Origin of the sequence: Sulfitobacter pontiacus, assembly GCF_040790665.1 — a bacterium.
Classification (GTDB): Bacteria; Pseudomonadota; Alphaproteobacteria; order Rhodobacterales; family Rhodobacteraceae; genus Sulfitobacter; species Sulfitobacter pontiacus.
Genome location: NZ_CP160851.1, coordinates 113443 through 171113 on the forward strand (window position 1 = coordinate 113443; position 57671 = coordinate 171113).

Consider the following 57671-nt stretch of genomic DNA (forward strand, 5'->3'; position numbering starts at 1 on the left):
AATCGGCCCCACGACCGAGCTCGAGATGGTGAGCGCTCCGGCATAGGCACGGCCATAGCCGCCCTTCTCCATCATGCGGATCATCATCGTCCCCGGCCCCGCAGCATCGGCCAGCGCCGAGCCGGAGATCCCGGCGAACATGGCAGAGCTCACGACATTCGCATGCCCCAGCCCGCCTTTCAGATGCCCCACCAACGACTGCGCCAAGCGCAGCATCGCAAGGGTCACCGCCCCGCCGGTCATGATCTCTGCCGCGAGGATAAAAAACGGCACCGCCAGCAGCGGGAAACTATCAAGACCCGAGAACATCTCTTTCACCACAACGAGGTTGGGGTAGGACGACCCGAAGCTCAGCGCGACAAAGACGGATATTGCCATCGCAAACGCCACGGGCAGACCAAGGGCGAGCAGCACGAAAAGCGCCGGAAAAAGGATCTCAGCCATTTGCGCCTCCGGGCAGCGGATCGGCGGTGGCCCCGTCCATACGTTTATAATCCCCGGCCATGATGAAGGGGCGCGCTATCAGAAGCAGGTGGGCGATCAGCAGCGCAAACCCGACCGGCATCGCGGCGTAGACATACAGGAAGGGCATCCGCAGTGCGGGCGTCACCTGATACTGCATGCGCTGCGCATATTGGATGCCGACGTAGACCATGAAACCGAAAAAGACCAAAAGCCCCAAGGCAATTCCCGCCCGCAGCAGCTTTTGCCCCAAGCTGGGCAGCGCATCCTGTAGGTTGGTGATCGCAACATGCCCGCCGGTGCGCAACACAAGTCCCGCGCCGCCAAAGGTCATCCAGATCATCAGATAGCGCGCCGCCTCATCCGCCCAAGGCAGCGAATGGGCGGTCACATAGCGCAGGGTGATATTGGCACCGACGACTAGCGTCATTGCCGAAAGCATGAGGATCAGCGCCCAACCGTTCAACGCCACGAAAATGGTTTCCAGTCTCTTCACGGCTTCCCCTCGCCCGATGTCGCCGGCACCCGTTGGATGCCGGCGGTATTGCTCACTCGAAGTTTACGATCGAGTCGACCAGCTCTTGGCCGTAGGTGTCATAGTAGCCTTCATAGGCCGATTTGATTGACGCCTGAAACGCGGCTTTCTCTTCGGCGGACAGGGCGTTTACTTCCATGCCACGCTCTTTCAGCGTTTCCACACCCGAGGTTTCCACGTTGTCGACATAGTCCCGCATCGCGGCAGCCGCTTCAGTTGCGGCTTTTTCCATCGCGGCCTTCTGATCATCGTCCAACCCCTCCCAGAAAGGTTTGGACACCAGCAGCATCGCGGGTGAATAAACGTGGCCCGACAGGGTCAGATATTTCTGAACTTCGTTCAGCTTGACCGAAACGATCACCGACAGCGGGTTTTCCTGACCGTCGATCACACCTTGCTGCAACGACGAAATCACCTCGGGCCAGGCCATCGGCGTGGGGGCCGCCCCCATGGCGTCGAACGCCGCGAGGTGCACGGGGTTTTCCATCGTGCGGATCTTCAGCCCTTCGACATCGGCAGGCGTATGGATCGCATTGCGGTTGTTGGTGATGTGGCGAAAGCCCTGTTCGCCCCAGGCCAGACCGTGCAGGCCGACAGTGTCGAACTCGCCCAGAATTTCCTGACCGATGGGCCCGTCCAGCACGGCACGGGCGTGGTCCAACCCGCTGAACAGGAACGGAATGTCAAAAACACCAGTGGCGGGGACGAAGTTCGCCAGCGTGCCCGAGGACACGATTGTTGCCTCGATGGTGCCCAGTTGCAGCCCCTCGATCACTTCGCGTTCGCCGCCCAGACCCGAGGACGGGAAATGCTTGAAGCTGAACTGATCGCCGGTCTCCGCCAGCACCACCTCTTCGAATTTCTGCGCCGCGACGCCGTAGTGGCTGTCGGGGGCCAGAGCATAGCCGATCTTGATCTCGGTCTGCGCGGCGGCAGCACCGGCCAGCGCGACAAAGGCGCTTGCGGCCGCAAAATGTGTCAGATTGAATTTCATGGTAACCTCCCAGTAACCTTGTGGATGTGCTATCTAAACCCACCAAAGCTGACAAGATGCAGCCCTCGTGGCACCGCGCAACGCTGGCTTAGCCTCGCGCGGGTTTCCTGAACAACTTTACCAGCTCGGGCACATAGGCCTGACCATGCCCCGCCTCGACCGTTCGGGCGAGCGCGGCAGAGACGTTATCGGCGACGGTCTGTTGCGCCCCCGATGCGGTCGACATGGCACGGTAATAGTCGATGTCTTTTTGTGCATTGCTGACGAAAAAGGGCAGCCCTTCGCGGTCGCCTTGCGTGATGTAGGGGGCCAAACGCTCAAGCGCGACACTGGCCCCGCCACCACCGGCCAGAACATCCACAAAGACCTGCGGATCGATCTGTGCATCGGCGGCCTGCGCTGCGGCCTCGGCCAGCAGGGTCATGAACCCCACCGACACATAGTTATGCAGCAGCTTTAACCGGTGCCCGTGGCCAAGCGCACCGACGTGGTCGACCGTATCGGTAAAACTTGCCAGCACGGGCCGGACCTTTTCCAGCACCGCGGCGTCGCCCCCCACCAACAGGTTCAACGCCCCGTCATGGGCATGTTTCGCCGTGCGCGTCATCGGCGCATCCAGATAGGCCCCGCCCGCGTCCTGTACGGCGGCCCCCATACGCAGGGTGCTGTCGGGCAGCGCGGTCGAACAATCGACAACCACCGCGCCGGATTTCAACGCCGACACCAGCCCGTGATCGCCCGTGACAATCGCCTCCACCTGAGGCGATCCGGTGACGCAAACGATAATCACATCACTCACCGCCGCCAGCGCGGCAGGCGTGTCATAGGCCACCGCGCCAAGGCCCGTAATCTCGTCTACAGGCTGGTTGCCGGGGTGATCCAGAAAGCCCAGTTCGAACTTGCCCTTGCGCAAGACGTTCCGCGCAATGCCGTGGCCCATCAGACCGACACCGATAATGCCAACTTTCATCGCGTTCCTCCCTTTGTCCCGTAGCGCGGTTTAATCCGCGTTGATCCAGATCGCTTTGGTGTCCAGATATTCTTCCAGATGCTCGGTCCCGCCTTCGCGGCCATACCCCGACATCTTGACCCCGCCAAAGGGCACCGCTGGATCAATGGCGTGATACATATTCACCCAGACCGACCCTGCTTTCAGCCGATGCGCCAGCTTGTGCGCCGTCCCCAGATTGGTCGAGAATACACCAGCAGCCAGCCCATAGGGCGTGTCATTGGCGCGGGTCACGACCTCGTCCAGATCATCGAACGGCAGCGCGGAAATCACGGGGCCGAAGATCTCTTCGCGGGCGATGCGCATGTCGTCGGTGACGCCGCCAAAAACGGTGGGCTGGATGAAATGCCCACCCTCCAGCGCCGCCCCTTCGGCACGTTGCCCGCCGGTCAGAACCGTTGCGCCCTCGGCCGGACCGTCCGACAGGAAACCGGCGATCCGTTCGGCCTGACGGGCCGAGATGATGGGCCCGATATCCGTACCCTCGTCAATCCCCTGCCCGATCTTCAGCCCTGCGGCAAACTCCGCCACGCGGCGGGTGAATTCATCATGGATCTCGCGCGCCACAAACAGCCGCGATCCGGCGATGCAGATCTGACCCGAATTGGCAAAGACCGACATGGCCGCGACCGGCACCGCCTTGTCGATATCCGCATCCTTACAAACGATGACCGGCGATTTACCCCCCAGCTCAAGCGAGACACGTTTCAACGTGCCCGTTGCCGCGCGGGCAATCGCCTGACCCGTGGCGGTTGATCCGGTGAACACGATCTTGTCCACATCCGGATGCGCCGCCAGCGCGGCACCGGCATCAGACCCCATTCCGGTCACTACATTCAGCACCCCGTCGGGCAGCCCCGCCTCTTGCATCAACCGCGCGATCATCAGCACGGTCAGCGACGCCTCCTCGGACGGTTTCAACACCACGGTGCAGCCGGTCGCCAGCGCGGGCGCGATCTTCCAGACGGAACCGGCGATTGGCGCGTTCCACGGGATGATCGCCCCGACCACGCCCACGGGTTCACGCACGGTGGATGAATAGATCTCGCCGGGGAAGGAGTTCGGGATCGTCTGGCCGTGGATCATCACCGCCTGCCCCGCATAGAACCGCAACATCCCCAACACGCGACGGCTGTTGGCCAGCGTGCGCTGGATCGGCATCCCCATATCCAACGTGTCCGACAGGCACAGGCGTTCCCATTCGGCCTCGAACTTGTCAGCGATGCGCAGCAGCAGCGCCTGACGCTCGAACGGGGTGAATTTGGCCCAAGGCCCCTCGAACGCCGCGCGGGCGGCTTTTACGGCGGCATCAATATCCGCCGCGCCCCCCTGTGGTACGGTCGCCAGCAAAGATCCGTTCGCCGGATTGCGCGCATCCATCTCTGCGCCCGATTGGGCCGAACACCATTTACCGTTGATGAACATGGGCCGAAAGCTGCCGTCATACAGCGCGCTCGCCAAAGCGTTCCAGTCTTTCATACGTGTCTCCCTTGCTTTGCAGACCACCGCGTAGATGGCGTCTTTCTGCACCTCGGATCGAGGCGCCGCAAGGTAAGGGAGGCGAATTAATCCAACTTTTTGAAAGTTTTACGGCAATGGCATGCCCGAATGGCCCGCAAACCTGTGTTTTGTCAGGAGATTCGGGCCGTCTCTTTGGTGTTTGCAGGAACGGGCACCCCATCAGGCTACCCGCCCCACGTCAGAACTTGAGCGAGAGACTCGCCCCGATGTCGTGGCTGTCATAGTCGAACAACGCCACATTCGATTTCGCCCGCGTGTAGGTATAGGTGATGCGCGGCACATATTTCCCGATCTGCACCTTGTTGTGCTGCACCGTGAAGGTGAGGCTGGTGGTGTCATCCTCGCGCGGGGTCGTGGTGCCGGGGAAGATGCCGTCGTATCTGTCCTGTTCGTATGCCAGTATCACGCCGGTCGACAGGCCCGATTTCCACTGTTTGTCGATCCCCATCGACACCCCGGTTTCATGGTGATCCAGATGCGCGCGCTGTGTCGTTTCGCGCAGCTGCGACAGGCCGAAGGATAGCCCCAGCGTCGGCGTCAACCGATGTTGGTACGAGACCGAAGCCCGCATCCGGTGCCCGTCCCGAAACGGGCTTTGGTCATAGGTCTGCCGATCAAACCGAAGCGCACCCGACACCAGATCACGCGGACGCAGCTGATAGGCTCCGCGCAGCTCCGCCCCCCACCGTCGCCGCACGATGTCTGAATCAGAAAAGCTCAGCTCGGCAATCGGCCCGAAAGAGAACCGCCCCCGCTGCCCGCCACGAATGACATCGAACCGTGCGACGGCCGTGGTTTCCGTGTTCAGCGCGGAATCGTAGAATTTCGCATCCAAACTGGCGGTGCCCACGCCGGACCATCTTTCGTTCCACTGCCAGCGCCGCCACGCGGTGCCGCCAATCGCCAGCCCCAACCCGGAAGACGCGCGCGACGCAGGGTTCAACGTGAACGGCACCCCGCCAATCAGTATTTCCTGCTCAGCGCTGCCGCGGGTCTGGTTCGACGATGGCAACAGCGCGAACCGCAGGGCAAAGCCGCCGGGCTTGCGCGAGCTATTGTTCAGGATAAAGGTCTGCAATCCGGCGCGCAGCTGTTCGTCGGCGGTTTCCGCGACCAACCGTTCCGCATGATAGCGCGCAGCGGTCACATCACCGCGATAGGCCAGCAGCAGGGTCAGCTCGCGTCTTGCGGGTTCATAATCGGGCGCGATGCGTACCAGATCGCGAAACAGATCAACCGCCGCGGCAGGCTGGTTCTGGCGCATCAGGATTTGACCTTCCAGATAGGCCTGATGCAAGGGCCCGTTCGGATCCCCCTTGACCAACTGCGCCAGACTGGCCCGCGCGGCGTCATAGTTTCCCTGTTCCAGATAGTCCTGTGGTGTCGCGGCCTGCGCCTGTCCGGGCGATTGGCACGCCAAAAGAACGCCCATCAGGGCGGCAAAAAGAAGATGTTTCATGGATTAACCCTCAAGCAGTTAAATCGGCGTGAAACCTGAACTCTGCACTGCGTCTCCCACATGAAATAATGGGGAGACGCAGGCATGGCTTGAGGTCATGCCCACGCCCAGAGAAGCGGGACCCGTAATTTGATCGACGCTTCTCTATCCCGTTGTCGTCGACCTTAGTCGACTTTGTCGGCCGAGAAGTAGCCGTTCCCGTTCAGCGACCCGTCGTCAGCGCCGATACCAAATGTCAGCGCACCGGCAACCTGTTCGGCATTTGGCCCATAGAACGCACCGGAGTACGTCCCTTCGGCACTATTGACGTCGATATCGCTGATGAAATCCGCATCTGCCGTCAACGTCCCGGCAAAACCATTGTTGTCGAACGTGGTTTTATCCATCGCGATGGTCCCTTCAACGGCATCACGTACACCGTCTTCGGGATCTTCGATGGTGGTGTTCCCGATGGTGCCCCAGATCTCGCCCGCGCCAAAGTCTGCCGTCATCGCGATCTCGCTACGCACCTTGTACCGGCTTTCGCTGTTCGATTCGAAGCCGCTGTTTGGCACAACATTGATCCGCGACCGGCCCGTATATTCGGCTTTTGGCAGATCTTTCAGATCTTCATCCGCCGTCTCGGTACCAAAGATCGCAAAGGTACTGTCGCCGGACACGTGACCTTCGGCGTTCTCGGACGACCGGAAAATCTGCACCACCTGGGCAAAGCCGTTGCCCGCCGTCAGCAGATCTTCAACCGGACCATTATAGTTGTAGACCCCGGCGAATTTGCCATCCACCTCGACCTCGTAGCCGTCACCGTCGCCGTTCACGTCGGCAGGGGTGAACGCCAGCTCTTCGCCGTCGATGGTCACGGTCAGCGCGCCATCATCATTGCGCTTGATCGACGCGGTGACATCAGTCGTCGTGCTGGTTTCCCCGGTGTGATAGTTTAGGTTCTGCAAGGCGACGCCCACGGCGCGCGCGGTCAGCGTCTTGCCTGACGCAATAGCAGCACCGGCATCGACCGGATCACCGTCCTCGTCTGTTGCAAAGGTCCGTTTGGCCTGCGCCTCTTCGGTGATGTCTGTCACATCAATCACCTTGTCGACCCCGTTCGATGACCCGCAGGCCGCGACGCTCAGCGCCAGCGCGGTCGTTGTCATCAATTGCATGTAAAGTTTCATTTCAATGCCCTTTCTAAATAGCCCCAAGCGGGCGGGTGCCTGCCGAAATCGCAGCAGGTTAAGAAAGGTTAAAAATCGACCGTAAACGTACCGTAATTTTTTGCGCGGCGCTCCGTGAAAAAATCGTGAAAAAAGAATGCATCAGGCGGTTTTTCATCGCTAAACGCTCAGAGGGCCTAACCTATAGTTGCGACAGATATGCCAGCGCCTGTTTGCTTGGCATAAAGAAGTACCCCCCCGCCACCGTTCGGGTGAAATCCACCGGCGCAGGCTGTGCGACCCCCACCCCTTCCGCGCGGGACATCGGGCACATATCCAGCGCCAGCGACTCCTCCGACCCCGGAATAATGAACGTATCACCCTTCTGTTTCGGCGTGATCAAAGGGTCCGGCCCATGCCGCCCGCCGTGGAACCCGTCGGCGTTGATCCAGGTCTGCTGCACGAACTCGAACTGCCGTTCGATATTGGCGTTAAAGCACATAAAGAAGGTGCCTTCCTCTTTCTCAACCGGCGGTACGGTCTCGGTATCGCGCCGCACCCAGCCCGCGTCGATCAAGCCAGCGTCCTGCGGCGTGTCAAACGCGCTGCTATAGGTCCGGCCCCGTCGCAACAGCCGATGGCGGTTGTTGATCTGCAAAGTGATCTCGTGACCGGGGCGGAAACTGTCGCGCGGGTTGGCGCGGCGGATATGCGACCCGATCGGGCAATACAGCCCCAAGGGGTCGTCCTCGCCATGGCGGAAATCATTGTCGGGAATCACCGGCCGCAGCAGATCGCGCGGTATGCCAAGGGGGCCGACCTCATGCTCCAGCTCTGACAAGGCATCGTTGAACGCGGCCCAGCCCTGCGTCGTCCAGATCGTCTCATCCATGCTCAGACCGCCATGCACGCCCAAACGGCCGCTGCCCCTTGGCGTGCGTGTCCGGTCAAGGAACTGCTGCAGCGCAACCAGATGGCCGTCGGTCGCAGGGCGCTGGTCCGTGGCGGCCTGCAATGCCTTGAGGCGCAGCCCGACATAGCGACGCACGACCGCGTGATAGCGCGCGCGGTTGCGCAGGCTGCGCGACACCGACGGGTTGCGCGCCAGTGAACTGCCGTCCGCCCACCGACCGATGATCTTGGCGGTGATCCATTGCTCCATCCAGATCTGCCGTGCATCCGGCCCCATAGGCACATCGCCATAGGGCGATTGATCCATCTGCCCGCGCTGCATATCCCCCAGCACGATATCCTTGTCGCCGGGCATGTGGTCGCCCTGCCGGATCCTGATGTCGGCCTGCATATCCTCGCGGATCGCATCCGCGATGCCCTTTTTCGGCAGATGTCGCGCCTCAAGCCCGCGCGCCTTGGTCGCCACAAAATCCTTCAAAGCCTTGTCATTGTGCAAGATCTGCCGCACCGCCAGAAAGCTCCCGCCGCGGCCAAAATCACGCTGGTCCCCCAGATGCAGCCGCCCAAAGCGCGGCACCAGATCCGTCACCGGCCGCTCGACCGCCGACAGCCCCTGCGCCGCCGGCGTATCGGCGGGCACGGTGATCGCCAGCGGCAGGTAGCCCCGGGAATCGGGATACCCCAGGATGAACTCCCCCGCGCCGACCACATCATCCGGCGCGGCCTTGCCTTTGGCAAAGGCCTGGGTGTGGCGCATGATCGGCTGCGAGATACCGTCACGCGTGCCGAACCCGTCGCTATGGGCCAAGCCGCGGCGTTGCAGATCCGCCCGCACGATGCTGTCAACCGCGATGCCATATTGCTCGAACATCACGGTCAGCGTGTCGTCGGTTGCCGCCTGCTCCGAAGGATCGCGGGCATAGGACAGCAGCAAAGCGTGCGCGGCGCCGTCGCTCCATCGCCAGCGGGCGGGATCGGCGGGCGTGCCCGCATCGCCCAACACCCGCGCCCGTGCCGCCATGCCGCTGGCAAAGGCATGGGGCAACGTCGCGCGCCCGTCGTGGGGCGTGTCGGGAAACCCCAGCAGCGACAGCCCGCCAGAGGACAGGGCAATGAAATGCGCCGGATAATCGGGATAGGCGTCGCCAAAGCTCAGCCGCGCATCCCAGGGCGCACCGGGGGTCTCGGCATTGCGCGCCTCTTGCAGCAACTGCGCGATCAGGCGCTTGCCCCCCTGCCCCGTGTCAAAGCGCAGCACCCGCGCCGTCATCAACGGATGTCGCCCCAGCCCGTTGAACAGCAAGGTCTGCACCTGGTCCGTCTCGATCGCATCGGCGGGGCGCGGCGCGGTGTAGAATAGGTTGGCCCACGCGCGATATTCGTCATGGGTCAGCGCCCGCGCCAGCCCGTCGCGCACCAGCGCATTGGTGCGGATCATCCCTGTGGTCAGCTGCGGAAAGCGGCTGTACCAGACCTGCGTCTGCACCTGCTGGCGCCGCACCCAGCGTTTGAACCTGTCACCGTCCTGCGCCCCATCCAGAAAAAACCACCGGCTGCGCGGAAAGCCCACGCAGTTGTTCCACGCCATCGTCTGGCCGCGGTGCACCTTGGTGATGAAATCCTCGAGGTAGCTTTCCCAGCTGCCGTCGTAATTGCCCTGAAAGATCAGCTTTTGACTGCTTTTGGGGCAGTACCAGCGCGCATAATGAATGGTGGCGAAATCGGTGACAAAGCCGGGGCGGAACCACAGGATTTTCATATATTTGATGATGTGGAACGCCAGCGCCGTGGTCAGCCGCCGCAGCAGGCCGGGCTTCAAGGCACTGACCGAGGTGATGTGGTTCTGCGCATAGCCGGGCAGATCCTCCATCGCTTGCACGGCGGCGACGTGATCATGAGGCGCATAGCGGTCATCCGGCGTCTCGCGCGTCTCGACCCGCCGCAACCACGCCAGCACCCCGCCCGCCACCGTAAGCGCCAGCAACAGCGGCACCATCCAAAGCGAGACATAGACATCCGCCGCCTGCAACAGACTGACAATACCAAAGGCGACCAGCCCCACAGGCAGCACCAACGCCAGCAGCGCAAAGACCGCCAAGGGCTTCAGCCCCAGCCCCGCATATTTCGCGATAAACCCCGAGAAGGGGAAATCCTTGTGCCGCGAGAAGCGCGGATAGCGATGGGATGGGCGGTACAGCAGCGCCGCTTTCGCAGGGTCCTGCTGCATCTGTTTGCGGATATCGGCGACCAGATCGGCGGGGTCCGTGGTGCCCTCGGCTGCGCGCTGTCGCACCTGCGCCTCGGCCCAGTCATAGAGGTTTTTCTCCGCCTCGATCTGGCGCACGGGCATATGTTCGGTGCCGTTGAAGTTCACCCCGATGGTGCCCCAGGGCTTGGTATCGGGATGTAGCAGATGCGCGCGCACCGCCGCGACAAACCCGCCCTGCGCATCTTTCAGAAACGGCAACACTGTCGAACAGGGCGCGTCGATCCGTTGCGCCAGCCGCGCCAGCGCGTCCCGCGGCATGCCATCGGTGTTGAACTCTGCCAGCAGATGCGTGGGCCGCGCATCAAGCCGCGTCTCGGCCCCCAGATTGACCAGATTGAGGCTTGCGAAATGCACGATCCCCGTGCCCTCAAGCCCCTGCTTCAAATCCGATGTCTCCTCCTGCAACCCCGCCAGGACCGCGCGGAGCGCCTCTATATCCACCCCCTCTTTCAAGGGCACTGGTGCCACGATCGTCGACTGTGCCGCGTGACCTTCCACCATGTCGAACCGCATCCGTAAGCGGCCCAGATAGGGGCCATAGAACTTTGGCCGCTCGGGTAGAAAGGCGATGCCGGGGCGCGACAGGATGATCTGGAATGCCTCGGTGATGATCTCATGCGCCATCTCGTGCCCCAGACAGTGATGCATCCCCAACCCAAAGGACAGATCCGGCCGCGCGGTGCCGTCCTTGGCCAGGAACCCTTCGCCGGGCATGAAGCGGTTGGGGTGTTTCACCACCCGCGGATCATGCAGGGCTTGCGCTGTTGCCAGAATGACCACGGCACCGGGTTTGATCCGCCGCAGCGCCTCGGGCAGGCCCTGCGTATCGCCGGCCTCTTTGCGCAGGCGGAACTGGCCGGGAAAAAGCGACGGATTAAAGCGGGCGATCTCGAACAATATGTCACGCAGGGCCAAGCGGGCCTGCGGATCGTCGGGGGTGGCTTCGGCTCGCGCGGCACAGCGCAGCGCCTGATGGAACTGGTCCGGCTTGCGGCGCATCTGGTCGAGTATCTTGCCCGCCGCAAGCGCGGTGGTGGGCACAAAGCCGGTGATCACCCCGAACAAGATCACCCGTACGGTGTCTTTGTCCGACTGTTCCCAAACCGGCCCAGCATCGCCTTGCCGCGCGACCTGATCCATCAACCCTTGCAAGAAACCCGCCTGTGCGGGGTCCGCCCGTTCGTCGGCGGACAGCTTGGCATAGGCGTCGATGCTGGCATCCAGCAGATCGCAAATGCGCTTGGCCCCGATCATCGCCTGCCGACGCACCGCAGGCGTGCCCGAGGGGTCAGCAAAGATCAGCGAGGAACAGGCCGCCGAAAACGCGGCAAAGTTTTCCGCGCTTGGTGCCGCGATGCCAAAGGTCTTCAGACAGGCCTCTGCCGTGACGCGCATAAAGACATCGCGCGCCATGTCGATCTGCCCGCCGCTATCCTCCAGCAAGGCTTCGGTCACGCGGCGCACCACAGGGCGCACATGGGTCACCGGATCAATCGCCGCCCAAGGATCGCGCAAAATCGCCATCTGCGCGGCATGGGTCTGTGCATCATCGCCCAAGGCAAAAACCGGCGGGCCTGCCATCTCTTCCATCTCGGGGCCAAAGGGCACGCCAAAAACATCGGGCCGATGCAATGCCGCCACGATATCGGCGTGGCGCGTGACAAAGTGATACGGCCCCAACCGCACCACCGGCGCAATCCGCTGCATCAGGCGCAGCCCGCCATGTTTCATCAGCCCTTGCGTGATCCGGCTACGCAGCTGTGCGACCCAACTGCCGTTCAGCGCATCAAGCGTGAAATGCCGCGTTCCCAGATCAGAGGGATGCGCCCGCTCCTCCGCCTGCGCTTGCCGGATACCAGCGTAGTTGTCTGCATATTTCGTCATGCGTCGGATGCCTTCTGCAAAGGCCCCTCGGGGGGTCACCAGCCGGCGCGCCGTACCTAGAACATCTCTTCAATCATACGCGCGTTCAGCGACCGGTCCGAAAAGGGAAGCCAGTTGATATAGCTGCGGTTGAAACGGGGCTCGAACTCGTACAGGTCGCGCTTGGCACGCGACACGGCGTCGGGGCGACCCATGCGGTGCAGCGCCAGAACCTTGACCATATGGGCGTACCAATAGGCAGGGCGCAGCAACAAGGCGTGATCCGCGTGCTGCAATGCGGCCGACAGATCCCCGGCCAGCAGCGCGGCAAGGGCTGTCTCCCCCTCGAAACAAAAGCGCTGCGGGTGGTGGGGCGACAGGCGGATCGCATGTTCCAGCGCCTCCAGCGCCGCCAGAGGGTTGCCATCATAGGCCAGATTTGTGCCGCGCTGGTCATGGGCAAAGGCCAGCGAGGGGCACAGCCGGATCGCCTCGTCCGTGTAATGCACGGCCGCCGTCTTGTTGCCCAGCCAACATTCCGCGCAGCCCGCGATCCAATAGCCCCGCCCGTCCGAGACATCCAGCTTGATCGCCTTTTGCGCCTGTCGCCGCGCCAGCTTGATGTCACGCGGATCGGCGCGGCAGGTCCAGACCCGCCACAGCGTGGTCAGCGCAAGATAGACATGGGCCTCTATATGACCGGGGTTGCGCGCGATGATATCCTCGAAGATCGCCTGCGCCTTCTCGAAATCCTCGGCCGTGAGGCGGTTGATATGCCAGCGCCCCTGCCACACCAGCGCCTCGTCGCTTTGTGCCGGCCGCGACTGCGACCGCTGTTCGTAGGACTGCGCCAAAGCACAGCTAAAATTTCCCGCCACCTCGATCGCCATATCCCGCGCGACGGCGGCAAACCCCGCCCCGATATCGGCAGCATCGGCCAGCGGCGCGGTAAACTGCGCACGTTTCACCGATTGCCCTGTGGTCAGATGCGTCAGCTCCACCATCAAGACCAACCGCCCGCCGCTCTGGCGCAACTGGCCGGTCACCACGTAATTCGCCGTCGCAGGCCGCGCGGCACCGGCGGCGCTGCGGCCACTGTGCACGGCCCAATCCATAAAGCTGATCCAACGATGCCGCGCCAGCTGGTCCAACACCTGCTCTGCCAGTTCCTGCGTCTGAGGGGTCAGCGGCTCGGCACTGGCAAAGGGCATGAGCGTCACACAGGGCACATCCAGCGGCGGGGCGAAGTCAACCTCTGACGGGTCGGGACCGCCCTGCGACGTCTCTAGCTGGCGGGACCAGAAAGCGCGTTGCTCGCGCAGCCAGTTGTCGAATTCGGGGTCCCTGATATCAAGCCCTTCAAGGAACTCCGCCTGCCCCGGCAACCGCTGCGCCACTGACGAAAGCTCAAGCGCATCTACCGCGACCTCGCTCAGCGACAGCGTGACCGTGGTGCGATCCGCCTCCAGCACATCGCCCATCGGGGCAAGCGCACGGCGCAGGGCAGACAGTGTCTGGCGCAGGCTGGCCGCACCTTCACGCTCTCCGCGTTCGCTCCATAGCTTGTATTGCAACCAACGTCTTTCGCGCCTGCCACCGGGGGCGACCGCCAACATCGCCAGCACAGCGCGCGCCTTCTTCGAGGTGATGGTGACACGTGACCCATCGGTGCGCCGCAAATCGAACGGCCCGATGACATTTAGCTGCAATCCTAGAGTTTTATGAGAACCATCCGCCAAAACTACCCACCACTTTCGTCATGGTTGAGTGTGCGGGATACGTTTCCATCCGTCAATTTTTTTTCACCGCCGATGTTTCCCTAACGGCATTGCAAAACCCGCCCCGGCGTGCTGCATCTTCGGCAATCGAAAATACCAGATGACATGGACGGAGCCCGACCAATGACCCAGAACGCCCCCCTCAAACGCCGGACCGGCGGACAGGTCCTTGTGGACCAGCTTTTGATCCACGGGGCCGACACCGCCTATTGCGTGCCCGGTGAAAGCTACCTCGAGGTGCTGGACGCGCTGCATGACGTGCAAGACCGGTTCACCCTGATCAACGCCCGCCACGAGGCCGGTGCGGCGAATATGGCCGAAACCTACGGCAAACTGCACGGCACCCCCGGCATCTGCATGGTCACCCGCGGCCCCGGCGCCTGCCACGCCGCCATTGGCGTGCATATCGCGCAACAGGATAGCACGCCGATGATCCTGCTGGTGGGCCAGATCGCCCGCGACACCACCGACCGCGAAGCATTTCAGGAAGTCGACTACCGCGCCATGTTCGGCCCGATCGCCAAATGGGCGACCCAGATCGATGATGCGTCGCGGGTGCCTGAATATATGGCCCGCGCCTTCCGCGTCGCCACCTCTGGCCGGCCCGGTCCGGTTGTCATCGCCCTGCCCGAAGACATGCTGACCGAAATCGTCGAAGTCGCCGATGCGCGGCCCTATACCGCCACGCAGGCTCAGCTTTCGACAGCAAATGTAGACGCGCTGAAGGACGAGATCGCACAGGCCAAACGCCCGCTGATGCTGCTTGGCGGCTCCGGCTGGACCGAGGATGCCGCCGCCGCGATCACCCGCTTTGCCGAGACCAACAACATCCCCGTCGCCACCTCCTTCCGGCGACAGGATATCGTGCACAACCTGTCGCCCGTCTTTGCGGGCGATTTCGGCACCTCCACCGCGCCGACGCTGTTTGCCCACCAGAAAGAGGCCGACCTGCTGATCGTCATCGGGGCCCGCTTGGGCGAGATGACGACCAAGACCTACACCACCCTGCAATCGCCCAACCCCGATACACGTCTGGTGCACCTGCACCCTGACGCGGACGAGATCGGCCGCGTCTATTCCCCCGACCTCGGCTTTGCCGCCTCCCCCGCCGCTGCGGCCTCGGCGCTTGGTGATCTTGATCTCGACCGCGCCGACGATTGGCAGGAGTGGTGCGCTAAGCTGCATGGGGATTACCTGACCGACACCGACAGCCCCAATGGCGCGGAATGGGAGCTCGACATGGGCGTCGCCCTTTGCCAGATCCGCGATAGCCTACCGCAAGATACAATCGTGACACTGGACGCGGGCAACCACACAGGCTGGGCACAACGATATCTGCGTTTTGGCCGCCCGGGGCGCATCGTAGGGTCGACCTGCGGCGCGATGGGGTATTCCGTTCCGGCGGGCGTCTCTGCGGCGCTGGCGCATAAGGATCAGCTGGTGCTGTCATTCGTCGGCGATGGTGGCTTCATGATGAGCGGGCAAGAGCTCGCCACCGCCGCGCAATACGGGGCAACGCCGATCGTGCTGCTGTTCAACAACGGCATCTACGGCACCATCCGCATGCATCAGGAACGCGATCACCCCGAACGCATTTCAGGCACCACGCTGATCAATCAGGACTTCTGCAAAATGGCCGAGGGTTACGGCGCGCATGCGGAACGCGTGACCAAAACCGCCGACTTCGCCGCCGCGTTTGACCGTGCCCGCGCCAGCGGTCGCCCGGCCTTGATCGAACTGGTCACTAACCCCGAACAGATCTCTACCCGCACCACGATCGCGAAACTGCGCGATGCAGCAAAGAAATAGGCTCTAAACCCTGGATTAGAGCCACATATCGACACCCCGCCCGCTCGTTTTTACGTGGGCGGGGCCCCTCCCCTAGCCGCGCCCGATAAAGGGCATCTTGGTCGCCATCACCGTCACGAACATGGCGTTTGAAGCAGGCGGCAGGCTCGCCATATAGACCAGCGTGCGGCCCACATCCTCTACATCCATGCGCGGCTCTGCCCGACGTGACCCATCCGGTTGCAGCACACCCTGGGCCATCTGCTCTGTCATCTCGCTGGCGGCATTGCCGATGTCGATCTGACCACAAGCGATGTCATGCGCCCGCCCGTCCAGCGACAGCGACCGCGTCAGCCCCGTCACCGCATGTTTCGTCGCCGTGTAGGGTGCCGAGAACGGGCGCGGCACATGGGCAGAGATCGACCCGTTGTTGATGATCCGCCCGCCCTTGGGCGACTGCCGTTTCATCAACCCGAACGCCGCGCGCGCGCATAGAAACGACCCCGTGAGGTTCGCGGCCACAATGGCGTTCCAGTCGTCCAGCGACAGGTCGTCAATCTCGACCGCGGGGGCGTTAACGCCCGCATTGTTGAACAGTAGGTCCAACCGCCCGAACTGCGCCTCGATCCGGTCAAACAGCGCCAGCACATCCGCCTCGACCCCGACATCCGCGGTGATCGCCAGATGCCCCTCCCCCGCTAACGCGGCGCAGGCCTCCTCTAGCGGGGCCATCCGGCGCCCCGTCAGCACCAGCGTAAACCCTGCGTCTGCCAGCGCTGCGGCGCAGGCGCGCCCGACGCCGCTGCCCCCGCCGGTAACCAGTGCAATCTTCCTCTCCATCATCCCCCCGATCTGCGCCTTTGTGATCCGCGCAAGCTGATTTATACCAAGGGCATAGCAACCCGTTTTCCCCCCTGACGCAAGCCGAAGGACGCCGCAATGATCGACCTCTATACCTGGACCACCCCGAACGGCCGCAAGGTCTCTATCCTGCTGGAGGAGTTGGGCGTACCCTATACCGCCCACCCCATCGACATCACCAAGGACGACCAATTCGCGCCCGACTTCCTTAAAATCAGCCCCAATAACAAGATCCCCGCGATCAAGGACCATCACAACGGCCTCTGCCTGATGGAATCCGGCGCGATCATGTGGTATCTCGCTGATAAATATGGAAAATTCCTGCCGAACGATGCGATCGGACGTGCCAAGGTGCATGAATGGCTGATGTGGCAGATGGGCGGCTTGGGTCCGATGGCCGGACAGGCGCATCACTTCTTGCAGTTCAACCCGGGCAAGGCCCCCTACGCCGAAACCCGCTATGCGACAGAGGTCCAGCGGCTTTACGGCGTGCTCGACAAACAGCTCGAGGGGCAAGACTACATCTGCGGTGACTATTCGATTGCGGATATGGCCTGTTGGCCCTGGGTCGCGCGCTATGAATGGCAGCGGGTGGACCTGACGCAATTCCCCAATGTGTTGCGCTGGTACAAAGCACTGCGCGCCCGCGACGCGGTGATCAAAGGGTATCAAGTGCCGAAAGATGTGGGCGAGGTTCCCCGCGGGGAACCGTAAGCCGCGCGCACAATCACAGCCCGTCGATCAGTATATCCAAGGCCCGCTTCAACGCATCGCGTTCTGCCTCAAGCGAGGTCACCCTGTCGCGCAACGCGGTGCCGGGCACGGCGGCCAGCTCTTGCGCCCGCACGATCCAAGCATTTCCGTCGACCTCTACCTGCGGGGTCAGACCGGGAAAGGCAGCGTACCGCCCCGCCTCGCGCAGCGGTGCCACCACGCGCGAGGCGTCGATGCCAATCAGGTCGGTTTGCAGATCCACCACAAGCTGCCCGCCCGCAAGCCGGTACACATCAAACTGCGCCATAGCTCGCCCTAGAAACTGCGGAAGCGTTCAAGCGGCAGACCCTCGGCCTCTACCTCTTGCGCATAGGTATCCAGCGCCTGCTGGTTCTCGATCCGCCAGCGGCGGTTGCGTTCTGCCTTGGCGGCGTCCGAAATCGCGGCCTCGGCCAACCGCGACATGTTCAGCCCAAGCGCGCGCGCCGTCTCGGCGACGCTGGCATCCAATGTAAGATTCACTTTGACACGGCCCATGGCACCCTCTCGCATTATGCGTATAGGGCAGGAGTATAGTTGAGGCTGAGGCTTCGGGCAAGGTGGCGCGGGTTGGCGCGTATATGTGGGCCTATCTCGCCCATTAGTCCCGCCCCGGCGCAAAGAAGAAGGGGCAAGGCGATCCGCCCTGCCCCCTTCGAGTTTCAGTCTTTCTGATCCAGCGCTGCAAGAAACGCCTCGATCCCGCGCTGTAATCGCGCCTTGCTGACAGCCGAGAAATCGCGCGGCAAGCGCATCTCTACCTTCCCGTCCGACGCGATCACCCGCATCTCCCCCTGTGGCAACCCAAGCCGCAAGGATGTCTTGGCAGAGCTTCGGCCCGCGGGTTTTGGCGCGGCTTTCTTTGCCGTGATCCCTGCCCGCAGAATCCCAAGTTCGGCATCGGCATCCCGTTCAGGCTGCTTGATCAACGCCTTTTTCAGCGCCATCGCATTGCCCGCCTGCGCATCAAGGAACCGATAAACATCTAGCCCAAGCGCCCGCGGGATCGCCTCGGGGTAGCGCAGCGCGCCGTCCAGATCGGCAAGCATACGGGCGAACTGCCGGATATAGGTCTTCTTCTGTTTCAGCGCCGAGGCATAGAGCGTGCCAACCGCGTCACTCACCTCGACGCCCGAATCCTGCGCATAGGACAGGGCCAGTCGCGCCATCTCGCCAAAGGACAGATCTTTGCGCACAAGGTTCTCGTCCACCATCTTGCGATACAGATCCGCAAGGGGTTCCCCGCGGGGAACCAGCGCGGCGGGGATGCGGGAATAGCGCGGGTCGCCGGTTTCAGCCGCAAGTTCGCGGAAGGCGGTGAGCCGGCGGAAGCCTTGAATAAGCTCATACCCATTATCCGTCTGCTCCACCCGAATGGGATTGGAAAGGCCGACCGACTGGATCGACTGCTTCAGCTCTGCCAGTTCGGGGTCGACATTGGCCGACCGGTCGCGGGTCAGCTTGTCGGTATGCACATCCGAGGTCTGGATCAGGTCGGTGATCAACCCCAGCCGTTTCAGCCGCACATGCTCGTGCGCCAGCGCGTCGTTTTCCGCTCGAATGGCGGCCTCTGCGCTGGCGCGCTCTGAGGTGGCTTCAAGCGTTTCCGAGATCGCGCTCGCCATCGGGCCGCGTCGCGACGGGGCAGGGGGGTTGGGCACAGGATCAGAGTTCTGCAACGGGTGGCCCTGAATGTTGTACTCCTTCACAACGGGCGGTTCGGCAGGTGCGTTCCCCGCGGGGAACCCCGCGTCTTCCTCTTCATCCAGATCGAAGTTGATATCGAAAACAGAGCGTTTCTTAACCATTATTCATCCTCCAGTTTATCCCACGCATCGACAAGCGTGGCACGGAATTCATCATAGGCCCGATCAAAGGAGGCCCGCGCGCGGCGCCAGGTCTCGCGGGTCATCTGGCGGTAATCCATCTCGTAGATCGACGACAGGAACCGGCCTGACTGTTCAACCGCGCGGGTCATTTCAATCGGGTGCTCTGCTACATGTGGCTTAAAGACCTGATTAAATGCTGACTGCATCGCACGGTGCAGATCGTTATTAGGCTCGAAACGGGTCAATAGAAACTTGATGTCAGCAAAGGCCTTGACCGGATCGGTGCCCGACGGCAGCCGCCCGCGGAAGCGGCCCAGATCCTCAAGCGCCTCAGACAGCTGGCCGATGAAGCTGGTGGTGCTGTCATACTCCCAATAGCCGGGGCCGGACGGAATATACAAAACATCCGCCGCAAAGACCGCGTTCATCGACTGGTAGCCAATGGCGGGCGGGCAGTCGAAGATGATCAGGTCATAGGCGTCCGGCGGGATCGTATCAAGATAACGGGACACGGCGGCAAAGAACGACCATTCGGGGTTCAGGTGCCGGTACTGCGCGCTGGCAAATTCGACGAAGGCGGCGTTGGCACAGCTGGGGATCAGGTCGATCGTGGGCCAGCTGGTCGGCTTGATGAAATCGGTGGCGCGCAATTCGCTCAGCCCCATGCCGGTGACAGAGGCAGGCAGTTTGCGTTGGGGCAGGGTGGCCCCACTTTCCGCGCCGCCTTGCACCGCGTTCATCCGCTCTGTCTCGCGGATCAGGTCGCGGGCCATGATACCCCAGACAGTGACCTCTTCCGAGACATCCGACAGCCCCATCGAATGGCTGAGCGTGGCCTGCGGATCGAAATCCACGGCCAGCACGCGGTAGCCGTCAAGCGCGGCCGCATGGGCGAAATGCAGCGCGACGGTGGACTTGCCCGCGCCGCCCTTGAAGTTCGCAATCGCGGCACGCACCGCCCGCTTGCCCGCAGGGCGCGGCGGCATCAGCGACCGGTTCTTGATCTTCAGCTTGCGCCGCAGCTCGTTGATCTCTTCCAGCGCATACCAGCGCTGGCGGCCTTCCTCTTCCACCTGCCCCTCGGGCAGGGACGGGTCGGCGGCCAGCCGGCCGCGCAGGGTCGACGGGTTGGTCTTAAAGATCAGCTCCGCCACTTCCCAGCTTGAGAACCGGCGCAGGGTCTTTTCCATCTCGGGCGAATAGGTCTGATGCCGGATGTGCCCCTGCATCTTGAGCGACTGCGCCTGAAGCTTTGCCAGGTCCGCATAGGTAAACATAAGCTGTCCTTTTCCCTACCCGTTCCCCGCGGGGAACCGTCGCCCCGCACGCTGTGGCGGCACCGGAAACCCCGAAAGAGAACGCTAATTACTACTCAATTTGGATTTACGCTGAATTTGCGTCTTATGGAAAGACATTTATTCTATAAACAGGTTTTCAATATCCCTTATACCACAGGGCCCCGGCGCGATTCGGGCGATAGGCGCGGCTCTATAGCTCCGGGGCGGAAATATAGGGGGACAGCAGGATCAGCCCCGCGACATATTGGGGGACAAAAACGCTGTAATAGGGGACGCTCTGGATGACCCCCTATACCAATGATACCTCAACTTTCAAATTTGAATGGGGAAGAAAGAGGGTAGATGCAAAACCAATCCTTGACAGAATCGGGTTTCCGGACGCAAATCAGGGAAGAGGCGGAAAAGACGTTGTCTACGCCCCGAGGATCCATCAAGAGATCGAACTGAGGCTGCACATTCACACCGTGCCAGATCGGAGCAGCTATGCTTTCACCGAAACCCGTGGGGCGTGACGCCGCCGCGCGCAAGTATGATATCATCACCGCCTTGGGGGCCTATGCCCTTGCCGGCGGGAAACATGATCACCGTCTGGTGCTGCGCTTCATTACACTTGTAACGGCGCGCTACAACTGGGCGCGCAATGAACTGGCCGTGGGTCAACGCGAGATCGCGCAGCTTTGGTCCGTCGATGAACGCACCGTCAAACGCGAGATGGCAAAGCTGCGCGGCTGTGGCTGGCTGGTGGTCAAACGTCAGGGCGCGCGTGGACGGGTGACGGAATACGGGCTCGACCTTGATGCGATCCTTGAAAAGACGCGCCCGCAATGGCCGCAGGTCGGGCCGGACTTTGATCTGCGCATGCAGGGCGCGCCGGAACCGACGCGGGTGGTGCCTTTGCCCGTGCGTGGCACCGCCCCGACGCCGCCTGTCGAAGGGGGCAGCGAATGGGCGTTGGCGCAGGCTGTGCTTCATGCCGAAGATGCCGGTGTCTATGGCAGTTGGCTGCATAATCTCACGCGGCAGGATCGGGCAGGGGGGCGTGTCACGCTTCAGGCCCCCAGCCGTTTTCACGGGGCCTATGTGCAGACCCATCTGATCCCCCGCGTTCTGGCCGCATTGCAGGCCGTAGATAGTGACGTGTCCGAGGTCGTGATCACGGCCTAAACCGGATCGGCTGAACGGGGGGCCGCGGGTCCCACGCTTTGCCATTGTAATCCGCGAAACCGCAGGCGACATTCCCCGCAATTAAACTGTTGCCCCTGCGTCAGCAGGGAAGGGGAGGATACCATGCAATTGAACGGACAGGCCGCCATCGTCACCGGTGGCGCTTCGGGATTGGGCGGGGCCACGGCAGCGTTTCTGGCGCAGGCCGGGGCCAAGGTCACTATCTTTGATATGAACGCTGAACTGGGCGAGGAAAAAGCCACCGCCATCGGGGGCAAGTTTCTGCGCGTTGATGTCACCGACGAAAGCGCGGTAGAGGCCGCGATCGCGGAGGCCGAAGGGCTGCACGGCAAGGCGCGTATTCTGGTAAACTGCGCGGGCATCGGCCCACCTGCCAAGGTCGTGGATCGTGACGGCGCGGCGCTGCCCTTGGCGAGTTTTACCAATGTGGTGAATGTGAACCTGCTGGGGTCGTTCAACGTGCTGTCGAAATTCGCCGCGGCCTTGCACAAGGCGGAGCCCGTGGGCGAGGAACGCGGCGTGATCATCAACACGGCGTCGGTCGCGGCGTTCGACGGCCAGATCGGGCAGGCGGCCTATGCGGCATCGAAGGGCGGGATCGTGGGCATGACCTTGCCCGTCGCCCGCGAGCTGGCGCGCTATGGCATCCGGGTGATGACGATTGCACCGGGGCTGTTCCTCACACCGCTGCTGGAGGGTCTGCCGCAGGAGGCGCAGGATTCGCTCGGCGCGCAGGTGCCCTTCCCCAGCCGTTTGGGCGATCCGTCGGAATACGCCAAGATGGTCGGGGCGATTATCGACAACCCGATGCTGAACGGTGAAACGATCCGCCTTGATGGCGCGATCCGCATGGCACCGAAATAGAGACTGAATAGAGGGGAAAGCGTTATGGCACATGCCTATATCGTAGAGACAGCCCGCACCGCAGGGGGGCGCCGTGGCGGCGCGCTGCGCGACTGGCACCCTGCCAATCTGGGGGCCGAAGTGTTGAATGCGCTGGTGGCGCGGTCCGGGATCGACGGCGCGGTGATTGATGACGTGATCGTCGGTTGCGTCAGCCAGGGCGGAGAGCAATCCTTTGCCTTCGGGCGCAACTGTGTGCTGGCCTCGAACCTGCCGCAATCGGTGCCCGCGGTCACCATCGACCGGCAATGTGGCAGCTCGCAACAGGCGGTGCAATTCGCGGCACAGGCGGTGATGTCGGGCACGCAGGATGTGGTTGTCGCCATGGGTGTCGAAAGCATGACACGGGTGCCGATGGGGTCGAATGTATCGCTTTATGCCAAGGCGGGGTTGGGCGAGGGCCCGTTCAGCGACCGGATCGAGGCGCGCTACGGCACCAAGAATTTCAGCCAGTTCATCGGCGCGGAAATGGTCGCGCAAAAGCACGGGTTCACCCGCGCGGAACTGGACGCCTATGCGCTGGAAAGCCACCGCCGCGCCACCGCTGCGCGGGATGGTGGGGCCTTTGACGCAGAGATCATTCCGCTGGCCATCGAGGGCGGGATGCACACCCGCGACGAAGGCATCCGCGATGATGCGACGCTTGACGGGATTTCCTCTGTTAAACTGCTTGATCCGGACGGCATGATCTCTGCAGCGAATGCGTCGCAGATTTGCGATGGGGCGGCGGGCGTGTTGGTCGTGTCCGAAGCCGCGCTGAAGAAATACAATCTGACGCCGAAGGCGCGGATCGTGAACCTGACGGTGACCGCGGGCGATCCGGTGATCATGCTGGAGGAACCGCTGCCCGCCACAGACCGCGCGCTGGAACGGGCCGGTATGAAGATCGACGACATCGATCTGTTCGAGGTCAACGAAGCCTTTGCGCCGATCCCGATGGCATGGGCAAAACACACCGGGGCCGATCCGGCCAAGTTGAATGTGAATGGCGGCGCGATTGCGCTTGGGCATCCCTTGGGGGCCTCTGGTGCGCGGCTGATGACGACGCTGGTGCACAGCCTGCATACGCGCGGCCAAAAATACGGGTTGCAAACCATGTGCGAAGGCGGCGGCATCGCCAATGTCACCATCATCGAGGCGCTGTAGTCCCGATCACAAGAAGGGAGTGACGGACGCAACGTTCGTCATTTCCAAAGCGCGCACATCCTGACAAGTTGCAGGAAAATAATACGTCCCGGAGGAACAAGATGACGCTACCCGCCCTTTTCGACAATTTGCGTATCCCGCTGATTGGCAGCCCGCTGTTCATTATCTCGAACCCTGATCTGGTGATTGCACAGTGCAAGGCCGGTATTGTGGGCAGCTTTCCAGCGCTGAACGCACGCGAAGCGGAAGGCGAACCGATTGAGCTGGACCGCTGGTTGACGCGCATCAAGGAAGAGCTGGACCGTCACAACCAAGCGAACCCCGACAATCCCGCCGCCCCCTATGCGGTGAACCAGATCGTGCATAAATCCAATGCGCGGCTTGAGCGGGACGTAGAGATTTGCGTCAAGCACGAGGTGCCGCTGTGGATCACGTCGCTTGGGGCGCAGGAATGGCTGAACGATGCGGCGCATGGCGCGGGCGGTGTTGTCTTGCACGACATCATCAACAACCGCTTTGCCCATAAGGCGATTGAAAAAGGTGCCGATGGTCTGATCGCCGTGGCCGCAGGGGCAGGGGGGCACGCCGGTGCCTTGTCGCCGCTGGCGCTGATCCAGGAGATCCGCGAATGGTTCAACGGGCCGCTGTTCCTGTCGGGGGCGATTGCCAAGGGCGACAGTATTCTTGCGGCGCAGGCCATGGGCGCGGATGGCGGCTATGCCGGGTCGGCGTTTATCGCCACGCAAGAGGCGAATGCCGACGCACGCTACAAGCAGATGATCGCGGATTCGGGGGCCTCGGATATCGTGTACTCCGACTTGTTCACCGGCGTTTGGGGCAACTATCTGAAAGCCTCGATCGAGGCGCAGGGCATGGACCCGAACAACCTTGAACGGTCCGACCCGTCGAACATGAACTTCGGTGCCGATCGCGAAAAGCCCAAAAGCTGGAAAGAGATCTGGGGCGCCGGTCAGGGCATCGGTGCGGTCAAGGATGTGCGCCCCGCCGCCGAGGTGGTCGAGCGGATGGCGACAGAATACGCCGCGGCACGCAAACGTCTGTTCGATCAGACCGCGTGAGTGTAAAACAGGCCGTCCCTTCGGGGGCGGCTTTTTTGATGACGGGATAGGGATCGCCATGCACACCGCGCCGGAGACGACTTTACGCCGCTTGTTCGACCGCGCGGTCGCCGTGGCCGATCCGATGCAATCGCTGGCCGCGCATCTGCCGCCGAAACCCACGGGCCGTGTGGTGGTGATCGGTGCGGGCAAGGCCAGCGCGCGCATGGCCGAGGCGGTTGAGGCGGCCTGGGGCCCCTGCGACGGTTTGGTGATCACCCGCTATGGATACGCCCGCCCCTGTCAGGGGATCGAGATTGTCGAGGCCGCCCACCCCGTGCCCGATGCCGCCGGACAGGTCGCAACCGCGCGGATGCTAGAGCTGGTGCAGGGCTTGGGCGAAGGGGACTTTGTGCTGGCTTTGATCTCGGGCGGGGCGTCGGCGCTGCTGACCGCGCCCTCGGCGGAGATTACGCTGGCCGAGAAACAGGCGGTGAACGCGGGGTTGCTGGCCTCTGGCGCGCCGATCACGCAGATGAATGTGGTGCGCAAGCATCTGTCGCAGGTCAAGGGCGGGCAACTGGCGGCGGCGGCCTATCCGGCGGCGATGCACACGTTGATGATCTCGGACGTGCCGGGGGATGATATGGCGATGATCGGGTCGGGCCCCACGGTGGGCGATGCCTCCACCTCGCGCGATGCGCAGGCGATCTTGACGCAGTGGGGCGTGGCGGTTCCGGCCTCGGTCACGCGGGCGCTGGCTGCGGGGTCGCAGGTCGTGCCGCCGGATGATGCGCGGCTGTCGCGTGTGATGAACCGGATTTATGCGGCCCCCAAGCAATCGCTGGATGCGGCACAGGCTTTGGCCGAGGCAGAGGGGTTTCGCGTGATCCGTCTGGACAATGACCTAGAGGGCGAGGCCCGCGAGGTCGCCCGCGCCCATGCCGCCTTGGCCCTGCAAGAGCAGGCGCGTCTCCACCCCGGCGATGCGCCGATTGTAATCCTGTCGGGCGGCGAGCTGACGGTCACGCGGCGCGGGGATGGCGTTGGTGGACCGAATGCGGAATATGCCTTGGCGCTGATGCTGGCGCTGAACGGGGCGGCAGGTATCTGGGGGTTGGCCTGCGATACCGACGGCGTCGACGGCGCGGCCGAGGTGGCGGGGGCGATCATCGGGCCCGATAGCATGGCGCGGGCGGGGGCCGCGCGCGCCGACGCAGAATCGGCGTTAGCGGTAAATGACGCCCACGGTTTCTTTGGTCGGATCGGCTGTCAGGTGGTGACGGGACCGACGCTGACGAACGTCAACGACTTCCGTGCTATGATTGTGCATCCCGTATGATCAACAACCCTGAGTTGGGGTGTCTTTAGATTCTGTTGAGGTTTCTGTCTTAATCCTGTGCGCAAGTAATAATTAACGTTGGCAGGGAAACCGGTGCTACTTATAAGTGAGGGATGCCGGTAACATGATCAGCGGGTGGCTTTCATCGATTAGGCGCTTTTCAGTTTTGCGAAATGTGAGAGTATAGTTTTGTTCAAGCGCTTAGATTTGATTTTGGTCGTTGTCTGCCTTCTCGTGACCTTCGGGATCTACGCTGAAGGCGCGCGAATGAACCGCGCCGCGGCAAAGGCCGAATTCGCCCGCATCACCGAGGACGGGCTTCAGGCGCTGGATCGTCGGATGAACATCTATCTGCAAAGTCTGAACGGCGCCGCCGGGATGATGCAATCGTCGGAGAATATCGAATACGACGATTTCGAGACCTTTGTCGAAAGTCTGGATTTCGAAAACTACCTGCCCGGCATCAACGGCATCGGGTTTATCGAGCCCGTGGCCAAGGTGGACGAGGATGCTTTCGTCGGCGATATGCGTGCCAATGGGACGCCGGGGTTCGAGATCAGGCCAGAAACGAACCATGACCAGAAATATGTGATCAAATATATCGCGCCCGTGCTGCCCAACAAGGAAGCCGTCGGGCTGGACATCAGCTTTGAAAAAGGGCGGCGCGAGGCGGCGGATCGGGCGCGAGAAACCAACACCCCGCAGCTGACACCGCGCATCCTGCTGGTGCAGGACGCGATGAAGGAACCGGGGTTCTTGCTGCTGCGGCCGCTGTTCTATGCCTCCGGCCCGCGCGAGGGGACGTTTCGCGGCTGGGTCTATGCGCCGTTCATCGGCCGCAACCTGTTGCAGGATCTGACGCCGAACCAGAACAATGTGTATGATTTCCACGTTTATGACGGCGATACGACCGACCCCGAGGCTCTGATCTATGCCAGTCAGGATCGCGAACATGCGGCGGGTAAATATAGTATGGTCTATACCACCGAATTCTTCGGGCGGACCTGGACCGTCCAATATGAAAGCACCCCCTTGTTCGAGGCGTTGTTCCCCGGTGGCACGCCGCTGCTCGCGTTGATCGCAGGGATTGCCCTGACCGCGATGCTGGTCGTGGTGCTGCGCGCCATTCGCCAACGCGGGGATTCTTTGGCCGAGGTGGCCGCGCTGCGCGAACAGCAGATCAGCGCCCGCGAAGAGGAAAACCGGTCGATCATCGAGAACAGCGTTGTGGGGATCTTCATTCTGGATGAACGCCGCGAGATCCTGTTTGCCAACCACGCCGCGCTCGAGATTTTCGACAAGCATGAAGACGGGATGGGCGGGTTGCCCCTGACCAAATTCGTGACAGAGGCGGGGTGGCTGCCCGCAGAGGCAGGCTATAACGCCACGGGCACCAAACACGACGGATCCACGCTGCACCTCGATCTACATTATAACGAATGGGAGACGCTGAATGGCGTCAAACGCATCACCGCCATTGTGCGGGATGTGTCGGTCGAGGTCGGGGCCGTCGGGGAACTGGCCGGGATCAAGGAACGCTATGACCATGCCCTCGCGGGGTCAGAGATTGGCGTGTTCGAGATCGACCTGATGTCGGGCACATCGGTGGTCTCGCCGACGTGGCGCAAGATCATGGATGTCGGTCCGGCGGTCGAGGATACGCAGGAAGAGTTCCTGAGCCGTATCCACCCCGACGATCTGCCCCGTCTGATCGAGGCGGATCAGGATTGTATCACCGGCAAGGCAGAACGGTCGCGGACCGAATACCGGATGCAGTTCGGCGAAAGCTGGCGCTGGATGCGGTCGGATGCCGTGGTCGTGGACCGCGCCGACGATGGGTCGGCGATACGGATGGTCGGGACGCAAAGCGACATTACCGCGCTGCGTCACGCCCGCAACGCGCTTGAGGCAAGCGAGAAGCGATTCCGCACCGTGCTGAATGCGGCCCCCGTAGGCATGGCGACCCTGAACAGCAACGGGCAGTTCACCAGCGTGAACAACGCGATGTGCGAGCTGACGGGATATTCGCAAAAGGCAATGACCGACCGGTTCAACCTTGCGCAGATCATCCCCGAGGAAGATGTGAAGCTGATGCGTGATATCGTGACCAAGTTCACCGAAAGCGGGTCGAACGAGGTTTACCGCGGCGAACATCCGATCATGCACAAGGACGGCGGCCAGCGGTGGGGGCTGTTCAACATCACCTGGACCTTCGACAAAAACGAAGGGGCTTATGTCTTTATCGCGCAGGTCAACGATATCACCGACCAGAAGAAGATCGACGAGATCAAGAATGAATTCGTGTCCACCGTTAGCCATGAATTGCGCACGCCGCTGACCTCTATCAAAGGGGCGCTTGGCCTGATCGAGATGTCGGCGCGTGATACCATGCCTGCTTCGGCGCTGCGCCTGATCGAGATCGCGCGCAATAACGCCGACCGTCTGACCACCATCGTCAACGATATTCTCGACCTCGAAAAGATATCGTCGGGCAAGATCGACTTTGACCTCAGCCCGATGAGCCTGAACGAGGTCATCTCTTCGGCCGTGCAAGAGATGATGCCCTTTGCCGTCACCCATAACACCAAACTGGTGATGGATCTGCCCGACACCGACATCAATGTAACTGCCGATTGGTCACGGATGATGCAGGTGCTGGCGAACCTGATGTCGAATGCGTGCAAATACTCGACCGAAGGCACCGACGTCACGATCAAGGCCGAGACGATTGGCGACATGGCGATTGTTTACGTGCAGAACTTCGGCCCCGGCGTGCCCGAGAATTTCAAGAACCGGATTTTTCAGGCGTTCTCTCAGGCCGATGGATCGGACACGCGGGCCAAGGGCGGGACGGGCCTTGGGCTGAATATCACGCGACAGATCGTCTGGCGTCAGGGCGGCAACATCGGCTTTGAAAGCAAGCCGAGCGGGACCACGATTTTCTGGTTCACCTGCCCGCTGGCCACCGATGCCGAAGGGTATGACGTGCTGCCCGATGCCCGCACGTTCGAAGTGATCGACGGGACGAAAGACAACCTTAGGGTGTTGCACCTTGAGGATGACGAAGAATTTGCAGAGGTGCTGCGCGAAGGGTTGAGACCCTTTGCCGATGTGCAAAACGTCACGCGGTTGAACGAGGTCCACGATGCGCTGAGCGCGGGGCCGCTGGATGTGATTATCCTCGACTGGACCGTGCCAGATGGCGACGCCGCTGCCGTCCTGGACGATATCGCCGAGCTTCAGCCAAATGCGCGGGTGGTCGGGCTGACCTCTGACGCGGCGCGCGCGAGGGATAGCCGGGTGGGCACCCATCTGGTGAAATCGCAGACCGATCTGAACCACATTATCGAAAGTATTGTGGGTCCGACACAAAGAGCGAGTTGATCTCCTTATGGTTGTGTCTAAAGTTGCTAAAAATCGCCTTAAAAATGTCTAGATACTTTTGTCTATGATGGCGCAAGGGATGGAGAGGGTGCTTGGCTAGGGATGGTGCCTTCTTTTTGTAAGTAAGGACGCGATATGTCTTGGAACGGAAAGAAGCGCCATATTGCCACTGGTTTCGTCGCCGGATCGGCCTTGGCTGGGGGGTGGTACGCCGCGACCTCGGCGCTGCTGTCGGGCACACCGGCGCAAACCGTTCCGGTTATCGGGGCCATCGCCATTGCCAGTCTGGTACCGCTGATCGCCGCGAACGTGCGGGCCACGCCGGCGCGTGCAACGGTTGACGACAGCGTTGCCCAACAGCTGCGCGTGCTGAAGATGCACACGATGGTAAACGTGGTCGACACCGATAACCTGCTGGTCGAGGTGAACGATCTGTTGCTAGAGGCAACCGGCTATACCCGCCAAGAGCTGATCGGCAAACCGGTCGCGATGCTGTATTCCAAGGACAATAGAACCACCGCCACTGAAATCCGCGATCTGCTGCGGCAGGGCAAAAGCTGGCAGGGTGAAACGACGCTGCGCAATCGTGACGGGTCAAACTGCGTGACACAGACGACAGTGACCCCGTTGCTGGATGCGAATGGCCGCTGGATCGGGTCGATCTCGGCGCGGACGGACATCACCTCTACCACCAAGCTGATCGCGCGGCGTGACACGGCGATGACCTTGCACGAGCTGCGCGACGACATCTGGATCGTGTCCGAAGACAACCTTGAGTTGCGTTATATGAACCTTGCCGCCAAGGCGCGGTTCGGCTGGTCGACGCGGCCCAAGAACGGGCAAACGGTGCGCGATATGGCGGCCGAGCGCGGCTGCGAGGATGTGCTCGATGCCTGTCTGCGGATGATGGATATCGGCGACACCTATATGACGTTCAGCGCAACGATATCGGGCACGAACTTTGAAGGGTCGATCAAATGGCTCAACAAGGGGACAGTCGACGGGCGTCTGCTGATCATGCTGCACGACATCACCGAACGGCTTGAACAAGAGCAACTTCAGGCGGATTTTATCTCTATGGTCAGCCACGAACTTCGGTCGCCCTTGACCTCGATCAAAGGGTCGATGGGGCTGCTGTTGTCGAAAGCCGCGGGGCAGCTGCCGCCCAAGGCCGAGGGCCTGCTGGAGATCGCGCATCGCAATGCCGATCGTCTGGTCCTGATCATCAACGATATTCTGGACATGGAGAAGATCTCCTCCGGGCGTCTGGATTTCGAACTGGAAACCGCCGACCTGTCAGAACTGGTGGCCGAATCCCTGCGCGCCAATGCGACCGCCCATCAGCGGTTCGGCTTGCAGATCAAATGCCACGGGGTGGATACGCCGACCTATATCGAGACCGACGCCAACCGTATCATTCAAGTTTTAACCAACTTGATGTCGAATGCTGCGAAGTTTTCCAAGCCGGGCGGCACGGTGGAGATCTCCGTCGAAAAAACGCCCGAAAACGTATGTGTGTCTGTACGCGATGAGGGTATGGGCATTGCGCCCGAAGACCAGCATAAGATCTTTCAGCGGTTTGCAGATATGGCGAATTCCGACCGGGCGACCAAAGGCGGTACCGGTTTGGGGCTGAGCATCTGTAAAGCAATTGTTGAAGGTTTGGGTGGTACGATCGATTTTGTCAGTAAAGAAGGGCGGGGGACAACTTTCACCTTCACTTTACCTGTCAAAACGCGCCATTCTGGGCCAGAGAATGATTTTGAAAGACTAGAGAACGTTGGATAAGAGTCCCGTATGATTAAATTGCTTCACGTAGAAGACGACGCCGATATTCGCGAAATCGCCAAAATGTCACTCGAACTGTCGGGTGATTTCGTGGTTGAGCAATGCGATTGCGGCGAACAGGCGCTTGAAAAGACGCTGGACTATATCCCCGACGTGTTTTTGCTGGATATGATGATGCCCGGCATGACCGGTCGTCAAACGCTTGAGAAACTGCGCGAGAATCCGGATTTCGCAAATGTGCCCGCGATCTTCATGACCGCCCGTGCCCAGCCGAACGAGCTGGAAGAACTGCGCGGCATCGGCGCGACAGAGGTGATCAGCAAACCCTTTGATCCCATGTCGCTCGCCGACCAGATCAAGGCAGCCATCGCCTGAATAGGGCCAGACGTTAGATGAAGAAACCGCGGCGGAAATGCTGCGGTTTCTTTTTGCTTTGTGGGTGTCGTTGTTCGTCAGGTTGATACGGGTGAAACGTTTGTTCGGAAATTTGAGGTGCCGAAAAAACGTTATGTTAAATAACATCACGGCCTAAACCCAGCCGGTGAAGCCACCTGAATACCGTTTCAGAGTCAGCTGCGGGGGTCGCGATTTTTCCGGCAAGCATCACGGACATTCTTGACGCAATCCCTACGCCAGACACTGCACGAAGAAATCCGACAGCGGTCTGTGTTGACTTTGATCCGGCTTGAAAACGCGGTACGGATTGATATGGCGCAGCGTACCCTTATCGAGATTCTTTTGCCTGAGTTGAGGGCCTATGCCACGGCCATCTGTCAGTCGCGCGACGCGGCAGAGGATCTGGTGCAGGACGCGGTGGAGCGGGGGTTGCGGTCTGATCGCAGACCCGAACTGCTGGAGGAATTGCGCCCGTGGATGTTCCGCGTCATTCGCAACCTGCATTATGACGAGCTGAGAAAAAGGCGCGTGCGCCGTGAATATTCGGCGGAGGAGAAACGTCTATCTGATGAAGCAGGCGGACCGGATACCGCGCGGGATGTATTGATCCGGCTGGCGTTCGAGAAGCTGCCGCCCGAAACCCGCGAGGTGCTATGCCTTGTGGACATTATGGGCCTGAAATACGCCGAGGCGGCGAAAGTGATGGATGTGCCAAACGGCACAGTGATGAGCCGGATCAGCCGCGCGCGTCGGGCGTTACTGGACGTGGTCGATGGGGCCGGAACGGCAAAACAGGAAGTGACGCGGAAGACATGAGCGAGCTGAACGACAAAGACTGGGAACAGGTCAACGCCTACCATGATGGCGCGCTGAACGCGTCGGAAATGCGTGCCTTAGAGACGCGGTTGGCAGCCGAACCCGCGCTGGCTGCGGCGCTTGAGGATGTGCGGCGCGTTTCGCGCGGTTTGGCGTTGATGCGTCCGGTGCTGGACGATCCAGACGCTACGCCGCAAACGAGGGTTGCAAACAGCAACCGGCACCCGCGACGTTGGCTTTGGGGCGGCGCTGTCGCCGCAGCGGTGGCTTTGGCGATGGTTTTCGGGTCTGACTTCGTCGCCAGCCCCACGGCTTTCGACATTCACACCGAACTGGCAGCACAGACCTATGATCTAGGCTCTGGCGATCTGCGCCCCGTGGCGGGGGGTGGTTTGGCGGGTGTGCCGGATCTTGAGGGCGCGAACCTGACAGCCGTCGCGTCTCGCGTGGCAAAGCAGGGCGATATCATGCATTATGCGGGCCAGAATGGATGTCGCCTGACCTACCTGCGCGGCGGGTTTGCCCTGCCAGAGGGTAAAAGCACGTCAGAACAGCAGATCGCGAGCTGGGGCTCCCAGGACCAACAGCGCCATATTATCGTCGCGACGGGGATGGACCGCACCCGGTTCGATGCCATTGCCCGCTATCTTAGGCTTGAAACGCGCGAACGCGCCTCTGAAAGCGTGATGGCAGCACTTTCAAAGACGGTTCGTTCGGCGCGGCCTTGCGTCGGTTAGGTCAGTCGGCGTCTGACATACTGGCGAGATAGGCGATCACATCGGCTTGATCTTCCGGCTTGCGCAGCCCGGCAAAGCTCATCTTGGTGCCGGGCACGGCCTTGCGGGGGTTGGCAAGGAAAGCCGCCAGCCGGTCGGGTGTCCAGTCGCCAGCATGGTCGGCCAGCGCGCCGGAATAGCGGAACCCGTCTACCGCCGCGACAGAGGCACCGACGATCCCGTACAGATTTGGCCCGACGCGGCTTGGGCCATCTTCTTCGACCGTGTGACAGGCTTTGCACTTCCTGAATACTTTCTCGCCCGCGGCGGGGTCGCCTTGTGCCAGAAACTCGGCGCCGGGGGTTTCCGGCTCTGCTGCGGCGGCGTCCTCGGTCGGCGCGTTGGCGTCGCTGTTGGCCGCGGGGTCTGATCCGCCCGCGACGGTCGCCACATAGGTCGATAGCGTTTCGATCTCTGCGTCGGTCAGCGTTTCGGCAAAGCCGGGCATAATGCCGATCCCGCTTGTCACGGCGGCGCGGACCTGTTCGACGGTGGGCTTGAAGTCGTCAAGGTTTGGGCCGATCTCGCCTTCGGCGCCTGCGTCTTTCAAGCTGTGACAAAGGGCACATTGCGGCTGCGCTGTCTCGTTGAAAAGGGCGCGCCCTGCGTCAAGAGAGGCGTCGGCTGCTGCTGCGCTGCCGATCAGCGCAAGGAAAAGGGCACCGCCAAGGCGCGGCGTCAGGGATGGGGTCATTTCAATGTCTCCGGGTAAGGGTCGGACCGACGGCCAAGGCCGCCGGTCTATGGTATCAGCTGACAGTCACGTCGACGGCATGTGCCCGCCATCCGTTGTTGCCATAACCGCGTTCGTTTGGCGGAAAGTTCTCTGGCTGGGCGTCGCCTGCGGCATTGGTTGCCCGGCTGGCCAGCATATGGGTGCCTTCCGTCAGATCGGTGATCAGCACAAAGGGCCGCCACGCGTAGGGGCCAAGGTCAGGGCCCAGAAACTGCGCATCGGCCCAATTCTGCCCGCCGTCTGTGGACACTTCGACTTTCTCAAGCCCGCTGACACCGCCCATGGCGACGCCGTGGATCTGCACCTTGCCCGTCGCGGCATCCACCAGCGGCCCGGTGATCCATGATTTCACCGACATCTCGTACATGGAGGGTTGCGAGGGATCACCTTTTTCGCCGACAGGGCGGACGCGGTAGCCGGTCTGCTGGATCTTATTGGGCGATTCCTCGACCGTCAGGGCCAACCGTTTGAGATACTTGATATTGTTGACCCCGTAGTAGCCCGGGATAATCAGCCGCAGGGGGCCACCGTGCGCCAGCGGCACGGGTTCGCCGTTCATCTCCCACGCGAGGATCGCGCGATCCATCGCAGCCTTGGGGACAGAGCGTTCAACCTGGATCGATTCAGGCGGCAGCCCTTGGGGAATGTCCTCTCCGCCCGTGCCGGTCAGATACACGGCATCCGCATCGGCGCCGCCCATTGCGTCAATAACGGCGCGCACGGGAACGCCTGTCCACACCACATTGCCCGCCGCCCCGACGGACCACTGCGACCCGCTCGTCTCGTGATCGAAGAAAGCGCGCCCGTTGCCCGAGCATTGCAGCACGCAGACCACCGTTTCGACGCCAAGCGTTTTCAACGCACCGACGGTCATCTTGCCGGGGTTTGCAACACCGTCGATCTCGACCTCCCAGGCATCGCGGTCGGCAACGATCTTGTCCGAGGGGGCGGGCAAGTTGTTGCGGATGTAAAGTTCGGTCGTGGGGGTGATCAGCTCTGACCCCTGTGCGGCGCGTTTCGTCTCGAGCGTCTGCTTGGAATGGACGATCATGTCCTCGGCGTCTTTCCAGGCGACGTAATCCGGCAACGGCTCTCCGCCTGATTGTGCCAAAGCCGGTGCCCCGACCGCGACGGCTGCCATCGTGCCGGCCGATCCGATCAAAAAGTGCCGACGCTTAACGTTTTCAATGACTTTCATGTCTTCCTCCCGTGGTTCCGGGCCTTTGCTCTGCATGGTGGGCAAAGGCTCTATGACCAAGTGACGTCCGGGGGGTGCGGTTTATTCCCGCGTGACAAAATAACTTTCGATAAAGTTTGGGGGCGCCCGCTGGATCGGTGCCCGTTCGCGCAGGCCCGCTGTATCCAGCGGTTTGGCAGAACTCGGGTCTGTCGCCTAGCGGGAGGCCTTGTGTTGTACTGGGGGGGCTCCTCTTGGCTGTCTTGCGATGTGTAGGATCAGGTCGGGTTCAGGCGTTCCCGCGGACAGGTTTGTCGTTGTTGATTGTGAATATCATCCCGTCGAGAAGTTCATCCAGATCGGGGCGCGCCGCCGGACCGTTAGAGATGGCTATGATCTGCGTCGTGCCGTCGGGGCGCAGGCAGAAAATACCGGGCTCTGCAAAGCGACGGTCGGTTTCCTGCGAAGACAGCGGGTCGCTGACGTAAAGCCCCATGGCGCGCATGTCACTCTCTTGCAGGTCGTAGCCGATATCGAAGGTCCACCCGAAGCGCGCGACATCATCGCTGACTTTCTCGAGCGGGTCGCCCGAGACGCATTTCACCGCAAAACCCGCGTCTTCCCACTTTGCATAGTTGTGTTCCAGCTTGCCCAGGTAGGTCTTGCAGCGTCCGCAATGCTTGCCACGGTATACGATGAGCAGGGTCCAGCCGTCGGTCGCGCCGCCCACCGTCATGGTGCCGCCGCCGAATTTAGGCACCTCGAACACGGGGAAGGCGGCGCCCGCCTGCAGTTTGGTTGTCTGGTTGGAATGCGAATTTGTCATGAATCTATCTCTTCCTATGTGTTGGCCCGCCCGTGCAGCAGGGGCGAAATTTCCGTCGCCTTAGTCGTCTCTTTGCAGACCTTAAGCCCTTTTAGATTCTAAATTTTGTGTCGGTGCAGTGAAGATCAAAACGACGGGGTCAGGCGCGTCCCCATTAAAACTCGAAAAATAGTACTTGTAAATATTTGTAAGTCATGTGATCACTTTTGCAATAATTTGTCTTTGGGAGGAAACAAATATGAAACTGAATAAAATCATCACCCGTGGTGCCTTTGCGATTGCCGCGGCATCGACGCTGGCTGTCATGCCCGTGACGGCGCAGGCAAAGGACTGGCGCGGCTGGAATATCCACGTCGAGGATTACCCTGTATCGCACGGTATGGAAGCCTTCATGGAAGAGGTCACCGAAAAGACAGGGGGCGAGATCAAGGGCAAGGTGTTCCACGCTGGCGTTCTGGGCTCGCAGCCCGATGCGATTGAACAGCTGCGTCTCGGGATCATGGATTTTGGCGTCTTCAGCCTTGGGCCGATGGGGCAGGCCGTGCCTGCGACCAACGTCGTGTCCTTGCCCTTCGTGTTCAAAAGCGTGCCACAGATGTATGAGCTGATGGACGGCGAACCCGGTGCCGCACTTGGGGAAGCGCTAGAGGAAAAGGGGATCGTCGCCCTTGGCTATTATGACGCCGGCGCGCGGTCTTTCTATAATTCGGTCAAGCCGATCAATACGCCCGAAGACGTGCAAGGCATGAAAGTGCGCGTGATGAACAACGACCTGTTCGTCGGCATGATCGAATCGATGGGCGGCAACGCCACCCCGATGGCCTTTGCGGAAGTCTACCAGTCGATCAAGACCGGCGTTGTGGACGGGGCAGAGAACAACCCGCCGTCTTATGAATCCACCAGCCACTTCGAGGTCGCGAAATACTATTCGTTGACCCAGCACCTGATCATTCCCGAATGCCTGTGCATGAGCAAAAAGACCTTTGACGGTCTGACACCAGAACAGCAGGAAATCGTGAAAACCGCCGGTAAAAACTCCACCGATCTGCAGCGCAACCTCTGGGGCGAACGCGAGGCGGCGTCGATGAAGATCATCATGGACGGTGGCGTCGAAGTGAACGAGATCGCCGACAAATCGGCGTTCCAGGAAGCGATGGTGCCCGTCTACGAAAAGTATCTGGCGGCCAATCCAGAGATGACGGATCTCGTCAATCTGTTCCGCAACGCTGACTGATCAGCGCGGCTGGACAATCGTGCGCCCTGTTGCAACGGGGCGCACCCCTTCTCTCACAAAGGAATAGGGCCGTGGAACACGCACCCCTCTGGATGAAGCATACCGAGCGTGCGCTCGACGGGCTGAGTTTTCTTTGCATGCTCGCGGCCTCTATCGCCATCGTCGTGCTGATCGCGACCTTTGGCTGGCTGGTGTTCGGGCGCTATGTTTTGAACGTCACACCGACATGGGTCGAACAGCTGGCGCTTTTGCTGATCTGCTATGTGACCTATCTGGGCGCGGCGGTCGGGATCCATGAGAACACGCATCTCGGGGTGACGCTATTCCGCGACATGATGGGCTGGCGGGTCAGTAATTTCCTGAAGCTCGTCATCGATATCGTCCTCGCCGGTTTTGGCCTGATCATGCTGATCGCAAGCATTGAACTGGTCAAATTCGGGTGGAGCACAATGCTCCCCATGCTCAACGTCCCTGAAAGCTTCCGGTCCTTGTCGGCTGCGATGTGCGGCGGGCTTGTCTTTCTATTTGCCGGCCTGCGCGCGGTGTTTCGGATCGCCTGCCTTCTGCGCGGTATCCCCTATCATGAAAAAGGTTTGTTTTAATCATGGGTCTGACAATCCTTCTTGGCATTTTCGGCGTCTCCGTCGTGATCGGTATCCCCGTCGCCTTTGCAATGGGTATCGCAGCCCTGACCGCATTCTGGTACGAAGGTTTTCCGCTGCTGATCACCTTTCAACGGTCGGTTTCCGGCATCTCTGTCTTCTCGCTGCTGGCGATCCCGTTCTTCGTTTTCGCAGGCGAGCTGATGCTGCACGGCGGTATCGCCATGCGTCTGGTTAAGTTCGCCTCGGCCCTTGTGGGTCACGTGCGCGGCGGTCTGGCATCGGTGAACATCTTTTCCAGCATGTTGTTCGGCGGGATTTCGGGATCGGCTGTGGCTGATATCTCGGCGCTCGGGTCTATTCTGATCCCTGTCATGAAGGAACGGGGCTATCATTCTGATTATGCGGTGAACGTGACCGTTACATCATCGATTGCAGGCATCGTTATTCCGCCCAGCCACAATATGATTATCTTTGCGGTGGCCGCAGGCGGGGGGATCTCGATCTCGAAGCTGTTCCTCGCGGGGGTCGTGCCCGGCATGCTGATGTGTCTGTGCCTTGCGGTGGCGGCCTATGTCATTGCGATCAAACGCAACTATCCGGCGGAGCCCTTCCCCGGCTGGCGTGCGGTCGGCGTTGCATCGCTGCATGCGCTGCCGGGTCTGGTGACGGCTGTGATCATCGTGGGCGGGGTGCTGTCGGGTATTTTCACCGTGACTGAATCCGGTGCCTTCGGCGCGATCTATGCGCTGCTGCTGACCTATTTCGTCTATCGCAGCCTTGACTGGAACGGGTTCAAAACCGCCGTCGTCTCTGCCGTGCGCACAACTGCGATGGTCATGGTGTTGATCGGTTTCGCCAGTTCATTCGCCTATCTTCTGGCGCTGTATCAGGTGCCCGAAAAGCTGAGCAGCTTCATGCTTGGCATCTCGGAAGAAAAGATCGCCGTTCTGCTGATGATCAACATCATGCTGCTGGTGCTGGGGATGATCATGGATATGGCCGCGCTGATCCTGATCTGCACCCCGATCTTCCTGCCCATTGTACGCGATCTTGGCATGGACCCCACCCAGTTCGGGATCATGCTGCTGGTCAACCTCGGGCTTGGTCTGTGCACGCCCCCCGTTGGCACCTGCCTGTTCGTCGGCTGTGCCGTTGGCAGGGTCAAGATCGAGGAAACGCTCAGGACCATATGGCCCTTCTACCTGGCCATTCTGATGGCGCTCTTGCTGGTCACATATGTCCCCGCCGTGTCGCTGTTCCTACCTTCATTGCTTGAATGAGCCGACCTTTTCCACGCCTTTCAAAACGCCCGAAATACCATAGTAGAAAGTATTCACCATGACTGAACCGACGCCAGAACTCCTTGAAAAGCTCATGCATGTCAGCACGGCAACGCTGACCACCGCATTGTTCAAGCGCGGCTTTCGCAACGTCTTTATTCAAGGGCCGTACCGTATGAACCCCGGGCCGAATATGGTCGGGCCGGCCTATACCCTGCGCTATATTCCCGCGCGCGAGGATCTGGACGGGCTAGAGTCTTTCGCGGACCGGGCCAACCCGCAGCGCAAGGGGGTAGAGGAGTGCCCGCCCGGATCCGTCTTCATGATCGACTCGCGGCGCGATTCAACGGCGGCATCGGCGGGGTGTATTCTGGCCACCCGATTGATGAAGCGCGGCTGCAAGGGGATCGTCACCGACGGGGGGTTCCGCGACACGCCCGAGATTTCGGCGCTCGAGATGCCCGCCTATCACACCCGCCCCAGTGCGCCGACAAACCTGACCAAACACCACGCCGTCGCGATCAATGATCCTATCGCATGTGGCGGTGTTTCCGTCTTTCCGGGTGATATTATCGTGGGCGACAATGAAGGCGTCGTTTGCATCCCCAAGCATCTGGTGGCAGAAATAGCGTCAGAAACCGAAGAGATGACCGTTTTCGAAGACTTCGTTCTGGAAATGGTGCAAAATGGTGCTTCGATTTTTGGGCTTTACCCACCGACAGATCCGGCAACGAAGGACGAATTCAAAGCATGGCGGGAACAAAACAACCGGTAGCAGGCGCAGATGCGAGCCGTTCCGCCATGGGCAAGCCCGCCAAGGAACGCACGCTCGCGGATCACGCCTACGAGAAAATCCTCGCGATGATCTCCAGCGGGGAGACCGCGGTCGGGGATAAGCTGCCGACGGAACACGCCATGAGCGAGATGCTGGAGGTGTCCCGGCCGGTGCTGCGTCAGGCGCTCAAGCAGCTGCGCGAAGACGGCGTGGTCGTGTCGCGGCAGGGGTCCGGGTCATTCGTCCAGCGCCGCCCCGATACGGCGGTGCTGACCTTTGCGCCCGTGGGGTCCATCGCTGATATCCAGCGCACCTTCGAATTCCGCGCCGCGATCGAGGGGGAGGCGGCGTTCCTTGCCGCCGTGCGCCATACAGAAGCGGATCTGGCCAAGCTGCGCGCGCATTTCAAGGAGCTGGACCGCTGCATTCGCGAAGGGGAGTTGGGCGTCGAGGCAGACGAGGCCTTTCATCAGGCGATCTGCGAGGCGTCCGGCAACCAGTATTTCGCAACTGCGCGCACCTCAATGAAGTCGAACATCCTGACGGGCCTCAACCTGACGCGGAACCTGTCGCTTAGCAAGCCGCGCGAGCGGATGGAGCTTGTCCAGCAAGAACACCGCCGCATCCTCGCCGCGATCATCGCGCGGGATCAGGCCGAAGCCCGCGCCGCCATGCGCGCCCATGTCGAGAATGCAAAGAACCGTGTGTTCGAAGGCTAACCGCTTACTCCAGCGGTAGCCCGTGGGCCGCCATGAAATCATCCCGCCGCGGTGCAAAACTGTCGAGCAGTTTCCCCGCCTGCAAGCACAGGCAGGAATGTTCGACGTTCGACGGGATGATCAACGCATCGCCGGGGTTCAGGATCTGCGTGTCGCCCCCAACGGTGAATTCGAACTGGCCAGAGGACACGAAGGTCGTCTGCACATGGGGGTGCGAATGGGGCACGCCGACGCCGTCCTTTTCGAACATGAACTCTACCATCATCAGCGCTTTGTCCTGACACAAGATGCGCCGCTGCGCGCCGGGGCCCGAGGTCATCCAGCCCTGTGATGCGTCTGCTGTGGTGTCCATTGGTATGCCTCCCCCCAGCTTTAATCAGATGTAAGTATTTGTAACTATTTTTGGTTGTTGTCAACAGATTTGGGTGTGGGGTTTGCCGTAGGCCGTAGTGATTTTCATCGGGTTTTGTGCTTGATATGACGCATATTCTACTGTTTTTTCGGGCTTTTCCGCTGGGGCCAAAGACCTTCTCGACTTCCCGATCTCTATATTTGTAATAATTTGTATTGTCGCGCCCTGAGGTTTGCCCTAAGCAAGGGGACGGATAATGCAGTTGTTGGGCGTGCATCGCCGCCCTTGAACCCCATTGTGCATCGAAGGGAGACGCGGAGAGCACTGCTCGGTCAGGTTCCTCCGCAGAATTTTATATTCAGGAGACGATCATGGACCTCAAAGGGAAAACCGCAATTGTAACCGGCGGTGGCCGCGATATCGGCCGCGCCTGCGTGCTTGAGCTCGCGGCGCGGGGCGCGAATGTGGCGATCAACTATATGGCAAGCTCTGAAGGGGCCGACAGCGCCGTCGCCGAAATCAAGGCGGCGGGCGGCAATGCCTTCGCGCTGCAGGGCGATATGACCAAAGAGGCCGATGTTGCCGCGTTAGTAGAAAAGACCGTCAAGGAATTCGGACAGGTCGATACGCTTGTCCACGTTACGGGCGGGCTGGTCGCGCGGGTCACCATGTCGGAGATGACGCTGGATCACTGGCAGTCGGTCATGGACGTGAACCTGACATCCTTTGTGCTGATGGTGCGTGAATGTCTGCCCCATATGACCGAAGGATCGTCGATTGTCGGGCTCGCCTCGCAGGCCGGTCGCGATGGCGGCGGGCCCGGTGCCTCGGCTTACGGCGCATCCAAGGGGGCGCTGATGACGCTGACGCGGGGTCTGGCGAAAGAGCTGGGTCCGAAAATCCGCGTGAATTCGCTTTGTCCGGGGATGATCGATACCGATTTCCACAACATCTTTACCAAACCCGAAGTGCGGACCCATGTGGCCAATGTCTCGCCCGTGAAACGCGAGGGGACGTCGGAAGATGTGGCCAAGCTGGCGGTGTTCCTTGCCTCGGATGATGCGGCGTTCATCACAGGTGCCAATGTCGATATCAACGGCGGCATGCTGTTTTCCTGACAGCGACACGACCGGCGGCTGCGGATGCACGCGGCCGCCGGATTTTTGACAGAGGGGAAAGGAAACGCAGCATGGAACTGATGGGCAAACACCTGATCGCAGGCGAATGGACCGGCGCGGCAGAGCAATTTTCATCCGACCCCGCCGACGGGGAGCCACGGGTTTTTGCCGCCGGCACCGTTGATCTGGTCGACCGCGCCGCGCAGGCTGCCGAGGATGCGTTTGACGCCTACAGCGCCACCACAGCGCAGGATCGCGCGGCCTTCCTGAATGCGATCGCGGACGAGGTTGATGCCCGTATCGACACATTGGCCCTGATCGGCACCCAGGAAACCGGCCTGCCAGACGCTCGTTTGCGCGGTGAGACAGGGCGCACATCCGGTCAGCTGCGCATGTTCGCGACGCATATCCTTGAAGGCAAGTTTCTGGACGCGCGCCATGATGCGGCCCTGCCGGATCGCACGCCTTTGCCGCGATCTGATTTGCGGATGATCCAGCGCCCGATTGGCCCTGTTGCGGTCTTTGGGGCGTCGAACTTCCCGCTCGCTTTTTCGACGGCAGGCGGGGATACGGCGTCGGCCTTGGCGGCGGGCTGTCCGGTGGTTGTCAGGGGGCACCACGCGCATCCCGGCACGGCAGAGGTCGTGGCCGCAGCGATTGCCGCCGCTATTACAGCTTGCGACATGCCCGCGGGTGTATTCTCGTTGATCCAGGGGGGCGGGCTAGAGGTCGGGCAGGCGCTGGTGCAGCATCCGCTGATCAAGGCCGTCGGCTTTACCGGATCGCTGCGCGGCGGACGCGCGCTGTTTGATCTATGCGCACAGCGGCCCGAACCCATTCCGTTCTTCGGCGAGCTGGGGTCGATCAACCCGGTCTTTGTCCTGCCCGCCGCAGCCTCCGCCCGCGGCGCAGAGATCGGGGCGGGGTGGGCCGCGTCGCTGACGATGGGGGCAGGGCAGTTCTGCACGAACCCGGGCGTGGTTGTGGTCACCGACGGCCCCGGTGCCGATGCCTTCCGCGATGCCGCTGTCGCCGCCTTGCACGAAAGCCCTGCCCAAACAACGCTAACGGCGGGGATCGCCGATGCCTATTTCGACGGGCGTGATCGTATCGCGCGCGCGGGGTGTACGCGCGCGCTCGTCTCTTCGGATCGGGGCGAGGCGCGCCGTGTCACCCCCGCTGTCTTCGAGGTCTCCGGCACCGATTGGCTGAACAGCGACGCGCTGGCGCATGAGGTCTTCGGGCCGCTTGGCATTATTGTGCGCGTGGCCGATGCGGATGAGATGGCCGCGGTTGCCAAAGGGCTGGACGGGCAGCTGACCTGCACGTTGCAAATGGACGCGGGCGATACCGCTGCCGCCAAGGCCTTGATGCCGGTGCTAGAGCGCAAGGCAGGGCGGATATTGGCCAACGGTTTTCCCACGGGCGTGGAGGTCAGCGGCGCGATGGTCCACGGCGGGCCCTATCCCGCGTCGACCAACTTTGGCGCGACCTCGGTCGGGACGCTGGCCATCCGCCGTTTCCTGCGCCCCGTCTGCTACCAAGACCTTCCGGCAGAGCTGCTGCCGGTTGTTTGACCCTGTGCGGGGCAGCGGCGCGTTGGGGGTAAGCCGCTGATAAACTTGATGTATACAAATAATTACAAATAAACTTGACGCATTACAAATACTAACGACATATTTCACGTCAGGGAGAATCTGGTCAGGCACGTATCTGGTCAGGCAACAATCAGGGAGGACTACCATGTCATTTTTTACCAAGACAGCACAGCTTGTTTCGGGTGCCGCCGTTGCTGCGACGCTCTTTACCGCGACCGCGCAGGCCGAGACGGTTCTGCGGGGGGCCAGCATGTTCGACGAGGAACATGCCTTCACCAAAACCCTGCGTAAATTCGAGGAGCTGGTCGGCGAGAAGTACGACGGCGATGTAACGTTTGACTTACGTCTGAACGGGGAGCTTGGCGTCGAAAGCGATTACGTCACCTTCCTGAACCAGGGTGTGGCGATTGACTATACGATCCTTGCGCCGTCCAATATGGCCAAGTTCGCCCCGTCCATCCCGCTGATGGACATGCCGTTCCTGTTCCGCGATCTGGACCACTGGAATGCGGTCCTGTCCAGCGATGTGCTTGCGCCGCTGGAGGACGAGCTGCTGGAGAAGGCCGATATCAAGATCGTGGGCTACACCGGCGGGGGCACGCGCAATCTGCTGTCCAAACAACCTGTCGTGACCTTTGATGATCTGAAGGGACACAAGATGCGCGTCATGGGCGCGCCGATCCAGGCGCAGATCTTCCAGGCGTTGACAGCAGCCCCGTCGGCGATTGCCTATAACGAGGTTTACAACGCGATCCAGACCGGCGTCATCGCAGGGTTCGAGAACGAGGCCGCAAGCATTCAGAACCTCAAGTTCTACGAGGTGGCCCCGAACCTGACGCTGACGCGCCATTCGATCACCGTGCGCCCCATCGTGATGAGCGGCAAGACCTTCAACAGCCTGCCCGCAGACCTACAGGCCGTCGTGCTTGAAGCGGGCGAAGAGGCAGGGGCCTATGGCCGCGAGCTGGAATCGCGCGAGGACGGCGTTAAGCTGCAAGAGATGGTCGATGCGGGTCAGCTGACCGTGTCCGAATTTGAAAACCGCGACAAGATGCTGGAAATGGTCAAGCCGGTGCAGGATGCCTATGCCGCCGAGATCGGTGCATCGGACCTGCTTGAAGCGGTCCGCGCCAAGTAATCCCTGCGGATGCCCCCCTTGGGTTCTTGTGACCCGAGGGGGATTTTATTTTCACTCAAGTTGATCGGTAAGCACATGATCCTGCGTGGTCTGGAACTGCTCGCATCCTTGCTCCGCTTCGTTGTGGGGGTGCTGATGTTTTCACTGGCGATCCCCGTCGGGTTGCAGGTCATCGCGCGCTACACCGGGGTGATCCCCGTCTACCTATGGACCGAAGAACTGGCCACGTTCATCTTTGTATGGGTTGTGATGCTCGGGTCTGCCCTGGCGGTGTGGGAGGGGACGCATTTCGACGTTCAGGTTATCCCCGGCGCCAAACATCCGCTGCTGGCGTTCTTGCAGCAAGCGCTGGTGCTTGGGCTGGTCGCGGGGTTTGCGCTGTTGTTCGCATGGTACGGCATTGATTACGCCAAGTTCGGGGGCAACCAGACGTCGGTCATGATGCGGGCAAATCTGATGTTCACGCATATCTCTGTCCCGATCGCCGGCGTGCTTTGGGCGGTCTTTGCCCTTTACCGTTTGTATCAAGCATTTGCGGTCTACCGCACAGAGGGGCGGGCCGTATCATGATCGTTTCAACGGGCCTTGCCTGTCTTATTCTTGTGGGCGGTTTCATCCTGCTGGTAGCGTTGCGGGTGCCGGTCGCCTTTGCCTTGGGGATCGCGACAATTCCGATTGTGATGCTGGATATCCGGCTGACGCCCTTCATCGTCCTCGACCGGATGTTCCAGTCGTATAACTCGTTCATCCTGCTTGCGGTGCCGTTCTTTCTGTTGGCGGCGAACCTGATGAATTCGGGGTTGATCACGCAAAAGCTGATTGATTTTGCCCGCGTGCTGACCGGCTGGATGCCCGGAGGGTTGGGGCATGTGAATGTCGCCGTGTCGATGCTGTTTGCCGGTATCTCGGGGTCGTCCACGGCAGATGCGGCGGGCTGCGGCAAGATCCTGATCCCCGCGATGGTCAAAGAAGGCTATGACACCCGTTTTGCCATTGCGATCACGGCCTGTTCGTCCGTGATGGGGGTGATCATTCCGCCCAGTATCCTCATGGTGGTCTGGGGCGGGGTCATGCAGATTTCGGTCGGTGCGTTGTTTCTGGCGGGGGCCATTCCCGGCTTGCTGATCGGTTTTGCCCTGATGGCGACGGTCTATGGCTATGCCAAAAAGTACGACTACCCCGTCACCCTGCGGCCCACATTCGCGCAGTTCTGGTCGGCGTTCAAAGGCGCGGCGCTGGCGATGCTGACCCCGGTTCTGGTGATCGGCGGCATCGTGGGGGGCATTGTGACCCCCACCGAAAGCGCGATCATCGCGGCGGGCTATGCGTTGATCCTTGGGGTTTTCGTCTATCGTACCGTGTCGGTGCGGGATCTTGGCGGCATCTTTTATGACACGGGCCGTTTTGCGTCGATCTCGCTTTTTGCGATCGGGACGGCTTCGGCTTTTGGCTGGATGCTGGCGTTCTACAACGTGCCGCGTTTGATCGTGGACGTGCTGACCGCGCATGAGCTTGGCGTCATTGGCACGTCGCTGATCATCGCGGCGCTGTTCCTGTTTTTCGGTCTGTTCATCGATGCCATCCCGACCATTATCATTCTGGGTACGGTGCTTTTGCCCGTGGCGCGTGCGGCGGGGATTGATCCGGTAGCCTTTGCGATTATCGGGATCATCTCGCTGGCCTTTGGTCTGGTCACGCCGCCTTACGGCTTGTGCCTGCTGATCTCTGCGTCGATCGGGGGGATGAATGTGGTCAAGGTACTGCGGGATGTCTGCATCATTCTGGCCCCGATGCTGGTGATCTTGTTGCTGGTCATTCTTTTCCCGCAGATCGCCCTGTGGCTGCCGCGCACGCTCATGCCGATGTCATTCCAATGACCCGTCGGCGCAGACATCTGATCGAATAGGATATCCCATGAAAGAAACATGGCGCTGGTTTGGCCCCACTGATCCGGTCACGCTTACCCATATCAAGCAGGCAGGCGCGTCGGGCATTGTGACCGCTTTGCACGATTACGCCCCCGGCGAGGTCTGGCCGCTGCGGGATATCACGGCCCTTCAGGCGCGGATCGAGGAGGCCGGCCTGAGCTGGGATGTGTGCGAGTCGATCTGGATGCCGGATGCGATCAAGCTGAAGGGTGCCGGTGCCACGGCAGAGATCGCGGCATGGATCGAGACGATGCGCAATCTGGCGCGCGCGGGCGTCCAGACGATCTGCTACAACTTCATGCCGCTGCTGGACTGGACCCGCACCGATCTGCGCTTCGAGATCGAAGGGCAGGGGCAGGCCTTGCGTTTTGACATGGTGGATTTCGTGGTGTTCGACGTGCATATTCTTGCGCGCCCGAACGCTCAGGCCGATCACGCCCCCGATCTGCTGGCCGCAGCGCAGATGCGGTGGGGGCATATGACAAAGCCCGAGATCGCCGCGTTAGAGGCGAATATCATCGCCGGGCTCCCCGGTAGCGCGAAAGGGTTTACGCGGGCGGATCTGCTGGCGGGCATCGAAAGTTTCGCATCCCTGTCGCACCGCGACCTTCAGGCCAATCTGGCCGCGTTCCTGAGCGTCGTCGTGCCAGAGGCAGAGGCCTTGGGGGTGCGGCTTGCCATCCATCCCGATGATCCGCCGTTCCCGCTTTTCGGTTTGCCGCGCTGCGTTTCGACCGCGCAGGATCTGGCGTTTATTCTTGATGCGGTGCGGAGCGCTGCGAACGGGCTGACGTTGTGCACCGGATCACTTGGGGCCCGTGCGGATAATGATCTGCCGGACATGGCCCGCCGCTTTGGCGCGCATATCCACTTTGCCCATTTGCGCAATGTGCAGCGCGAGGGGGATGGCAGCTTTCATGAAGCCGCAGCGCTTGGGGGGAGCACCGATATGATTGCGGTCCTCGCGGCCCTGCGCGCGGCAGAACAGGGGCAGCCCGCCCGCGCTATCCCGATGCGGCCGGATCACGGTCACCTGCTGGCATTCGAACAGCAGCAGAAAACAAATCCGGGCTATTCCTATCTGGGGCGGCTCAAAGGATTGGCGGAGCTACGAGGTGCCTTGGCCGCGCTGGACCATTCAGACACCGGATCAAAACACGCAAGGCAGGTGCAATGACCTCACTTCTTGGCATCGGCGAATGTATGATCGAACTGTCGTCGGCGGGCGATGACCTGTGGCGGCAACGATTTTCCGGCGATGTGTTCAACGCCCTGTGGTACGCGCGGGCGCACTGCGCCGATGATGCGGATGTCGCCTTTCACACCGCTGTTGGCACGGACCCTATGTCGGACCAGATGCTGACCTTTATCCGGTCGGGCGGAATCCGCTGTGCGCAGACGCCGCGCATCGCCGACCGGCGCCCCGGTCTGTATACGATCCAGCTGAACGGGGCCGAGCGCAGCTTTACCTATTGGCGAGACACATCGGCGGCGCAGATGATGGTGCGCCACCCCGGCCCGCTTTGGCGCGATGTGGCAGGGGCGGATGTGGTCTATTTCTCGGGCATCACGCTGGCGATCCTGCCGCCTGACGATCTAGAGACACTCCTGGCCGGCTTGGTAGAGCATAAAAAGCACGGCGGGCTTTTGGCCTTTGATCCGAATATCCGGCCTCACCTCTGGGCGGATAAAGACCGGATGCTTGATGTCATATCGCGGGCCGCGGGCCTGAGCGATCTTGTACTGCCAAGTTTCGACGATGAAACAACGGCCTTTGGCGACCGAACCCCGCAGGAAAGCGCGAAACGCTATGCCGATCTGGGGGCCGGGCATGTTGTGGTCAAGAACGGGCCTGCGGATACGATCCACCTGCAGGACGGCCAGCTGACGGCTTTCCCCGTGGCCCCGGTCAGCGACATTATCGATACGACCGCCGCCGGAGATTCCTTTAACGGCGCCTATATCGCGTGCCTTCTGCGCGGCATGCCGACCGAGGACGCCATATCGGCCGCGCAACGATGTGCGGGGCAGGTGATCAGGCATAAGGGTGCCATTATCTCGCACAACGATCTGGGGCTGGTCTGACAGAGCGCGCGCACCCGCCGATAGATTCACCCCTGGAATTCCTGCCAAGTCCGTGCCGCATTTGATCTAGATCAAGGCACCACCCCTGCCGCCATGAGAACCGTGTCCCGAAATAAAGGGGATTCGGGATATGTTCGATACGCTCAAGTTGGTCGTGCTTGCGCTCATTGTGTTTTTCGCAGCTTTGGCGGCCGATTGGGCGCGGGATCCGGCCTATTTGGTCCATGCGCTGCTGATCATGGTGATCGCCGCCGGCCTGTTCTTCTGGCAACTGCGCAATATGCCGGTCGACGGTGTCGCCGCGCCCCATGCGCCAGCGCCGCAGGGCTATATGGACGGGCCGATCCGCTATGGCGTGATTGCCACGGCGTTCTGGGGTGTTGTCGGGTTCCTTGCCGGGACATACATCGCCTTTCAACTCGCGTTTCCCGCGCTGAATATCGAATGGGCGCAGCCCTATGCCAACTTTGGCCGTCTGCGTCCGCTGCACACCAGCGCGGTGATCTTCGCCTTTGGCGGCAATGCCCTGATCGCCTCTTCTTTTTACATCGTGCAACGTACGTCGGCGGCACGGCTTTGGGGCGGCAACGCTGCTTGGTTTGTTTTCTGGGGCTATCAGTTGTTCATCGTGCTGGCAGCCACGGGCTATCTGCTGGGGGCCACCCAATCGAAGGAATACGCCGAGCCGGAATGGTACGTCGACATCTGGCTGACCATCGTCTGGCTGACCTACCTCGCCGTGTTCTTCGGTACGATCCTGAACCGGCGCGAGCGTCATATCTATGTCGCCAACTGGTTCTTTCTGGCCTTCATCATCACCGTGGCCATGCTGCATGTGGTCAACAACCTCGCCATTCCGGTGTCGATCTGGGGCTCCAAATCGGTGCAGGTCTTTGCGGGCGTGCAGGATGCCATGACACAGTGGTGGTACGGGCATAACGCCGTGGGCTTCTTCCTGACCGCCGGTTTTCTGGGCATGATGTACTACTTTGTCCCGAAACAGGCGGGCCGTCCGGTCTATAGCTACAAACTGTCGATCATCCACTTCTGGGCGCTGATCTTTCTGTATATCTGGGCGGGTCCGCACCACTTGCATTACACCGCCTTGCCCGATTGGGCGGCGACGCTGGGGATGGTGTTTTCGATCATCCTGTGGATGCCAAGCTGGGGCGGCATGATCAACGGTCTCATGACGCTCGAAGGCGCATGGGACAAGATCCGCACCGATCCGATCATCCGCATGTTTGTCGCCTCGCTGGCCTTCTATGGGATGTCGACCTTTGAGGGGCCGATGATGTCGATCCGCGCGGTGAACAGCCTTAGCCACTACACCGACTGGACCATCGGGCACGTGCATTCCGGTGCGCTTGGCTGGAACGGGCTCATCACCTTCGGCGCGCTGTATTTCCTGACACCGCGGCTTTGGGGGCGGGCGCAGATGCATTCGCTGTCGGCGATCAACCTGCACTTCTGGCTCGCGACCGTGGGCATCGTTCTTTACGCGGCGTCGATGTGGGTCTCGGGCATTATGGAGGGGCTGATGTGGCGCGAGGTCGATGCCAATGGCTTCCTTGTCAACAGCTTTGCCGACACCGTCGAAGCCAAATTCCTGATGTATGTGGTCCGTGGTCTGGGCGGGGTGCTCTACCTCGCGGGGGGTGCGGTGATGGTCTGGAACATGTGGATGACCATCCGCGCCCCGCACGCCCGCCCCGTCACCGTCGCCCTGCCAGCGGAGTAAGATCAATGGCCAAGAACCCCCAAAGCCCCAACTACGACCCCGCTGACGATCCCAAGGTGGTGACCGCCAGCGATGGGATGAAAAAGGGCAAAATCCCGAACGAGCTGCCGCCAGAGACGCAGACGATCACCTTTCACCAGCGGTTTGAACGCAATGCGACGCTGCTGCTGATCGCCTCTCTCGGGGTGGTCAGTATCGGCGGCATCATCGAGATCGCGCCGCTGTTCTGGCTGGAAAACACGATCGAGAAGGTCGAGGGCATGCGCCCCTATTCGCCGCTGGAACTGGCGGGTCGCGAGATCTATGTGCGCGAGGGCTGCTATGTCTGCCACAGCCAGATGATCCGCCCCATGCGCGACGAGACGGAGCGTTACGGCCATTACAGCCTCGCCGCCGAATCCATGTATGACCACCCGTTTCAATGGGGCTCGAAACGCACCGGTCCGGATCTGGCGCGGGTCGGTGGGCGCTATTCGGACGAGTGGCATGTGGATCACCTGATGGACCCGCAGTCGGTCGTGCCGGAAAGCGTGATGCCGAAATACGCCTTTCTGATGGAGGCCAAGCTGGAAAGCGAGGATGTGACGGATCTGCTGGCGACCCACCGTATGGTTGGCGTGCCCTACACCGACGAGATGATCGCCAGCGCGAGCGGAGATTTCCGCATGCAGGTTGACCCGATGGGGGATTATGACGCGCTGCTTGACCGCTACCCCGGTGCGCAGGTGCGCGACTTTGACGGGCAGCCCGGTGTCAGCGAGATGGATGCCCTGATCGCCTATCTGCAAATGCTCGGGACGTTGGTCGATTTCTCGACTTTTGTGCCCGATGCCACCCGCTGAGGAGCTTGCCATGGACACCTATTCCTTCTTGCGTGAACTGGCTGATAGCTGGGCGCTCTTGATCCTGACGCTGATCTTTCTGGGGGTCATTGCTTGGGCGTATCGCCCCGGCTCGCGCGCGCTGCATGATGACGCGGCGGATGTGCCGTTTCGCAACAATGACCCCGACCAAGCCCGCCAAGACGGAGCCCGCCAATGACCGACAACCGCAAGATCGACCCCACCACCGACACCGAAACCACGGGCCACAGCTGGGATGGCATCGAAGAGCTGAACACACCCCTGCCGCGGTGGTGGCTTTGGACCTTCTACGCCACCATCGTCTGGGGGGTGATCTATACCATCCTCTATCCCGCGTGGCCTTTAGTTTCGGGGGCGACGGCGGGGTTGCTGGGCTATTCCACCCGTGGCGAGGTCGCGGCTGAAATCGCGCGTGTCGATCAGTCGAATGCCGATCTGACGGAAAGCCTGATCAACGTCGATATGGGGGTTCTGAAAGACAACGACGCGCTGCACCGTTTCGCTGTGCAGGCGGGGCGTTCGGTCTTTGCGGCGAATTGTTCGCAATGTCATGGCGCGGGGGCAGGGGGTGTGGTGGCCTCGGGCTACCCGAACCTTCTGGATGACGATTGGCTTTGGGGCGGTACGATGGCCGAGATCGCCTATACCGTGCGCCACGGCATCCGCAACGAGGATGACGCCGACGCGCGGGTGTCGCAGATGCCGTCCTTTGACTGGCTGGGCGCTGCGGAACTGGACGCCACGGCCCATTTCGTGCGCAGCCTTTCGGGGCTCTCGCATGACGAGGCAGCGGCCCAAGCGGGTGCGGATATCTTCGCCACGAATTGCAGCGCGTGCCACGGTGAAACGGGCCTTGGGGATCGCGAGATCGGCGCGCCAAACCTTGCCGATGCGATCTGGCTGCGCGGCGGCAGTCACGAGGCGATCATCCAACAGCTGAAAACGCCGCGCATGGGGGTCATGCCGCCCTGGCAGGCGCGTTTGGGCGAAGCCGATGTGCGCGCTGTGACGGCCTATGTGCACGGTCTGGGCGGGGGGGAGGCCGCGATGGACACGGCCCAAGATGGGTCTGCTGACTGAGCCGCCGCACGACAAGACCTGTTGTTTGATGCAGATCAAAGCGGCCTGCGCCCCACGGGTGTAGGCCGCAAGACACAACCCCGGAGCCCCCCGCCCATGTCCAACGCCGCCCCCCCGCTTTTCGCCGCGCGCGAGCCGATCTTCCCCCGCCGGGTGAGCGGCTTTTTCCGCCGGCTGAAATGGGTGATCCTGATCCTCACGCTGGGGGTCTACTACGTCACCCCGTGGCTCCGTTGGGACCGAGGGCCGAACCTGCCGGATCAGGCGGTTCTGGTCGATCTTGCGAACCGCCGTTTTCATTTCTTCTGGATCGAGATCTGGCCGCATGAGTTCTATTTCGTCGCCGGACTGCTGATCATGGCGGGGCTGGGGCTGTTCCTGTTTACCTCTGCCTTGGGTCGGGTCTGGTGTGGCTATGCCTGCCCGCAAACCGTCTGGTCTGACCTCTTCATGACCGTGGAGCGCTGGATCGAGGGCGACCGCAACGCCCGCATTCGCCTACACAATGCGCCGTGGAGCCTGCGAAAGGCGCGGTTGCGGGGGGCGAAATGGGCGGTCTGGTTGCTGATCGCGGTGGCGACGGGCGGGGCTTGGGTCTTTTACTTTGCCGATGCGCCCCGTCTCGCGCGCGACCTCGTGACCCTGCAAGCCGCCCCCGTGGCCTATGCCACCATCGCCGTGCTCACTGCCACGACCTTTATCTTTGGCGGATTCATGCGCGAACAGATCTGCATCTACATGTGCCCCTGGCCCCGCATCCAAGGCGCGATGATGGACCCCGGCACGCTGACCGTCGGCTACCGCAAATGGCGGGGGGAGCCGCGCGGGAAGGGTGGGGTGAAACGCCAGCAAGCCGCCGCCGCCGCGATTGGCAGCGGCGACGCCGTGGCGCGCTACGGTGCCGCGCTGGACATAAACTCCGCCGGAGACCGCCAGTCGCGCAGCGGCGACGTGCTGGGGGATTGTATCGATTGCAACGCCTGTGTCGCGGTTTGCCCGATGGGGATCGACATCCGCGAGGGTCAGCAGATGGAGTGTATTACCTGCGCCCTCTGCATCGACGCTTGTGACGATGTGATGGCCAAGATCGGGCGGCCACGGGGGTTGATTGACTATCTCGCGCTGGATGACGAACCGCCAACCGCCCCGCAAGAAAGCGCCGCAGTCGCGGGGTATGCCGAAGCCCCCGCCGGTGACGTTGCGGGGGCGTCGCTGCCCCCGTGGCAGCCCAAGCCGCTTTGGCAGCATGTCTTTCGACCCCGCACGATTGTGTACACGACGGCATGGGCCGCCATCGGTGTGGCGCTGGTCGTAGCACTTTTCATCCGGCCCGAGATCGACATGACCATTGCGCCGGTGCGCAACCCGACCTTTGTCACCCTGTCGGACGGGTCCATCCGCAACGCCTATGACATCCGCCTGCGCAACAAACACACCGAAGCACGGGATTTCAGAGTGTCGCTGGTGGCCGACAGCCCCTTGGAACTGGCGCTAGAGGGCGCAAGTAACGCCGTGGTCAACGTGCCCGCTGACACCAGCCGGTTGCAACGTGTCTATGTGATCGCCCCGCCGCAGACCCCCGCGGCCCGCGCGCAGCGCAGTGATCTGCGCCTTTGGGTCGAAGATGTCACTTCGGGCGAGCGGGCCTATGGCAATACAATTTTCAACGGAAAGGAAGGATCTGATGAGCGTGGTACAGACTGAACGCCCGCTAACCGGCTGGCATGTGCTGGCGATGTTTATCGGCGGCTTTTCTATCATCATCTCGGTGAACCTCGCGCTGGCGTTCAACGCGGTGCGGACTTTCCCCGGCAAAGAGACCGAGTCGAGCTATGTCGCCTCGCAGAACTTCGACACCGACCGCGCCGCACAGGAAGCTTTGGGCTGGACCGTGCGGACGGAGCTGACCGACACGACGCTTAGGCTTTCTGTGACAGATGGGGGCAATCGCGTGGTAAGGCCCGAGATCATCTTTGCCACATTGGGGCGCGCGACGACGGTGGCGGATGACATCGCGCCGGCGTTCAGCTGGGACGGCAGCGCATGGGTCGCCCCCGTCACGTCGGGCCCCGGCAACTGGAACCTCCGGATAGAGATGCGGGCCGCTGACGGCACGCTCTTTCGCCGTCGCATCCCGCTGCGGGGCCTGCGATGACTGTCGCTGCCTGTCCGGGCTGTATCGCGCTGGCCCCATCGGTCGATACCGCGCGCAAGGGCGTGCCCGACACCGAGGCGGCGGTCTACCTTGCGCTGCCGCAGATCCGCTGTGCCGCTTGTATTGCGGGGGTCGAAGGAGTTTTGGCCAAGCTGCCCTCTGTGAAAGCGGCCAGAGTAAACCTGAGCGCCAAGCGGGTTCGCCTTGTGCTCGCCCCCGGGTGTGACGCCAGCACCGCCCTTCAGGCCTTGAACGACGCAGGCTTTGACGCGCATGAACTGGACGCGACCGCCCTGCGCCCCGCCAATGACGACGCGGGGCGGCGCCTGCTGGCCCGTGCTGCGGTGGCGGGCTTTGCGATGATGAATGTGATGGCGATCTCTGTCGCGGTCTGGTCGGGGGCCGGGGATGTGACACGGGTGATGTTCCACTGGGTCTCGGCCGCCATAGCACTGCCCGCCCTCGCATTTTCTGCGGTGCCTTTCTTTGCTTCGGCAGGGGGTGCCTTGCGGGCGGGGCGGGTGAACATGGATGTCCCCATTGCGCTGGCGATCCTGCTGGCCGCTGCGACATCGCTTTATGAAACCTTTGCGGCACGCGGGGCGCATACATGGTTTGATGCCGCGCTGTCGCTCACGTTTTTCTTGCTGGTGGGGCGGTATCTTGAACACCGCGCGCGGGCGACGGCGCGTTCTGCCGCAGCAGAGCTGACGGCGCTGGAGCTGCCGCGCGCCACCCGACTGACCGCGACAGGGCGCGAAACCGTGGATGTCGCCGTGCTGATGCCAGACGACCGGATCGCATTGGCCGCAGGGGCCCGTGCGCCTGTGGACGGCATAGCTGAAACCGCCGCAATGGTGGACCGCTCTGCCCTGACCGGAGAGGCGGACCCCGTCGCTTTGGCGGCAGGGGATCTGGTCTGCGCGGGCGAAGTGATCCTTGGCGCACCGCTGACACTGCGGGCCACGCATCGTGCCGAAGACAGCACCCTGCGCCGTTTGGCGGCCCTCGTCGATGTCGCAGAGACCGGCAAGCACCGCTACAGCGGCATCGCGGACCGCGCCGCACGGCTTTATGCGCCGGTGGTGCATGGTTTGGCCGCGGTGGCTTTCGCGGTCTGGTGGGCACTGACGGGGGATCTGCATCACGCCATTGCGGTGGCCACCGCGACGTTGATCATTACCTGCCCCTGCGCCCTGGCGCTTGCCATTCCGGCGGTCACGGCGGCAATGACGGGGCGGCTGTTCCGTGCGGGCGTGCTGCTGAAATCGCCCACGGCGCTGGAACGGCTGGCTGACATCGACACGGTCGTTTTTGACAAAACCGGCACGCTGACCGAAGGGGTGGCTGTTCTTCCCGCGCTTGATTCCGACGCCGCGTCAGTTGCCTTGAGCCTGGCCCAAGCGTCGAACCACCCCGCGTCCCGTGCGCTCGCGGCGTCCCTTGCGGGGCAGGCTCCTGCCGAGTTGCGCGACGTGGTCGAGGTCGCAGGAAAGGGGGTCACCGCCCTTTGGAATGGTCTGCCCGTGGGGCTGGTGCGCGGAGAGGACGGGCCCGAGCTTCATCTGCCCGATCGGTGCATCCCCCTGCCGCTGACCGAGACCCCGCGCCCCGGCACTGCCGCGTTGATCGCCGCGCTTCGCGCCGGCGGGTGGCAGGTCGCGATGATCACCGGCGACACATCGGCCCGCGCCGCCGCCCTTGCTGCAAAGCTTGGGATTGATCAGATACATGCCGGTGTCTTGCCGCACGAGAAAGTCGATCTGGTGCGTGGTATGACAGAACAGGGCAGGCGGGTGCTGATGGTGGGTGACGGGCTGAATGACACCGCAGCGCTTGCCGCCGCATATGCATCGCTCGCCCCCGGTTCAGCGCTGGACGCGGCGAGGGTCGCCTCGGACGGTGTCATTCTGGGGGGCACTCTCGGCACCATTGCGACGACCCTGAGGCTGGCACGTCGGGCGCGCAGCCGCATCAAGCAGAACCTTGCCCTCGCCGCCGCCTATAACTGCGTGGCGATCCCGGTCGCGGTCATGGGCTTTGCCACACCGCTGATGGCGGCGGCGGTCATGTCTTCGTCCTCCATCCTTGTCGTTCTGAATGCGCTGCGACGATGAATATTCTGGTTGTCCTGATCCCCGTTTCCATATGCCTTGGCGCAGCAGGGCTGATCGCCTGTCTGTGGACATTGCGCAGTGGTCAGTACGAAGACCTGGATGGTGATGCTGCGCGTATCTTGCTGGAGGATGACATAAGTGTTGAAGGTGAAGAGGGGTAGAGCTGGGCTTAGGACGCGTGTCACAGCCTACCACGCCGCAGCGGATCTGATGGCCGCTCCCGCCCTCGGCCCCATAAGGATCACCGGGGGGCGAGAATAATCACTTTAGATTGCCGTGTGAGGTGACTGTTGATAGAAGCCGGTAGTCGCACGCCATCTGTCCGGAGGGGCTCCTCATACTGTCGATCATCATCAACGTCGCTTCGGCTCGGGACCGTATGGCCTTTATGGCGCAACAGATGGATGCGCTAGGTCTACCTTATCAACGGCTCGAAGCCGTTACGCCCGATGCGCAGAGCGGATCGCATAACGCGGCCTATTGGGCCAGCTGGCAACGCCCCCTTAAGGAAACCGAGAAGGCTTGTTTTCTGAGCCACGTAGCAGCATGGGAACGTGTTGCGGCTTTGGAGGAGCCTGCGTTGATCCTTGAGGACGATGTCGTGCTTTCTCGTGCGACGCAGGTATTGCTCAAGTCCTGTCGCGGGCTGGTGGATGTCGACCATCTGACGCTTGAGGTACGCCAGCGTCGGAAGATTGTCGCCAAAGACGCACAACCGCTGACAGACGACCACGTTATGCGCCGTCTCTATCAGGATCGCAGCGGTGCCGCCGCATATGTGCTATGGCCGTCAGGGGCGGCAAAACTGTTGCAGCGTGCAAAGACACAGGCAGCACTTGCCGATGCGATGATCTGTGGTGCTTACGAGCTC

At 61.6% G+C, this 57671-nt stretch carries 51 protein-coding genes (2 of these 51 only partly in view); 33 read left to right on the forward strand and 18 right to left on the reverse strand.

The genetic code is table 11. The annotated features are described in order from the left end of the window. From AB1495_RS16885 to AB1495_RS16925, 9 genes are all read right to left on the reverse strand, one after another. Positions 1-444 carry the 5' portion of a TRAP transporter large permease gene (locus AB1495_RS16885; protein WP_009824360.1) on the reverse strand. Its footprint begins 840 nt before the window's first position, so only the first 444 of its 1284 coding nucleotides appear in the window; the start codon lies at positions 442-444; its stop codon lies off the left edge, out of view. After that, positions 437-958 (reverse strand): TRAP transporter small permease, encoded by a 522-nt coding sequence (locus tag AB1495_RS16890; RefSeq protein ID WP_074636885.1) that lies wholly within the window; start codon positions 956-958, stop codon positions 437-439. Before AB1495_RS16890 ends, AB1495_RS16885 begins: the two co-directional genes overlap by 8 nt. A 52-nt stretch (positions 959-1010) precedes the next feature. After that, the gene (locus AB1495_RS16895; RefSeq protein ID WP_074636887.1) at positions 1011-1991 is read right to left on the reverse strand and encodes a TRAP transporter substrate-binding protein; all 981 of its coding nucleotides are present in this window, start codon (positions 1989-1991) and stop codon (positions 1011-1013) included. An 88-nt stretch (positions 1992-2079) separates the two neighbouring features. Further along, a complete protein-coding gene (locus AB1495_RS16900) occupies positions 2080-2961 on the reverse strand; it encodes an NAD(P)-dependent oxidoreductase (protein WP_074636888.1) in 882 nt (293 codons plus the stop codon). Positions 2962-2991: 30 nt separating this feature from the next. Then, positions 2992-4479, reverse strand: coding sequence for an aldehyde dehydrogenase (locus AB1495_RS16905; protein ID WP_074636890.1), 1488 nt, complete (start codon positions 4477-4479; stop codon positions 2992-2994). Positions 4480-4699: 220 nt separating this feature from the next. Then, positions 4700-5980 (reverse strand): surface lipoprotein assembly modifier, encoded by a 1281-nt coding sequence (locus AB1495_RS16910; RefSeq protein ID WP_074636892.1) that lies wholly within the window; start codon positions 5978-5980, stop codon positions 4700-4702. 164 nt (positions 5981-6144) lie between these two features. Beyond that, complete coding sequence (locus AB1495_RS16915) at positions 6145-7137, reverse strand: transferrin-binding protein-like solute binding protein (protein WP_244268988.1); 993 nt, start codon at positions 7135-7137, stop codon at positions 6145-6147. A gap of 193 nt (positions 7138-7330) precedes the next feature. Then, positions 7331-12193, reverse strand: a complete 4863-nt coding sequence (locus AB1495_RS16920) for a cytochrome P450 (protein WP_074636896.1) — start codon at positions 12191-12193, stop codon at positions 7331-7333. Positions 12194-12249: 56 nt separating this feature from the next. Then, positions 12250-13881 carry a hypothetical protein gene (locus AB1495_RS16925; RefSeq protein ID WP_074636897.1) on the reverse strand — a complete coding sequence of 544 codons (1632 nt, stop codon included), beginning with the start codon at positions 13879-13881 and terminating at the stop codon, positions 12250-12252. A 192-nt stretch (positions 13882-14073) separates the two neighbouring features. Between AB1495_RS16925 and AB1495_RS16930 the strand changes: the two genes are divergently transcribed. Next, entirely contained in the window at positions 14074-15759 is a 1686-nt protein-coding gene (locus AB1495_RS16930; RefSeq protein ID WP_074636899.1) for a thiamine pyrophosphate-binding protein, read from the forward strand. 72 nt (positions 15760-15831) lie between these two features. On the opposite strand, the gene AB1495_RS16935 is transcribed toward AB1495_RS16930, so the two are convergent. Continuing rightward, a complete protein-coding gene (locus tag AB1495_RS16935; RefSeq protein WP_074636901.1) occupies positions 15832-16581 on the reverse strand; it encodes an SDR family oxidoreductase in 750 nt (249 codons plus the stop codon). 96 nt (positions 16582-16677) lie between these two features. Between AB1495_RS16935 and AB1495_RS16940 the strand changes: the two genes are divergently transcribed. Next, positions 16678-17313, forward strand: coding sequence for a glutathione S-transferase family protein (locus AB1495_RS16940; protein ID WP_074636903.1), 636 nt, complete (start codon positions 16678-16680; stop codon positions 17311-17313). A gap of 13 nt (positions 17314-17326) precedes the next feature. Here the strand turns inward: AB1495_RS16940 and AB1495_RS16945 are convergent, their stop codons facing one another. From AB1495_RS16945 to AB1495_RS16960, 4 genes are all read right to left on the reverse strand, one after another. Next, positions 17327-17620, reverse strand: a complete 294-nt coding sequence (locus tag AB1495_RS16945; protein WP_074636905.1) for a CcdB family protein — start codon at positions 17618-17620, stop codon at positions 17327-17329. Between the two features lie 8 nt (positions 17621-17628). After that, on the reverse strand, positions 17629-17850 hold the full coding sequence (locus AB1495_RS16950) for a type II toxin-antitoxin system CcdA family antitoxin (protein WP_037966680.1): 222 nt from the start codon (positions 17848-17850) through the stop codon (positions 17629-17631). Positions 17851-18014: 164 nt separating this feature from the next. Continuing rightward, the gene (locus AB1495_RS16955; RefSeq protein WP_074636907.1) at positions 18015-19160 is read right to left on the reverse strand and encodes a ParB/RepB/Spo0J family partition protein; all 1146 of its coding nucleotides are present in this window, start codon (positions 19158-19160) and stop codon (positions 18015-18017) included. Beyond that, positions 19160-20458, reverse strand: coding sequence for an AAA family ATPase (locus AB1495_RS16960; protein ID WP_009824376.1), 1299 nt, complete (start codon positions 20456-20458; stop codon positions 19160-19162). Before AB1495_RS16960 ends, AB1495_RS16955 begins: the two co-directional genes overlap by 1 nt. Before the next feature lie 504 nt (positions 20459-20962). Here AB1495_RS16960 and AB1495_RS16965 point away from each other — a divergent pair. From AB1495_RS16965 to AB1495_RS17010, 10 genes are all read left to right on the forward strand, one after another. Continuing rightward, positions 20963-21643 carry a DnaA N-terminal domain-containing protein gene (locus AB1495_RS16965; RefSeq protein ID WP_005848978.1) on the forward strand — a complete coding sequence of 227 codons (681 nt, stop codon included), beginning with the start codon at positions 20963-20965 and terminating at the stop codon, positions 21641-21643. A 123-nt stretch (positions 21644-21766) separates the two neighbouring features. Then, positions 21767-22528 carry an SDR family NAD(P)-dependent oxidoreductase gene (locus AB1495_RS16970; protein WP_037941991.1) on the forward strand — a complete coding sequence of 254 codons (762 nt, stop codon included), beginning with the start codon at positions 21767-21769 and terminating at the stop codon, positions 22526-22528. Between the two features lie 24 nt (positions 22529-22552). Next, a complete protein-coding gene (locus AB1495_RS16975) occupies positions 22553-23713 on the forward strand; it encodes an acetyl-CoA C-acetyltransferase (RefSeq protein WP_074636909.1) in 1161 nt (386 codons plus the stop codon). Between the two features lie 101 nt (positions 23714-23814). After that, positions 23815-24792, forward strand: coding sequence for a nitronate monooxygenase family protein (locus tag AB1495_RS16980; RefSeq protein WP_005848974.1), 978 nt, complete (start codon positions 23815-23817; stop codon positions 24790-24792). 58 nt (positions 24793-24850) lie between these two features. Further along, positions 24851-26113: a glycerate kinase gene (locus tag AB1495_RS16985; RefSeq protein WP_074636911.1), complete on the forward strand. Its 1263-nt coding sequence runs from the start codon at positions 24851-24853 to the stop codon at positions 26111-26113. Positions 26114-26380: 267 nt separating this feature from the next. After that, on the forward strand, positions 26381-29497 hold the full coding sequence (locus tag AB1495_RS16990; protein WP_244268990.1) for a CHASE domain-containing protein: 3117 nt from the start codon (positions 26381-26383) through the stop codon (positions 29495-29497). A 135-nt stretch (positions 29498-29632) separates the two neighbouring features. Further along, complete coding sequence (locus tag AB1495_RS16995; protein WP_074636913.1) at positions 29633-31285, forward strand: ATP-binding protein; 1653 nt, start codon at positions 29633-29635, stop codon at positions 31283-31285. A gap of 9 nt (positions 31286-31294) precedes the next feature. Further along, complete coding sequence (locus AB1495_RS17000) at positions 31295-31660, forward strand: response regulator (RefSeq protein WP_005848967.1); 366 nt, start codon at positions 31295-31297, stop codon at positions 31658-31660. Between the two features lie 333 nt (positions 31661-31993). Next, positions 31994-32497 carry an RNA polymerase sigma factor gene (locus AB1495_RS17005; protein ID WP_009824384.1) on the forward strand — a complete coding sequence of 168 codons (504 nt, stop codon included), beginning with the start codon at positions 31994-31996 and terminating at the stop codon, positions 32495-32497. Next, entirely contained in the window at positions 32494-33234 is a 741-nt protein-coding gene (locus tag AB1495_RS17010; RefSeq protein ID WP_074636914.1) for a hypothetical protein, read from the forward strand. The genes AB1495_RS17005 and AB1495_RS17010 overlap by 4 nt, the downstream gene beginning before the upstream one ends. A 1-nt stretch (position 33235) precedes the next feature. Here AB1495_RS17010 and AB1495_RS17015 read toward each other — a convergent pair whose 3' ends face one another. The 3 genes from AB1495_RS17015 to AB1495_RS17025 all read right to left on the reverse strand — a co-directional run bounded on the left by AB1495_RS17015 (position 33236) and on the right by AB1495_RS17025 (position 36012). Next, positions 33236-33967: a c-type cytochrome gene (locus AB1495_RS17015; protein ID WP_074636915.1), complete on the reverse strand. Its 732-nt coding sequence runs from the start codon at positions 33965-33967 to the stop codon at positions 33236-33238. A gap of 55 nt (positions 33968-34022) precedes the next feature. Beyond that, on the reverse strand, positions 34023-35207 hold the full coding sequence (locus AB1495_RS17020; RefSeq protein WP_005848960.1) for a sulfite oxidase: 1185 nt from the start codon (positions 35205-35207) through the stop codon (positions 34023-34025). Between the two features lie 268 nt (positions 35208-35475). Continuing rightward, the gene (locus tag AB1495_RS17025; protein WP_074636917.1) at positions 35476-36012 is read right to left on the reverse strand and encodes a peroxiredoxin; all 537 of its coding nucleotides are present in this window, start codon (positions 36010-36012) and stop codon (positions 35476-35478) included. 238 nt (positions 36013-36250) lie between these two features. Between AB1495_RS17025 and AB1495_RS17030 the strand changes: the two genes are divergently transcribed. From AB1495_RS17030 to AB1495_RS17050, 5 genes are all read left to right on the forward strand, one after another. Beyond that, complete coding sequence (locus tag AB1495_RS17030; protein WP_074636918.1) at positions 36251-37246, forward strand: TRAP transporter substrate-binding protein; 996 nt, start codon at positions 36251-36253, stop codon at positions 37244-37246. A gap of 71 nt (positions 37247-37317) precedes the next feature. Continuing rightward, complete coding sequence (locus tag AB1495_RS17035) at positions 37318-37848, forward strand: TRAP transporter small permease (RefSeq protein WP_237277851.1); 531 nt, start codon at positions 37318-37320, stop codon at positions 37846-37848. Positions 37849-37850: 2 nt separating this feature from the next. Continuing rightward, a complete protein-coding gene (locus tag AB1495_RS17040) occupies positions 37851-39131 on the forward strand; it encodes a TRAP transporter large permease (RefSeq protein WP_005848953.1) in 1281 nt (426 codons plus the stop codon). A 58-nt stretch (positions 39132-39189) separates the two neighbouring features. Further along, positions 39190-39906, forward strand: coding sequence for a ribonuclease activity regulator RraA (locus AB1495_RS17045; RefSeq protein WP_005848951.1), 717 nt, complete (start codon positions 39190-39192; stop codon positions 39904-39906). Then, positions 39882-40625, forward strand: coding sequence for a FadR/GntR family transcriptional regulator (locus AB1495_RS17050; RefSeq protein ID WP_050752188.1), 744 nt, complete (start codon positions 39882-39884; stop codon positions 40623-40625). The genes AB1495_RS17045 and AB1495_RS17050 overlap by 25 nt, the downstream gene beginning before the upstream one ends. Before the next feature lie 4 nt (positions 40626-40629). Here the strand turns inward: AB1495_RS17050 and AB1495_RS17055 are convergent, their stop codons facing one another. Next, positions 40630-40977 (reverse strand): cupin domain-containing protein, encoded by a 348-nt coding sequence (locus AB1495_RS17055; protein ID WP_005848947.1) that lies wholly within the window; start codon positions 40975-40977, stop codon positions 40630-40632. Between the two features lie 371 nt (positions 40978-41348). Between AB1495_RS17055 and AB1495_RS17060 the strand changes: the two genes are divergently transcribed. The 16 genes from AB1495_RS17060 to AB1495_RS17135 form a co-directional block, all read left to right on the forward strand. Next, entirely contained in the window at positions 41349-42095 is a 747-nt protein-coding gene (locus tag AB1495_RS17060; protein ID WP_005848946.1) for an SDR family NAD(P)-dependent oxidoreductase, read from the forward strand. A gap of 71 nt (positions 42096-42166) precedes the next feature. Beyond that, positions 42167-43672 carry an aldehyde dehydrogenase (NADP(+)) gene (locus tag AB1495_RS17065; RefSeq protein ID WP_074636921.1) on the forward strand — a complete coding sequence of 502 codons (1506 nt, stop codon included), beginning with the start codon at positions 42167-42169 and terminating at the stop codon, positions 43670-43672. 166 nt (positions 43673-43838) lie between these two features. Further along, the gene (locus AB1495_RS17070) at positions 43839-44831 is read left to right on the forward strand and encodes a TRAP transporter substrate-binding protein (RefSeq protein WP_074636922.1); all 993 of its coding nucleotides are present in this window, start codon (positions 43839-43841) and stop codon (positions 44829-44831) included. Positions 44832-44906: 75 nt separating this feature from the next. Next, the gene (locus AB1495_RS17075; protein ID WP_005848940.1) at positions 44907-45401 is read left to right on the forward strand and encodes a TRAP transporter small permease; all 495 of its coding nucleotides are present in this window, start codon (positions 44907-44909) and stop codon (positions 45399-45401) included. Next, a complete protein-coding gene (locus tag AB1495_RS17080) occupies positions 45398-46708 on the forward strand; it encodes a TRAP transporter large permease (protein ID WP_074636924.1) in 1311 nt (436 codons plus the stop codon). Before AB1495_RS17075 ends, AB1495_RS17080 begins: the two co-directional genes overlap by 4 nt. Before the next feature lie 37 nt (positions 46709-46745). Next, on the forward strand, positions 46746-47936 hold the full coding sequence (uxuA, locus tag AB1495_RS17085; protein ID WP_074636926.1) for a mannonate dehydratase: 1191 nt from the start codon (positions 46746-46748) through the stop codon (positions 47934-47936). Further along, positions 47933-48844: a sugar kinase gene (locus AB1495_RS17090; protein ID WP_074636927.1), complete on the forward strand. Its 912-nt coding sequence runs from the start codon at positions 47933-47935 to the stop codon at positions 48842-48844. The genes uxuA and AB1495_RS17090 overlap by 4 nt, the downstream gene beginning before the upstream one ends. A 130-nt stretch (positions 48845-48974) precedes the next feature. Next, positions 48975-50585 carry a cytochrome-c oxidase, cbb3-type subunit I gene (gene ccoN / locus AB1495_RS17095; protein WP_074636929.1) on the forward strand — a complete coding sequence of 537 codons (1611 nt, stop codon included), beginning with the start codon at positions 48975-48977 and terminating at the stop codon, positions 50583-50585. 5 nt (positions 50586-50590) lie between these two features. Continuing rightward, positions 50591-51427: a cytochrome-c oxidase, cbb3-type subunit II gene (gene ccoO, locus AB1495_RS17100; RefSeq protein WP_083350899.1), complete on the forward strand. Its 837-nt coding sequence runs from the start codon at positions 50591-50593 to the stop codon at positions 51425-51427. 10 nt (positions 51428-51437) lie between these two features. Then, positions 51438-51626: a CcoQ/FixQ family Cbb3-type cytochrome c oxidase assembly chaperone gene (locus AB1495_RS17105; protein ID WP_074636931.1), complete on the forward strand. Its 189-nt coding sequence runs from the start codon at positions 51438-51440 to the stop codon at positions 51624-51626. After that, entirely contained in the window at positions 51623-52528 is a 906-nt protein-coding gene (gene ccoP, locus AB1495_RS17110) for a cytochrome-c oxidase, cbb3-type subunit III (protein ID WP_074636933.1), read from the forward strand. Before AB1495_RS17105 ends, ccoP begins: the two co-directional genes overlap by 4 nt. 96 nt (positions 52529-52624) lie before the next feature. Then, positions 52625-54232, forward strand: a complete 1608-nt coding sequence (gene ccoG / locus AB1495_RS17115) for a cytochrome c oxidase accessory protein CcoG (RefSeq protein WP_074636963.1) — start codon at positions 52625-52627, stop codon at positions 54230-54232. After that, positions 54213-54683 (forward strand): FixH family protein, encoded by a 471-nt coding sequence (locus AB1495_RS17120; protein WP_074636934.1) that lies wholly within the window; start codon positions 54213-54215, stop codon positions 54681-54683. Before ccoG ends, AB1495_RS17120 begins: the two co-directional genes overlap by 20 nt. After that, on the forward strand, positions 54680-56800 hold the full coding sequence (locus AB1495_RS17125; protein ID WP_074636936.1) for a heavy metal translocating P-type ATPase: 2121 nt from the start codon (positions 54680-54682) through the stop codon (positions 56798-56800). The genes AB1495_RS17120 and AB1495_RS17125 overlap by 4 nt, the downstream gene beginning before the upstream one ends. After that, the gene (gene ccoS / locus AB1495_RS17130) at positions 56797-56961 is read left to right on the forward strand and encodes a cbb3-type cytochrome oxidase assembly protein CcoS (RefSeq protein ID WP_074636937.1); all 165 of its coding nucleotides are present in this window, start codon (positions 56797-56799) and stop codon (positions 56959-56961) included. The genes AB1495_RS17125 and ccoS overlap by 4 nt, the downstream gene beginning before the upstream one ends. Before the next feature lie 239 nt (positions 56962-57200). Continuing rightward, positions 57201-57671 carry the 5' portion of a glycosyltransferase family 25 protein gene (locus tag AB1495_RS17135; protein WP_244268992.1) on the forward strand. The gene runs 267 nt beyond the window's last position, so only the first 471 of its 738 coding nucleotides appear in the window; its start codon is at positions 57201-57203; its stop codon lies beyond the right edge, outside the window.

What these genes read in the sequence shown, in the direction of transcription:
- AB1495_RS16915 (WP_244268988.1), bottom strand. Translation starts at nt 7,137, where the DNA reads ATGCAATTGATGACAACGACCGCGCTGGCGCTGAGCGTCGCGGCCTGC.
- AB1495_RS17000 (WP_005848967.1), top strand. Translation starts at nt 31,295, where the DNA reads ATGATTAAATTGCTTCACGTAGAAGACGACGCCGATATTCGCGAAATC.
- AB1495_RS17080 (WP_074636924.1), top strand. Translation starts at nt 45,398, where the DNA reads ATGATCGTTTCAACGGGCCTTGCCTGTCTTATTCTTGTGGGCGGTTTC.
- AB1495_RS17105 (WP_074636931.1), top strand. Translation starts at nt 51,438, where the DNA reads ATGGACACCTATTCCTTCTTGCGTGAACTGGCTGATAGCTGGGCGCTC.
- AB1495_RS17090 (WP_074636927.1), top strand. Translation starts at nt 47,933, where the DNA reads ATGACCTCACTTCTTGGCATCGGCGAATGTATGATCGAACTGTCGTCG.
- AB1495_RS16975 (WP_074636909.1), top strand. Translation starts at nt 22,553, where the DNA reads ATGGCACATGCCTATATCGTAGAGACAGCCCGCACCGCAGGGGGGCGC.
- AB1495_RS16985 (WP_074636911.1), top strand. Translation starts at nt 24,851, where the DNA reads ATGCACACCGCGCCGGAGACGACTTTACGCCGCTTGTTCGACCGCGCG.
- AB1495_RS16955 (WP_074636907.1), bottom strand. Translation starts at nt 19,160, where the DNA reads ATGGTTAAGAAACGCTCTGTTTTCGATATCAACTTCGATCTGGATGAA.
- AB1495_RS16900 (WP_074636888.1), bottom strand. Translation starts at nt 2,961, where the DNA reads ATGAAAGTTGGCATTATCGGTGTCGGTCTGATGGGCCACGGCATTGCG.
- AB1495_RS17030 (WP_074636918.1), top strand. Translation starts at nt 36,251, where the DNA reads ATGAAACTGAATAAAATCATCACCCGTGGTGCCTTTGCGATTGCCGCG.
- AB1495_RS17125 (WP_074636936.1), top strand. Translation starts at nt 54,680, where the DNA reads ATGACTGTCGCTGCCTGTCCGGGCTGTATCGCGCTGGCCCCATCGGTC.
- AB1495_RS16970 (WP_037941991.1), top strand. Translation starts at nt 21,767, where the DNA reads ATGCAATTGAACGGACAGGCCGCCATCGTCACCGGTGGCGCTTCGGGA.
- ccoP (WP_074636933.1), top strand. Translation starts at nt 51,623, where the DNA reads ATGACCGACAACCGCAAGATCGACCCCACCACCGACACCGAAACCACG.
- AB1495_RS17075 (WP_005848940.1), top strand. Translation starts at nt 44,907, where the DNA reads ATGATCCTGCGTGGTCTGGAACTGCTCGCATCCTTGCTCCGCTTCGTT.
- AB1495_RS16935 (WP_074636901.1), bottom strand. Translation starts at nt 16,581, where the DNA reads ATGATGGAGAGGAAGATTGCACTGGTTACCGGCGGGGGCAGCGGCGTC.
- AB1495_RS16980 (WP_005848974.1), top strand. Translation starts at nt 23,815, where the DNA reads ATGACGCTACCCGCCCTTTTCGACAATTTGCGTATCCCGCTGATTGGC.
- AB1495_RS16905 (WP_074636890.1), bottom strand. Translation starts at nt 4,479, where the DNA reads ATGAAAGACTGGAACGCTTTGGCGAGCGCGCTGTATGACGGCAGCTTT.
- AB1495_RS17040 (WP_005848953.1), top strand. Translation starts at nt 37,851, where the DNA reads ATGGGTCTGACAATCCTTCTTGGCATTTTCGGCGTCTCCGTCGTGATC.
- AB1495_RS17020 (WP_005848960.1), bottom strand. Translation starts at nt 35,207, where the DNA reads ATGAAAGTCATTGAAAACGTTAAGCGTCGGCACTTTTTGATCGGATCG.
- ccoG (WP_074636963.1), top strand. Translation starts at nt 52,625, where the DNA reads ATGTCCAACGCCGCCCCCCCGCTTTTCGCCGCGCGCGAGCCGATCTTC.
- AB1495_RS17070 (WP_074636922.1), top strand. Translation starts at nt 43,839, where the DNA reads ATGTCATTTTTTACCAAGACAGCACAGCTTGTTTCGGGTGCCGCCGTT.
- AB1495_RS17005 (WP_009824384.1), top strand. Translation starts at nt 31,994, where the DNA reads ATGGCGCAGCGTACCCTTATCGAGATTCTTTTGCCTGAGTTGAGGGCC.
- AB1495_RS17045 (WP_005848951.1), top strand. Translation starts at nt 39,190, where the DNA reads ATGACTGAACCGACGCCAGAACTCCTTGAAAAGCTCATGCATGTCAGC.
- AB1495_RS16990 (WP_244268990.1), top strand. Translation starts at nt 26,381, where the DNA reads ATGAACCGCGCCGCGGCAAAGGCCGAATTCGCCCGCATCACCGAGGAC.
- AB1495_RS16930 (WP_074636899.1), top strand. Translation starts at nt 14,074, where the DNA reads ATGACCCAGAACGCCCCCCTCAAACGCCGGACCGGCGGACAGGTCCTT.
- ccoO (WP_083350899.1), top strand. Translation starts at nt 50,591, where the DNA reads ATGGCCAAGAACCCCCAAAGCCCCAACTACGACCCCGCTGACGATCCC.
- uxuA (WP_074636926.1), top strand. Translation starts at nt 46,746, where the DNA reads ATGAAAGAAACATGGCGCTGGTTTGGCCCCACTGATCCGGTCACGCTT.
- ccoS (WP_074636937.1), top strand. Translation starts at nt 56,797, where the DNA reads ATGAATATTCTGGTTGTCCTGATCCCCGTTTCCATATGCCTTGGCGCA.
- AB1495_RS16950 (WP_037966680.1), bottom strand. Translation starts at nt 17,850, where the DNA reads ATGGGCCGTGTCAAAGTGAATCTTACATTGGATGCCAGCGTCGCCGAG.
- AB1495_RS16910 (WP_074636892.1), bottom strand. Translation starts at nt 5,980, where the DNA reads ATGAAACATCTTCTTTTTGCCGCCCTGATGGGCGTTCTTTTGGCGTGC.
- AB1495_RS17025 (WP_074636917.1), bottom strand. Translation starts at nt 36,012, where the DNA reads ATGACAAATTCGCATTCCAACCAGACAACCAAACTGCAGGCGGGCGCC.
- AB1495_RS16920 (WP_074636896.1), bottom strand. Translation starts at nt 12,193, where the DNA reads ATGACGAAATATGCAGACAACTACGCTGGTATCCGGCAAGCGCAGGCG.
- AB1495_RS17065 (WP_074636921.1), top strand. Translation starts at nt 42,167, where the DNA reads ATGGAACTGATGGGCAAACACCTGATCGCAGGCGAATGGACCGGCGCG.
- AB1495_RS16995 (WP_074636913.1), top strand. Translation starts at nt 29,633, where the DNA reads ATGTCTTGGAACGGAAAGAAGCGCCATATTGCCACTGGTTTCGTCGCC.
- AB1495_RS16940 (WP_074636903.1), top strand. Translation starts at nt 16,678, where the DNA reads ATGATCGACCTCTATACCTGGACCACCCCGAACGGCCGCAAGGTCTCT.
- AB1495_RS17060 (WP_005848946.1), top strand. Translation starts at nt 41,349, where the DNA reads ATGGACCTCAAAGGGAAAACCGCAATTGTAACCGGCGGTGGCCGCGAT.
- AB1495_RS17015 (WP_074636915.1), bottom strand. Translation starts at nt 33,967, where the DNA reads ATGACCCCATCCCTGACGCCGCGCCTTGGCGGTGCCCTTTTCCTTGCG.
- AB1495_RS17050 (WP_050752188.1), top strand. Translation starts at nt 39,882, where the DNA reads ATGGCGGGAACAAAACAACCGGTAGCAGGCGCAGATGCGAGCCGTTCC.
- AB1495_RS17120 (WP_074636934.1), top strand. Translation starts at nt 54,213, where the DNA reads ATGAGCGTGGTACAGACTGAACGCCCGCTAACCGGCTGGCATGTGCTG.
- AB1495_RS16895 (WP_074636887.1), bottom strand. Translation starts at nt 1,991, where the DNA reads ATGAAATTCAATCTGACACATTTTGCGGCCGCAAGCGCCTTTGTCGCG.
- AB1495_RS16960 (WP_009824376.1), bottom strand. Translation starts at nt 20,458, where the DNA reads ATGTTTACCTATGCGGACCTGGCAAAGCTTCAGGCGCAGTCGCTCAAG.
- AB1495_RS17010 (WP_074636914.1), top strand. Translation starts at nt 32,494, where the DNA reads ATGAGCGAGCTGAACGACAAAGACTGGGAACAGGTCAACGCCTACCAT.
- AB1495_RS17055 (WP_005848947.1), bottom strand. Translation starts at nt 40,977, where the DNA reads ATGGACACCACAGCAGACGCATCACAGGGCTGGATGACCTCGGGCCCC.
- AB1495_RS16965 (WP_005848978.1), top strand. Translation starts at nt 20,963, where the DNA reads ATGCTTTCACCGAAACCCGTGGGGCGTGACGCCGCCGCGCGCAAGTAT.
- AB1495_RS16945 (WP_074636905.1), bottom strand. Translation starts at nt 17,620, where the DNA reads ATGGCGCAGTTTGATGTGTACCGGCTTGCGGGCGGGCAGCTTGTGGTG.
- ccoN (WP_074636929.1), top strand. Translation starts at nt 48,975, where the DNA reads ATGTTCGATACGCTCAAGTTGGTCGTGCTTGCGCTCATTGTGTTTTTC.